This window comes from Clostridioides sp. ES-S-0001-03 (assembly GCF_020676075.1).
In the GTDB taxonomy this organism is placed as follows: Bacteria; Bacillota; Clostridia; order Peptostreptococcales; family Peptostreptococcaceae; genus Clostridioides.
Genome location: NZ_JACVWJ010000001.1, coordinates 634,385 through 692,055 on the forward strand (window position 1 = coordinate 634,385; position 57,671 = coordinate 692,055).

At 29.1% G+C, this 57,671-nt stretch carries 40 protein-coding genes (2 of these 40 running past the window's edge); 36 read left to right on the forward strand and 4 right to left on the reverse strand.

The genetic code is table 11. The annotated features are described in order from the left end of the window. From IC174_RS02730 to IC174_RS02770, 9 genes are all read left to right on the forward strand, one after another. On the forward strand, window positions 1–3,281 hold the 3' portion of the coding sequence (locus tag IC174_RS02730) for a M60 family metallopeptidase (RefSeq protein WP_227482104.1). The gene continues 2,650 nt to the left of window position 1, outside the view; only the last 3,281 of its 5,931 coding nucleotides appear in the window; its start codon lies off the left edge, out of view; the stop codon is at window positions 3,279–3,281. Between the two features lie 213 nt (window positions 3,282–3,494). Then, complete coding sequence (locus IC174_RS02735; protein WP_227482105.1) at window positions 3,495–5,378, forward strand: cell wall-binding repeat-containing protein; 1,884 nt, start codon at window positions 3,495–3,497, stop codon at window positions 5,376–5,378. Window positions 5,379–5,746: 368 nt separating this feature from the next. Beyond that, complete coding sequence (locus IC174_RS02740; protein ID WP_227482106.1) at window positions 5,747–7,348, forward strand: cell wall-binding repeat-containing protein; 1,602 nt, start codon at window positions 5,747–5,749, stop codon at window positions 7,346–7,348. Between the two features lie 217 nt (window positions 7,349–7,565). Beyond that, window positions 7,566–9,164 carry a cell wall-binding repeat-containing protein gene (locus IC174_RS02745; RefSeq protein WP_227482107.1) on the forward strand — a complete coding sequence of 533 codons (1,599 nt, stop codon included), beginning with the start codon at window positions 7,566–7,568 and terminating at the stop codon, window positions 9,162–9,164. A 289-nt stretch (window positions 9,165–9,453) separates the two neighbouring features. Beyond that, window positions 9,454–11,607, forward strand: coding sequence for an S-layer protein SlpA (gene slpA, locus IC174_RS02750; protein WP_227482108.1), 2,154 nt, complete (start codon window positions 9,454–9,456; stop codon window positions 11,605–11,607). A 238-nt stretch (window positions 11,608–11,845) separates the two neighbouring features. Continuing rightward, window positions 11,846–14,188 carry a preprotein translocase subunit SecA gene (secA, locus tag IC174_RS02755; RefSeq protein WP_227482109.1) on the forward strand — a complete coding sequence of 781 codons (2,343 nt, stop codon included), beginning with the start codon at window positions 11,846–11,848 and terminating at the stop codon, window positions 14,186–14,188. Window positions 14,189–14,604: 416 nt separating this feature from the next. Further along, the gene (locus tag IC174_RS02760) at window positions 14,605–16,476 is read left to right on the forward strand and encodes a cell wall-binding repeat-containing protein (protein WP_227482110.1); all 1,872 of its coding nucleotides are present in this window, start codon (window positions 14,605–14,607) and stop codon (window positions 16,474–16,476) included. A gap of 99 nt (window positions 16,477–16,575) precedes the next feature. Then, a complete protein-coding gene (locus IC174_RS02765) occupies window positions 16,576–17,289 on the forward strand; it encodes a PIG-L family deacetylase (protein WP_227482111.1) in 714 nt (237 codons plus the stop codon). 32 nt (window positions 17,290–17,321) lie between these two features. Then, window positions 17,322–19,454: a cell wall-binding repeat-containing protein gene (locus tag IC174_RS02770; protein WP_285894690.1), complete on the forward strand. Its 2,133-nt coding sequence runs from the start codon at window positions 17,322–17,324 to the stop codon at window positions 19,452–19,454. Window positions 19,455–19,509: 55 nt separating this feature from the next. On the opposite strand, the gene IC174_RS02775 is transcribed toward IC174_RS02770, so the two are convergent. Beyond that, a complete protein-coding gene (locus IC174_RS02775; RefSeq protein ID WP_227482112.1) occupies window positions 19,510–19,905 on the reverse strand; it encodes a GtrA family protein in 396 nt (131 codons plus the stop codon). A gap of 231 nt (window positions 19,906–20,136) precedes the next feature. Between IC174_RS02775 and IC174_RS02780 the strand changes: the two genes are divergently transcribed. From IC174_RS02780 to IC174_RS02880, 21 genes are all read left to right on the forward strand, one after another. After that, window positions 20,137–22,548, forward strand: a complete 2,412-nt coding sequence (locus IC174_RS02780; protein ID WP_227482113.1) for a cell wall-binding cysteine protease Cwp84 — start codon at window positions 20,137–20,139, stop codon at window positions 22,546–22,548. Between the two features lie 209 nt (window positions 22,549–22,757). Next, entirely contained in the window at window positions 22,758–24,335 is a 1,578-nt protein-coding gene (locus IC174_RS02785) for a cell wall-binding repeat-containing protein (protein WP_227482114.1), read from the forward strand. Window positions 24,336–24,443: 108 nt separating this feature from the next. Beyond that, window positions 24,444–25,595, forward strand: a complete 1,152-nt coding sequence (locus tag IC174_RS02790) for a DUF5009 domain-containing protein (protein ID WP_227434448.1) — start codon at window positions 24,444–24,446, stop codon at window positions 25,593–25,595. Window positions 25,596–25,854: 259 nt separating this feature from the next. Then, the gene (locus tag IC174_RS02795) at window positions 25,855–27,879 is read left to right on the forward strand and encodes an N-acetylmuramoyl-L-alanine amidase (RefSeq protein WP_227482115.1); all 2,025 of its coding nucleotides are present in this window, start codon (window positions 25,855–25,857) and stop codon (window positions 27,877–27,879) included. 219 nt (window positions 27,880–28,098) lie between these two features. Continuing rightward, window positions 28,099–28,785, forward strand: a complete 687-nt coding sequence (locus IC174_RS02800; RefSeq protein ID WP_227434450.1) for a sugar transferase — start codon at window positions 28,099–28,101, stop codon at window positions 28,783–28,785. A gap of 94 nt (window positions 28,786–28,879) precedes the next feature. Then, a complete protein-coding gene (locus IC174_RS02805; protein WP_227434451.1) occupies window positions 28,880–29,935 on the forward strand; it encodes a cell wall-binding repeat-containing protein in 1,056 nt (351 codons plus the stop codon). Window positions 29,936–30,050: 115 nt separating this feature from the next. Further along, window positions 30,051–31,607: a murein biosynthesis integral membrane protein MurJ gene (gene murJ / locus IC174_RS02810; RefSeq protein ID WP_227482116.1), complete on the forward strand. Its 1,557-nt coding sequence runs from the start codon at window positions 30,051–30,053 to the stop codon at window positions 31,605–31,607. 45 nt (window positions 31,608–31,652) lie between these two features. Next, a complete protein-coding gene (locus IC174_RS02815) occupies window positions 31,653–33,359 on the forward strand; it encodes a phospho-sugar mutase (RefSeq protein ID WP_227482117.1) in 1,707 nt (568 codons plus the stop codon). Window positions 33,360–33,380: 21 nt separating this feature from the next. Beyond that, on the forward strand, window positions 33,381–34,454 hold the full coding sequence (locus IC174_RS02820; RefSeq protein WP_227434454.1) for a mannose-1-phosphate guanylyltransferase: 1,074 nt from the start codon (window positions 33,381–33,383) through the stop codon (window positions 34,452–34,454). Window positions 34,455–34,465: 11 nt separating this feature from the next. After that, window positions 34,466–35,188 (forward strand): glycosyltransferase, encoded by a 723-nt coding sequence (locus IC174_RS02825; RefSeq protein ID WP_227482118.1) that lies wholly within the window; start codon window positions 34,466–34,468, stop codon window positions 35,186–35,188. Between the two features lie 15 nt (window positions 35,189–35,203). Next, a complete protein-coding gene (locus tag IC174_RS02830) occupies window positions 35,204–36,361 on the forward strand; it encodes a polysaccharide polymerase (RefSeq protein WP_227434456.1) in 1,158 nt (385 codons plus the stop codon). A gap of 2 nt (window positions 36,362–36,363) precedes the next feature. Next, window positions 36,364–37,203: a glycosyltransferase family 2 protein gene (locus IC174_RS02835; protein WP_227434457.1), complete on the forward strand. Its 840-nt coding sequence runs from the start codon at window positions 36,364–36,366 to the stop codon at window positions 37,201–37,203. Window positions 37,204–37,217: 14 nt separating this feature from the next. Further along, entirely contained in the window at window positions 37,218–38,393 is a 1,176-nt protein-coding gene (locus tag IC174_RS02840) for a CDP-glycerol glycerophosphotransferase family protein (RefSeq protein WP_227482119.1), read from the forward strand. Window positions 38,394–38,421: 28 nt separating this feature from the next. Beyond that, on the forward strand, window positions 38,422–39,171 hold the full coding sequence (locus IC174_RS02845) for a glycosyltransferase family 2 protein (RefSeq protein ID WP_227434459.1): 750 nt from the start codon (window positions 38,422–38,424) through the stop codon (window positions 39,169–39,171). A 21-nt stretch (window positions 39,172–39,192) separates the two neighbouring features. Beyond that, on the forward strand, window positions 39,193–40,101 hold the full coding sequence (locus IC174_RS02850) for a glycosyltransferase family A protein (RefSeq protein WP_227482120.1): 909 nt from the start codon (window positions 39,193–39,195) through the stop codon (window positions 40,099–40,101). Between the two features lie 47 nt (window positions 40,102–40,148). Continuing rightward, a complete protein-coding gene (locus IC174_RS02855; RefSeq protein WP_227482121.1) occupies window positions 40,149–40,901 on the forward strand; it encodes a glycosyltransferase family 2 protein in 753 nt (250 codons plus the stop codon). After that, a complete protein-coding gene (locus IC174_RS02860) occupies window positions 40,855–42,222 on the forward strand; it encodes a UDP-glucose dehydrogenase family protein (protein WP_413926633.1) in 1,368 nt (455 codons plus the stop codon). The genes IC174_RS02855 and IC174_RS02860 overlap by 47 nt, the downstream gene beginning before the upstream one ends. A 5-nt stretch (window positions 42,223–42,227) precedes the next feature. Further along, a complete protein-coding gene (locus IC174_RS02865; RefSeq protein WP_227434463.1) occupies window positions 42,228–43,319 on the forward strand; it encodes a glycosyltransferase family 4 protein in 1,092 nt (363 codons plus the stop codon). Window positions 43,320–43,403: 84 nt separating this feature from the next. Continuing rightward, window positions 43,404–45,317 carry a nucleoside-diphosphate sugar epimerase/dehydratase gene (locus IC174_RS02870; RefSeq protein ID WP_227482122.1) on the forward strand — a complete coding sequence of 638 codons (1,914 nt, stop codon included), beginning with the start codon at window positions 43,404–43,406 and terminating at the stop codon, window positions 45,315–45,317. Window positions 45,318–45,515: 198 nt separating this feature from the next. Further along, window positions 45,516–46,223, forward strand: coding sequence for an SH3 domain-containing C40 family peptidase (locus tag IC174_RS02875; RefSeq protein ID WP_227482123.1), 708 nt, complete (start codon window positions 45,516–45,518; stop codon window positions 46,221–46,223). Between the two features lie 299 nt (window positions 46,224–46,522). Then, window positions 46,523–48,637, forward strand: a complete 2,115-nt coding sequence (locus IC174_RS02880) for a cell wall-binding glycosyl-hydrolase Cwp19 (protein WP_227482124.1) — start codon at window positions 46,523–46,525, stop codon at window positions 48,635–48,637. Window positions 48,638–48,878: 241 nt separating this feature from the next. On the opposite strand, the gene IC174_RS02885 is transcribed toward IC174_RS02880, so the two are convergent. Together IC174_RS02885 and IC174_RS02890 are read right to left on the reverse strand one after the other, a co-directional pair. Beyond that, a complete protein-coding gene (locus IC174_RS02885) occupies window positions 48,879–49,844 on the reverse strand; it encodes an LCP family protein (protein ID WP_227482125.1) in 966 nt (321 codons plus the stop codon). A 336-nt stretch (window positions 49,845–50,180) separates the two neighbouring features. After that, entirely contained in the window at window positions 50,181–51,137 is a 957-nt protein-coding gene (locus tag IC174_RS02890) for an LCP family protein (RefSeq protein ID WP_227434468.1), read from the reverse strand. 368 nt (window positions 51,138–51,505) lie between these two features. On the opposite strand from IC174_RS02890, the gene IC174_RS02895 reads away from it, so the two are divergent. Next, the gene (locus IC174_RS02895) at window positions 51,506–52,294 is read left to right on the forward strand and encodes an HAD family hydrolase (protein WP_227434469.1); all 789 of its coding nucleotides are present in this window, start codon (window positions 51,506–51,508) and stop codon (window positions 52,292–52,294) included. A 362-nt stretch (window positions 52,295–52,656) separates the two neighbouring features. Here the strand turns inward: IC174_RS02895 and IC174_RS02900 are convergent, their stop codons facing one another. Beyond that, the gene (locus tag IC174_RS02900) at window positions 52,657–53,127 is read right to left on the reverse strand and encodes a DUF4358 domain-containing protein (RefSeq protein ID WP_227482126.1); all 471 of its coding nucleotides are present in this window, start codon (window positions 53,125–53,127) and stop codon (window positions 52,657–52,659) included. Between the two features lie 138 nt (window positions 53,128–53,265). Here IC174_RS02900 and IC174_RS02905 point away from each other — a divergent pair, with 138 nt between their 5' ends. From IC174_RS02905 to IC174_RS02925, 5 genes are all read left to right on the forward strand, one after another. Further along, window positions 53,266–53,910, forward strand: coding sequence for an undecaprenyl diphosphate synthase family protein (locus tag IC174_RS02905; RefSeq protein WP_227482127.1), 645 nt, complete (start codon window positions 53,266–53,268; stop codon window positions 53,908–53,910). A 123-nt stretch (window positions 53,911–54,033) separates the two neighbouring features. Then, window positions 54,034–54,858 carry an N-acetylmuramoyl-L-alanine amidase gene (locus IC174_RS02910; protein WP_227434472.1) on the forward strand — a complete coding sequence of 275 codons (825 nt, stop codon included), beginning with the start codon at window positions 54,034–54,036 and terminating at the stop codon, window positions 54,856–54,858. Window positions 54,859–55,183: 325 nt separating this feature from the next. Then, complete coding sequence (locus IC174_RS02915; RefSeq protein ID WP_227482128.1) at window positions 55,184–56,734, forward strand: GGDEF domain-containing phosphodiesterase; 1,551 nt, start codon at window positions 55,184–55,186, stop codon at window positions 56,732–56,734. Then, complete coding sequence (locus tag IC174_RS02920) at window positions 56,734–57,132, forward strand: RrF2 family transcriptional regulator (protein WP_227434474.1); 399 nt, start codon at window positions 56,734–56,736, stop codon at window positions 57,130–57,132. The genes IC174_RS02915 and IC174_RS02920 overlap by 1 nt, the downstream gene beginning before the upstream one ends. 39 nt (window positions 57,133–57,171) lie before the next feature. Further along, window positions 57,172–57,671 carry the beginning of an Eco57I restriction-modification methylase domain-containing protein gene (locus IC174_RS02925; protein ID WP_227434475.1) on the forward strand. It continues 1,234 nt past the right edge of the window, so 500 of the gene's 1,734 nt are visible here — the first part of the coding sequence; it begins with the start codon at window positions 57,172–57,174; the stop codon falls past the right edge of the window.

Sequence of the window (57,671 nt, forward strand, 5' to 3'; positions counted from 1 at the left end):
ATGACAGTATAGAAAAAGATGTAAGAAATCTATTTGTAGATGACTTACAAGTTGAATTAAAAGAAGATGTAACTCAAGAAAAAATAACAGAATTAAAAGATAGAATTAGTACTCCTGATAAAGTGAGTGGGGAATATCATCCATACAAGACAATTATTGATAGAGAATTAAAATTAGCTCAAGACTTATATAATGATAGAGCTACACTTGCTGATGTAACAACTGTAAATCAAGATATAAATGTTTCAGGAAAGTATAAAGATAAGAGTGGAAACTATACTGTTAAGTCCAATAATTTAGGTATGGGAAATGACTGGCAAGCATTGGGTGTAGCTGCTAGAGCTGGAGATGAAATCACAGTATATGTTGGAAGTAAAAGTGGTAGAACTCCTAAGTTAATATATACACAATACTATGGAGAGTCGGGTGCATATAAGAGTGGAGAAATAAATCTTAACACTGGTAAAAATGTAATTCAGTTAAGTAAGCTTCATAGTCTAGATGTAGAATGTGGAGGAAGCTTGTATATAAGATACCCTTATGATGCTCCAAGTGGTGGAGATATAAAAGTACGTGTAGCAGGAGCTACTAAGATACCACATCTTAACTTAAATGGAATGATAAATGATAAGAGCCCTGAAGGAGTTTCTGCATCTAAGAAAAAGATAAGAGCCTATATAGAAGAATTAGCTAAATATAAGAATGATATAAAGGGAGAGCCATATTATCCAGGAACGAATATTGGCAATTCATATGGATATTCAGAAACAACGGGTGTATTAAACACTACAGATATTGAAAGTGATAAAGTTACGTTAAATGTTCCTGCAACAGCTGTATACCAAGGAATATCAAGTGGAAATTCTGATTTAAATACACAAGTAGATAGATTATACAGTAGTATGCTTGCATGGGAACAAATAATGGACTTAATATACTCAGAAAGAGGAGTATTTAAGACACAAGATTTAGATGGAAATGGAACTGTAGATGATAATGAATTTGACATAACTAAAAATGATATGGCTCCTAAATCTCGTATGAATATAAAATATCAAAGAATGTTTATTGGAGCATTTATGTATGCTTCTGGTTTACATGTAGGAGTAGAATACGGTTCAGTTCCAGGACTTATGAATGGAGTACCTTTCCAGATAGATGCTACTGGAAAAGCTACAGGAGGAAGTTTGTTTGGATGGGGAATAGGTCATGAGATAGGACATGTTACAGACATTGGGAAGATGACATATAGCGAAACTAGTAACAATGTACTTGCTTTACTTGCTCAAACATTTGATGATAAGACACATTCAAGACTTGAAGGTTCAACAATGGACAAGATATATGAACATGTAACTTCAAACAGTGTAGGTATACCAAGTAATGTATTTGAGAGACTTGGAATGTTGTGGCAACTACATTTAGCTTATGATAATGATTTTACTGGTTCAATGCTAAAAAATAACTCAGATGCTGATTTAAGCAATGACACATTCTATGCTAAGATTTCAAGAAAATATAGAGCACTTTCAAGTGATGACCCAATAAATAATTTACCAAAAGACCAAATGTTAGTAGCAATGGCATCAAGTGTTGTTGAAAAAGATTTAAGAGATTACTTTAAAGCATGGGGAGTAGAAATTACACCAGAGTTAAACAGTATAATGGATGGTAAAAAGTACGAAAAAGAGTCTAGAAAGATACAATATATAAATGATGAAGCTAGAAGAAAGATTTTAAATGAAAATATATCTAGTATGGCAGAAGATACTAAAGTAAGTGCTGGTTTTGCTGATGGAGTACAAAGTGGTTCTCTAGTTAAATCTAATAAAATATCTATAGACCTAGATGTTGACAAAGACAAAGACAAGATATTGGGATACGAGATAATAAGAAGTGATGGAAACTACTTAGATGGTGAAAATGGAACTCAAGTAAAATATAGAACAGTAGGGTTTGTAGATGCAAAAGGAAATAGTCAAGCTAAATTTACTGATAATATATCTCCTCTTAATAATAGAGCATTTACATATAAAGTAGTTGCATACGATTATCATCTAAATCCAACAGATGAGTTTGAAATTGGTACTGTAAAATTATCAGATGAAGGAAAAATAAACAAATCAGCATGGTCATTTATAACAAACACTGTTTCTGATGGTGATGTTAGAACTGAAAATGACTCACATGGACCATTACAAAATCCAGAGATTGATAACATCAAGGATAATGATGCAAGTACTACATATAAAGGAAAAAGAATAAGTAAAGCTGAGTGGAACAAAGACCCTCAAAAAGACCCAGATATAAATGTAGAAGAAAATCCATATATAATAGTAGATATGAAGGAAACATTACCTATAGTAGGGCTAAAATATACAAAGCCAAAAACTGAAGCTAGAAAGTTCTCATTAAAAGGATTATTCAACCTTAGAAAGGATACTAGTACAACATACAATCCTTTAACTAATTACAAAATACAAGTAAGTAATGATAAAAAGAATTGGGAAGATGTTAGCCAAGGAACTTTTGAATATGGACAAGACTTAGTTGGTGGAGGAAAAGACCAAGATAATGAAGCTAGAGTTACATTTAATAAAGATGGTAAGCTTTGGACATACCAAGCTAGATATGTAAAACTAATATCAAACAATAAGTCTAATATAGAGGTTGCAGAACTTGATGTAATAGGACCTCCAGGTGACAATATAGAGATTGGAACAGTAAATAGTGTAGACCAAACTCGCACTAATGGAATTGGAAAATTAGCAGAAGACTATGTATATCAAAAGGATGACACTAATACGAGTGAAGATGAAACAGCTAAGATTCCAGCAGGTTCAATAGTAATTACAGGTGAATACAGTGGAAATCCAGCATTTAATTTACCATTACTTATAGATAAAAATAATAAAACTATCTCTGGGGAAGCACTTTTATTTGCAGAGGTACCAGAAAAAGGTGAATTAGGTGAAATAAGCAAAGGTACATGGGTTTACTATCTGCCAAAAGAAAGCTTTGATTCTTTAAGTGATAAAGTTAAGGCAGAATTATATAGATATAATGACCTTCAAGGAGATACTCCAATAGGTCAAAGATTTGTAAGTGATACAATGTATGTACCTGTGGAAGCTAAAACTTATGATGAGTTAAAGACGATAAGTCTTACTGATAGTAATAGTAAAGCGAGAAAAGCTACAAAGAATACTATTGATGTTAGCAATAAGAAGGTTATATCTATAAATAATAAAGTAAAAGGTAATATTGTCAGAGATAAATAAGTAATAGAAATCTAAAAAAAACTAAACATGCTAGTGCCAATAGTGGATATTTAGTAGGATTAGGTACTAGAAAAGTTTTAAAAGAGTAAGATGTTAAAAGTAAAGTATATATAATGTAACTATAAGTTTAGGGTAATTTATAAATTAAATATAAAAGCCAGATAGATAAAGGATTTTATCTATCTGGCTGATGGTAGATAAGGACGGGTGTTAATGAGTAAAGGAAAATCTCTTATAAGAACTATTGCAGTGTCAACTATGGCAGTAGCTGTAACTGGTAGTGCTACATGTGCATATGCTGCTCCAGTGTTACAAGGAACAAAGACATATGAAAAAGTAAATACTATAGATATATCTGTGGATTCAGTAGAAAATATAGTATATTCATTTCAAGCTAGTATAAAAGTACAAGGTGAGGTTGAAGTACTAGATAATGAGCCAGGTCAAAAGATTAAGTGGTCTGATAATATAGAAGCTCAGATAAAAAGTGGAAATGCAAATGCCAATTGTGTTTCAACATATGATAAAGCAAGTAATACAACAACATTAGATATATATGTTACATCAAATGAAGATTTGTTAGATGGAAATACATTAAATCTAGGAAGAATATCAGTAAAAAAATCTGGAAGTAATTCAAGTGCTAAGTATAAAATATTGGGTAATGGGGAAAATTCCAAACCAGCTTTAAAAATTGTAACTTACAACAATAAAACCGTTGATTATGAAAGTATAGATTCTAGTGAAAGTTTAAACTTTACTCTTATCAATGAGAATGAAGTAAAACCAATAGGAGGAACTGGAACTAGTAAAAACGATCCTGAAAAATATAAGGTTGAGAAAAGTGAATCACTTGAATATTTATTAAATAATATTAGAATAAACTATTCTGTTGTTAGTAAAGAAACAGAAGAAAGTGGTTCAAATATAATATTGAAGCTTGGATTATCACAAAAATCAAGTAAAGGAAGAAAAGCTACAATAAGTAAGTATGTTGAAGTTACACTTCCAAAAAGTTTAGAGTATGTAGTTGATAATGAGTTAGCTAAACCAGATGAATTACCACCAGACAATTCTGATGACAATAATAATGGTGGAAACAATAATTCAGGTGGTTCATCTGGAGGTGGTAACTCTGGTGGAGGAAGTTCAAGCGACTCTACATCTAATGTTACAGTAAAAAAATTAAAAGGTGCAGATAGATTTGAAACTGCTGTTAAAATATCTCAAAGTGGATGGACAAAGTCAGATACAGTTGTGATAGTAAATGGAGAAGACAGAAGTATGGTGGATGGGCTTACTGCTACACCACTTGCTAGTGTAAAAAATTCACCAATTCTTTTATCTTCAAATGATAAACTTCCTCAAAAAACTATAGAAGAGCTAAAAAGATTAAATCCATCAAAAGTAATTGTAGTAGGTGGAAATAACTCAATGCCAAATTCAGTTGTTGAAGCTATTAAAGGCATAAATTCAAAGATATCAGTACAAAGAATAGGTGGAGAAACAAGATATCAAACTTCTATTAATATAGCAAAAGAAATTGATAAGACAAATAATGTAAGCAAGTTGTATATAGGAGCAGGAAATGGAGAAGCAGATTCATTATCAATAGCATCATTAGCTGGAAAGGAAAAAACTCCAATAGTACTTACACAAAAGGATGGTGTAGATAATGAAGCAGAACAATTTATTAAATCAAACAAAGTGTCAAATGTATACTTTATTGGTGGAGTAGAAAAAATATCTAACAAGGCTATTGAGCAAGTTGGAAAAATAACGAATAAAGATGTGTCAAAAAATAGAGTTGCAGGTCAAAATAGACAAGAGACAAATGCTAAAGTAATAGATAAATTCTATTCTCATTCCAAATTGGATGGGGTTGTAGTTGCTAATCAAGATAAGCTTATAGATGCTTTGGCAGTTGGTCCATTGGCAGCTAAAAATAATTCGCCAGTTGTACTTGCTACAAATACGTTAGATAAATCACAAGAATCATCATTAAAAAATAAAAATTCATCTAAGTTGTTTGAAGTGGGTGGAGGAATAGCTTCATCTGTAGTAGATAAGATTAAGAGTTTAATTGAATCAAAATAAATATCAAAGTAAATATAAGTAAGTAAGTTTAAAATAAGAATGTATTTAGATATAAATCATATGTCTAAGTGCATTCTTATTTTTATTTATATTATCTTAATAATATTATGCTGGAATATATGTGAAAATTTAAGTAGAATTAAATTTAATTTGTAAAGTGATGTAAATTATTTTTAATAATGAAATATATCTTACAAATATTTAAAATATAACTAGAGATAGTTTTTGAATTTTTAATTAAATAAAATATTAATATATAGACGTAATATATTTATATAAGATATACTTTATAATATACAAAAAATAACAAAATAATAAAAAAAAGTAAAAACCATATAAATATAAAACATAAAAATCATCAGGGGGATATGAAAATGAATAAAAAAATATTATCATTAGGTCTAGCAGTATCATTAATCTTGGTAAACTTCAAAAGTGTAAATGCATCATCAGTAGTAGAAAAAATATATGGCAAAGATAGATATGAAACAGCAGCAAAGATAGCTGACAAACAAACTTATGAAACAGTTATTTTAGTAAATACAGAAAAATCTCTTGCAGATGGATTAAGTGCAAGTGGGTTGTCAGGTGCAACAAAAGCACCAATATTATTTACACAAAAAAATAAGATACCAACAGAGACAAATAAGTGTCTAAAAAATATCAAAAAAGCATACATAATAGGTACAGAAGATACTATAAGTAAATCAGTAGAAAAAGAGCTAGATTCTAAACATATAGAAGTAAAGAGAATTGGTGGAGAAGATAGGCTAAAAACAAGTTATCTAATAGCTAAAGAAATAGCAACTATAAAAAAGGTGGATAAGGTACTATTAACTAATGCCTACAGTGGAGAAGCAGATGCTATGAGTGTATCATCAGTAGCTACTAGAGATGGTGTTCCAATTATACTTACAGATGGAAAGAGTGTGCCTTTTGATGTCAAAAATGTTCAGTCCTATTGTATAGGGTCAGAGGAGATAATGAGCAGTTCTTTAGTAAAGAGCACAAATTCAGTTAGAATAGAAGGAACTGACAGATTTGAAACTAACAAAAAGGTAATAGAGTACTTTTATAAAAATGTAGAAGGATTTTATGTATCAGATGGCTATCAGTTGGTAGACGCTATAGCAGCTGCACCACTTACTAAAGATTCACCAATGGTATTAGTAAATGATGGTAGTGATAAGGTTGTATTAGAAGGAGCTAAATATATAACTTCTATAGGTGAAATGAATGAGAAGGTAATACAACAATGTATAAGTGCTTCAAAATCAAATGGACAACCTCCAATAATTACAGTGGGAAGTACAGAGATATATAAAGGCGAAAAATTTGACACTGGCAAGATGAATATAGTAGCTAAAGACAATACAGGAAATGTATTGCCAATAGAAATTAATGGGTTTATAGATACAAATAGAGTAGGTACATACATATTGACATTAAAAACTACAGATGAATGGGGAAAAAGTACAGAAAAAAGAGTAGAAATAAAAGTGTTAGATGATAAATCTCATGATTATAATAGCCCAGAATTTAAAAAAATGGTTTCTACTGAAATGTATAACTTAATCAATTCATATAGAAAAGAAAAAGGTAAAGAACCTTTGGTAGTGTCTAGTAAGTTAGAGGGGATGGCAAATGCATGGTCTAAGTATATGATGGACAATAAAGTTTTTGCACACTATATAGATGGTAAAAATGCTCCACAAGTATTTTCTGAATTTGGAATGAGAAGTGAGGAAAATATAGCTTATATTTATATAGATTCTAAAAATGTTCAAACGACTCAAGATGCAAAAGATTTGGCAAAGGCTATATTTGAAGTGTGGAAGAAGTCTCCTGAGTATAATGCAAATATGCTTAGTGATGAGTTTTATAGTACTGGGTTCGGACTTTATATATTGTCAGATGGACAAGTACATGCTACTCAAGAATTTCTAAACGGTAATGAAGGTAGCTTGTAAAAAATTCCAAAAATCTTGTCTTTTCATTAATTTACTGATATTATGAAATGAAAATCACATCTAAAGTACTTTTTGTAATCTGTTTTGTTATTGCTTTGTAGATTATGGTATTTTAGGTGTTTTTTATTTTAATAATTTATAAATTTTGAGGGAATCACTACTGAGGATGTAATTTATGATTAGCTGAATTATATAAAAGATTAGTAGGAGGAGTTCGATGAAGGTAGATAAGAGAATATTATCAATAGGATTGGCTGTAACTTTAATAATGGCAGGTAAACCAAATATTAATGCACTTTCAAGTATAGAAAAGATACAAGGTAAAGATAGATATGAAACTTCTGCTTTGATAGCAGATAAACAAAAATATGAAACAGTCATATTAGTAAACACTGATAACTCTATAGTAGATGGGTTAAGTGCAAGTGGATTGTCAGGAGTAACAAATGCTCCTATAATGTTGGTACAAAAAAATAAGATACCAACTGATGTAGAAAAAAGATTAAAAGATGTTAAGAATGCTTATATTATAGGGACAGAGGATACTATAGGTAAATCTGTAGAAAATCAACTTAATAATAAGGGGATTGAAGTCAAAAGAATTGGCGGAGAAGATAGAATAAAGACTAGTTATCTTATAGCAAAAGAAATATCTACTATTAAACCAGTAAATAATGGAGATAAGGTCTTTCTTGTAAATGGATATAGAGGTGAAGCTGATGCAATGAGTGTTTCTTCTGTAGCTGCTAGAGATGGAGTACCAGTGATACTTACGGATGGAAAGAGTATACCATTTAATGTAGATGATGTTCAGTGTTATTCTCTTGGCTCAGAGGAGATAATGAGTAATGAATTTGTTAATAAGACTAACTCTGTTAGAATTGCTGGGAAAGATAGATTTGAGACCAATAAAAAGGTCATACAACGTTTTTATAAAGGAACAAATAAATTTTATATTTCTCAAGGATATAAATTAGTAGATGCTGTAGCAGGTTCTCCATTAGCTAAAAATAGACCTATAGTACTTGTTGATGAGAGAAGTGATAAGAGTATACTTAAAGGATCTAAGGAAGTTACTTCTTTAGGAGGGATGGATAAAAAGGTTATTGAACAATGTATTGATTATGCATCTGATAAGAATACATTGCCTACAATAACTGCTAATAATATTGAAATGTTTGTAGGTGATAGTTTTAATAATAGCATGTTGAATATAGTTGCTACTGATTATCATGGGAATGAATTAATTCCTAATATTCAAGGGAAGGTTGATACAAAGAAAGCAGGTACATATGTTTTAAATATATATGCTATAGATAGTTTAGGTCAGAAGTGTGAAGTTAGTGTAAATGTTAAGGTTATTGTAAATACAAGTACAAAAGACCCTAATAGTTATGAGTTTAAGTCTATGGTGTCTGATGAAATGTATAATTTAGTTAATTTGTATAGAGCAGAAAAAGGCAAAAAGGTTTTAAAAGAATCAAAATCATTGTCTGGAATGGCAAATGCATGGTCTAAGTATATGGATGAGAAGAAAGTATTTGCTCATGAGATTGACGGAAAAAATGCAGCGGAAGTGTTTTTTGGGTTTGGAGCAAGAAGTGGTGAAAATATTGCATATTTACCTATGAATGTTAAGTCTGTTTATACTTCTAAAGATGCAAAAGAAATAGCTAAATCTATTTTTGATTTATGGAAGAAGTCTTCTAAATACAATGAGAATATGTTAAAAGATGAATTTTATAGCTTTGGATTTGGCATGCATGTTTCTAGTCAAGGTGAAGTTAATGCGACGATGGAGTTTTTGAATAGTTAGATTTTATATTAGTATTTATGTTATAAGGTGGATAAAGTTAATTTGAAATTAAAAATAAAATTAATGACAAGGAATGAATTATATAAAATATTTTAAAAAATAAAAAAATGTAAAAAAACAAATTAATTTGTTGGAAAAAACTTCAATTAATTTTGCATAAATTATTGAAATTATATTTTATATAGTCTATCATAAGAGTGTGAGAAGTATTTGGATTATATGAACATGGAAATTTAATGTACATAATTAAAGAGATGTAATTAATATAATGTTGGGAGGAATTTAAGAAATGAATAAGAAAAATTTAGCAATGGCTATGGCAGCTGTTACTGTAGTAGGTTCTGCTGCTCCAGTATTTGCTCAAACAGCTGTAGGAACTAAAGGATATACGGTAGTTCAAGATAAGTATGAAAAACTACTTAAAGATTTAAAAGCAGGTTTAACAAATGGAACAATATTAGAAATAAGTATATATTTTGATGGTGAATATATAACTGATGTAAAATCAAGTGATACTAAGCCTGGAGACAAGTTAGAAACACTTACTAAGAATCAACTTAAAGGTTTAGGTGATGGCAAGAAAGTAGAATTTGCAATTAATTACAATAAAACAGCAGAAGTTCCAGCTGCTAAATTAACAGCAAAAGATTTAGAAAATATAGTTGCTGACTTAGAAGCTAATAAAGAAAAGGAAATAATTAAAGCAGGAAATACTGATGGAACAACTAAAGGAATGGTGTCACTTGATACTGATTCAACTGCAGCTTCTGCTCTTAAATTAAAGGATATTGCAGATTGGGAAATAGTAGGTGATACACTTACAATTAAACCAAAAACTCTTGATACAAAATTAAGATATGGTATAGTTAAAACTGGTGCAACTGATGGTACAGATGTAAAGCAAATTAACTTATTTACACAAGAAACATTCAAAGTAGGAGAAGAAAAAACAGCAAAAAAAGTAGCTGATGGATTTGAATTTACTGAATCTTCAGTAACAGTGGGCGGATTAGGTTCAACTCCTACTAGTACTACTCCAGCTACTAAAGACACTACTACAGTTAGAGTAATAAAAGCTGTAGAAAAAACAATTGATGTTAAATCTAATTCAGCTACAAAAGCAAAAGATTTAGCTAAGCAGTATGTATTTAAAGATGACAGTCAAACTGAAACTGAGAATATAAGTTATATAGCTAAACATGTAAGTGATTATGCTGTTAAAAATTCTGATGGAGATCTTGAATTAATTCTTTATCCAGAAGGTAAGAGATTAAGTACTTTATCTGCATCTTCAACAGAAGGAACATTAGGTGATAATGATGCACCAGCTAAGATAGTATTAAAAGCTTCAAAAGAAAAAGATTTAGTTGATTATTTAGATGATTTAGTAACTTATAATAATAGTTATTCAAATGTACAAGAAGTTGCAGGTAGTGATAGAATAGAGACTGCTATAGAATTAAGTCGTAAGTTCTATAATTCTACTGATTCAAAAGCATTATATGCAAATCCTGTAAATAGTGTTGTATTAGTAGGTTCTCAAGCTATAGTTGATGGTTTAGTAGCTTCTCCTTTAGCAGCAGAAAAAGATGCTCCTTTATTATTAAGTTCTAAGGATAAATTAGATTCATCAGTAAGAGCTGAAATAAAAAGAGTTATGAAATTAGATTCTTCAACTGGAATAAGTAATAAAAAAGAAGTTTTCATAGCAGGTGGAGTAAATTCTATATCTAAAGAAGTTGAAAATGAATTAAAAGATATGGGTCTTAAGGTAACTAGATTATCAGGTGATGATAGATATGAAACTTCATTAGCTATAGCTGATGAAATAGATATAAACGATAAAGCTTATGTAGTAGGAGGAACAGGGTTAGCAGATGCAATGAGTATTGCTCCAGTTGCTTCTCAATTAAAGAATGGTGAAGCTACTCCAATAATCGTTGTGGATGGAAAATCTGACAAATTATCTAAAGCAGCTGAAGATTTCTTAGATGATGCACAAGTAGACATAATTGGTGGAGAAAATAGTGTTTCTGCTAAAATGGAAGATTATATAGATGATGCTACTGGAAAATCTCCAGAGAGAATCAGTGGCGCTGATAGACAAGCAACTAATGCTGAAGTTATAAAAGAATATTTTGATAAAGATTCTGTTAAAAATTATTTCTTAGCAAAAGATGGTTCTACTAAAGAAGATCAATTAGTAGATGCTTTGGCAGCAGCAGCAGTGGCTGGAAACTTTGGTGCTAAATATGATAATGATACTGTAACTGGAACTCCTTCTCCAGCTCCAATCTTATTAGCAACTGATAATTTATCAGCAGATCAACATGTAGCTATAAGTAAAACAGTTGATGGTGATGGCGCTAAAAACTTAGTTCAAGTAGGAAAAGGAATAGCTGATTCAGTTATAAGTAAATTAAAAGATTTATTAGATATGTAATATAAGTTTTATATATTGAAAAAGGTTTCTCTTTTGAGAAACCTTTTTTAAAAAAAGAATATGTACAAATAAAAAAGAGGCTAAATTAGCCTCTTTTTATTATGAGAAATACTTAAAAAATAAGATGTAATTATTTATTAAGTATCATTATTATACTACACCTTAAAATAAATGTCTACTATTCTATTATTTTAATGTATAATAGTAAGTGGAAAATAAATTAGGAGGTAAATTAAATATGTCAGTTTTAGATGTAATACTAGACAAAAAAGATGAATTAGAAATTAAAAAATTAAATAATATAGTAGATAAAATAGACGAATTAGAAAATGAAATACAAGTATTAGATGATGAAGCATTAAAAAATATGACAAATGTATTTAAGGACAGATTAAATAAAGGAGAAACCTTAGATGATATATTGCCAGAAGCTTTTGCTGTTGTAAGAGAGGTATCAAGAAGAATATTAGGCATGCGTCAATATAGAGTTCAATTAATCGGTGGGATTGTATTACATCAAGGAAAAATAGCAGAGATGAGAACTGGAGAAGGAAAAACGCTAGTAGGAGTGGCTCCAGTTTACTTGAATGCATTGACAGGTAAAGGTGTACATGTCATTACAGTTAATGATTACTTGGCTCAACGTGATAAAGAACTTATGCAACCAGTGTATGAATTCTTGGGATTAACAGTAGGAGTAATTATTAATGGACAAGAACCATCAGAACGAAAATTGCAATACCAATGTGACATTACTTATGGTACAAACAATGAGTATGGATTTGATTATCTAAGAGATAATATGGTAACAAGAGAGCTAGATAAAGTTCAAAGAGAACTAAACTTTGCTATAGTTGATGAGGTTGATTCAATACTTATAGATGAAGCGAGGACTCCACTTATAATTGCTGGAGAAGGTGATGAAGGCACTAAATTATATGAACTTGCAAATGCTTTTATAAAAACTATAAAAGATGAAGACTTTGAAATGGATAGAAAAGATAAAACTATAGCCCTTACTGCAAGTGGTCTTAGTAAAGCAGAAAAATTTTTTGGAATAGAAAATATAACTCACATAGATAATATAGAGATATTTCATCATGTAAATCAGTCTTTAAGAGCACATAAATTAATGGATATAGATGTTGAATATGTTGTTAGAGATAATGAAATCTTAATTGTAGACGAATTTACAGGAAGAATAATGGATGGAAGAAGGTTTACAGATGGTCTTCATCAAGCAATTGAAGCTAAAGAAGGTGTAAAAATAAATGATGAATCAAAGACTATGGCGACTGTAACTTTTCAAAATTTCTTTAGGTTATATTCTAAATTATCAGGTATGACAGGTACAGCGAAGACTGAAGAAAGTGAATTTGAAGATACATATAAGATTAATGTTGTTCAAATACCTACTAATAAACCTGTTATAAGAGCTGATTTGCATGATAAAGTGTTTAAAACAGAACGTGCAAAATACAATGCTGTTGTGGAGGAAATAATAAAGATAAATAAAACTAAACAACCAGTGCTTGTAGGAACAGTTTCTATTGAAAAGTCTGAAAAATTATCTACATTGCTTAAAAAGAAAGGTGTAAAACATGAAGTCTTAAATGCTAAACAACATGAGAAGGAGGCTGAAATAATATCTAAAGCTGGTAAATTAGGTTCTGTTACAATTGCTACTAATATGGCAGGTAGAGGAACAGATATATCACTTGGAGCAGGAGATAAAGTAGAAGAAGAAAAGGTGAAAGAATTAGGCGGATTGTATGTTATAGGTACTGAAAGACATGAGACAAGAAGGATAGATAATCAGCTTAGAGGACGTTCAGGGAGACAAGGTGATCCTGGAACTTCTAGATTCTTTGTAAGTTTAGAGGATGAAGTAATAAAATTATATGGTGGAAAAAGTATAGAAAAGATATTAAAAAGAATGAATGCAAATGAAGATGAAGCACTAGAGAGTAAGTCTTTAAATAGAGCTATAGAAAGAGCTCAAAAAGGTATTGAAGGTAAAAACTTTGAACAGAGAAAGAATGTTCTTAAATATGATGATACTATTAATGAACAAAGAAAAGTAATATATAATGAAAGAAACAAGGTATTAAGTGGTTCAGATATTGAAGATGAAATACAAAAAATGGTTATGGATATTATTTCAGATGCAGCTGAAAAATATCTAAAAAAAATTAGAGATTATCATGGATATTTTAAATATCTATATAATACTTTTATGCCAGCAGATACACTATTAATCCCAAATTTAAATGAAAAGAGTGTTGAAGAAATAGTAAGTCAAACTTATCAAATTTCAAAACGTGTTTATGACCTTAAAAAAATGATGGTTGGAATTGAAGAATTAGCACAATTAGAAAAAAGAGTATTACTTCAAGTTGTGGATACTTATTGGGTTGATCACATAGATGCCATGGACCAATTAAGACAGTATATAGGTCTTAAATCCTATGCACAGAAAGATCCTTTTAAAGAATATGCTATAGAAGGTTATGATATGTTTGAAACTTTAAATAAGAATATTAGAGTAACTACAGTGCAATATCTATATAAATTTAACTAAAAAAGTGACCTTTTAGGTCACTTTTCATACATTAATATCATAGTATAATTTATTTTATAATTATAGCACTTGTAAATAAAATTTATATTAATGAAAAAGAGGCTGAACGTCAGCCTCTTTTTCTGTGTGAGAAATACGGAAAAAAGAGATGCTTGAAATTTCTTTCTTCCATTTAATATTATACTATAAAGATAATAAAAAGTCTATGAGTTATATGTATGATAAAAAAAAAAAATTACAATTTTGTTACTTTTTAGTATACAAAAATAAATTCAAATTAATATTTATTAATTGTCTTTAATAAAATATCCAAATATTACAATATCTACAGTTTATTGAAATAATATGTAAATTATATTATAATTGGTAAATAAGGAAAAAATGATGAAAAATTGAATTTTTTAGGGGGAAATACTATGAATAGAAAAAATCTTTCTATAGTTCTGGCAGCTACAATGATAAGTACGTCAGTAGCTCCAGTTTTTGCTGCAGAAACTACACAAGTAAAGAAACAAACAATAACTAAAAAAGAAGCTACAAAGTTAGTTTCAAAAGTTAGAGACCTAATGTCTCAAAAATATACTGGAGGTTCTCAAGTTGGACAACCAATATATGAAATAAAGGTTGGTGAAACTTCATCACAATTAAAAATAATAACTAATATAGATGAGCTAGAAAAATTAGTAAATGCTTTGGGAGAAAATAAAGAACTTCTTGTTACTATAACAGATAAAGGGCATATAACAAATGGTGCAAATGAAGTAATTGCTGAAGCAATTGAAAAATATGAAAATTCAGCAGACCTTTCAGCTGAAGCTAATTCCATAACAGAAAAAGCTAAAACTGAAACTAATGGAATTTATAAAGTTGCAGATGTAAAAGCTTCATATGATAGTGCCAAAGATAAGTTAGTTATAACTTTAAGAGATAAAGCAGAAACAGTAACTTCTAAAACTATAACAGTGGGTGTTGGTGATGAAAAGGTTGATTTAACAGTAAATCCAGTTGATTCAACTGGAACAAACTTAGATCCTTCTACAGAAGGTTTTAAAGTAGAAAAAATCAATAAATTAGGTGTAGCAGGAGCTAAAAATATTGATGATATTCAATTAGCAGAAATAACTATAAAAAATAGTGATTTAAACACAGTTTCACCACAAGATTTATATGATGGATATAGATTAACTGTTCAAGGTAATATGGTAGTAAATGGTACATCAAAATCAGTTAGTGATATTTCAGTAAGAGATTCAGAAACAGGAAAGTATAAATTTACTGTTAAATATACTGATGCATCTGGAAATGCGATAGAACTTACTGTAGAAAGTACTAACGAAAAAGAGTTAAAAGATGCTAAATCAGCATTGGAAGGAAATTCAAAAGTTAAATTAATAGCTGGGGATGATAGATATGCAACAGCAGTAGCTATAGCAAAACAAACAAAATACACTGATAATGTAGTTATAGTTAATTCAAATAAATTAGTCGATGGGTTAGCAGCTACACCACTAGCTCAATCTAAAAAAGCTCCTATATTATTAGCATCTGATAATGAAATACCAAAAGTAACATTAGACTACATAAAAGATATAATTAAGAAAAGCCCATCTGCTAAAATATATATAGTAGGTGGAGAGTCAGCAGTATCAAACACAGCTAAAAAGCAATTAGAATCAATAACTAAGAATGTTGAAAGACTAGCTGGAGATGATAGACATACAACTTCAGTAGCAGTAGCAAAAGCTATGGGTTTTTTTAAAGAAGCTTTTGTAGTAGGTGCAAAAGGAGAAGCTGATGCTATGAGCATAGCTGCTAAAGCTGCTGAACTTAAGGCTCCTATAATAGTAAATGGTTGGAATGATCTCTCAGCAGAATCTATTAAGTTGATGGATGGAAAAGAGATTGGCATAGTTGGCGGTTCTAATAATGTATCTAGTCAAATTGAAAATCAACTTGTTGATATTGATAAAGATAGAAAGGTTCAAAGAGTTGAAGGAGAAACAAGACATGATACCAACGCTAAAGTTATAGAAACATATTATGACAAATTAGATAAACTATATGTAGCAAAAGATGGATATGGAAATAATGGTATGCTAGTAGATGCATTAGCAGCAGGACCTTTAGCAGCTGGGAAAGGTCCAATACTTCTAGCTAAAACTGATATAACAAATTCACAAAAGAGTGCTCTTGATAAAAAAATAAATCTTGGTGCAGAAGTAACTCAAATAGGTAATGGGATTGAATTGACTGTAGTTCAAAAAATAGGCAAAATACTGGGATGGTAATAATCAACAATATAGAAAAGGATTCCTTATTATTTATAGGAATCTTTTTCTATCGACATAATAATTAAAGTATAACTTGCTCTTGACAGATAGGAGGATATGATAGTGATAGAAGCAACCTTGTTTTTTTCCCCACACCAAGATGATGAAACATTAAGTATGGGTAGTGCAATAATTGAACATGTAGAAAAAAGCGATACACATGTTATATTATGTACTGATGGTAGTAAGTCAATAATAAGAAAAGTATTAGATGATGGAGGGTCATGTTCTTATCATATTAAAGATATACATAAATATTCTTTATCAGAAAGTGATTTTTCAAAAAATAGAGATGAGGAATTTAAAGCTAGTTGTAAAGCAATGGGAGTCAAAGAAAATAATATACATATAGAAAATAACAGAGCTCATGATGGAGAATTGAGTAAAGAAAAAGCAAGAGAGATAATACTAAAATATTTAGAAAAATATCCTGATGCTAAAGTGAAGACAGTTACACCATATAAAGCTCTTGGAATACATGAAGATCATAGAGCATTAGGTGAAGCTGCATTAGAATTGTATAAAGAAGGAAAAATAAAAGATTTAAGATTTTATGTAGAACCGTATGATTATAATGATTTCAAAAAAGTTAATCCAAATGTTAGAGTATGGAAGGTTTTGAGTAGTCAAGAAGAGAAATTATTAAATGCTATGGATGCATACAAGAAATGGAACCCCGAAAATGGGAACTACGCAATTGGATATCATTCTGTTAAATCTCACTTTGATGAATTAAAATCCAATAAAATCCAATATGTACATGCTCCATAAACATTAATATAAAAACTAGGAGGATATAGTTAATGAAAATATCAAAGAGAATAATGTCATTGTTGACAGCCACTTTTTTTATCTTTGCATTATCTATCAATATAGCTGATGCTTCATCAAAAGAGAGTCTAGTAGGTTCTGGTAGATGGGAAACTGCAATAAAAATTAGCCAAAATGGATGGAAAGAAGCTACTAATGCTATACTAGTAAATGATAATTCTATAGCTGATGCATTATCTGCAACTCCATTTGCTAAATTAAAAGATGCACCTATTTTATTAACTCAAAGTGATAAATTGGATAGTAGGACTAAAGCAGAATTAAAAAGACTAGGTGTAAAAAACGTGTATTTAATTGGAGGTATGAATACTCTAAGCACTAATATTGAAAAACAATTAAAATCAGAAAATATGACGTTTGAGAGAATTTCAGGTAATAGTAGATATGAAACATCTTTAAAATTAGCTGAAAGATTGGATAAAGAAAAGAGTATTTCTAATATAGTTGTGGTTAATGGAGAAAAAGGATTAGCTGATGCAGTAAGTGTGGGTTCTGCTGCTGCACAAGAAAATATGCCAATTATACTTTCAGATCCTAATAATGGGATAAAAGTTGCAAATAACTTTATTAGCAGTAAAAATATAAAGAAATCTTATATAATTGGTGGTACATATTCTGTATCTAGTTCTATTGAAAAGAGTTTACCTAGTGCAAAAAGATTATCTGGAAATAATAGAAATGAAACTAACGCAAAGGTTGTAGAAGAATTTTATAAAGATACAGATTTAAAAAATGCTTATATAACTAAAGATGGTATGAAAAAACAAAGCGATTTAATAGATTCTCTAGCTGTAGGCGTATTGGCAGCTAAAAATAGCTCTCCAGTTGTATTAGTAGGAAATGCACTTGACTCTAGTCAATATGATGTATTAAATACTAAAAGTTTTGATAATATTGTACAAGTTGGTGGAAATGGAAATGAAGATGCTGTGAAGGATATACTTGACTTACAAGAAGAAACTATATATAGAGTTAAGACAGCAGATGAATTGGCTGTTGCTCTAAGAAAAGCAGATGCTAATGATATTATAACATTTAAACCTGATGATAACAAAAAGATTACTAGTTCATTTAGTATAGAAACAAAAAAATCTATAACTGTAGAACTTGAAGGACTGTATACACAAACAATAACTGTAAATATGCCAAATGGAGAATTAACTAATAAGGGTACATTAGATGGAACTGTAAAAATAATGGATATAAAAAATGGTACATTTATAAATGAAGGTGAGATAAATGATATTGACCTTTATGATTCAAATGGATCTAAAATAGAGAATAAAAGTGGTGGAGATATATGGGTTTTAACTATATCTAGTAGTGCTAAAGATGTAAATATAGAAAATAAAGGTGATATAAGTAAGGTTACAAATAATTCTACTAGTGTTATAATAAAAAATTCAGGAAATATTGATACTTTAGGTGGGGTTAGCACACCATCAATAAGTGGAAATAAACCTAGAGTTGATGATACTGATAAGGATGAAAAAAGAGCAAGTGGAATATATCCTACTTCAGAGCCTTTATCACCTGAAAGATCTGGTTATATAAGTGTAAAAATATTTACTAAACCTGAAGATATAAATTACAAAATTTACTATAGAGTAGTAAGTAGTAGACCATCTGCATTATATATTGGAGATAGAATAAACATAGATAACTGGACTGCTGTACCATCTTCTGTTTTACCATTTACTATCAAAGCAGAAAATGGATATTATATAGAAGCTGTTGAAATAAATTCTGATACTAAGAAAGTATCTAGATGGGGAAAATCTGACTATATAGATGATGGATTTTATTTAAAATCAGAAACTGCAAAAGGATTAAGTGCAGATATAGATTTTGATGGAGACTATGTTAAACTAACAGCAACAGGTGCTGATTCTGGATGTACAGTTTATTATAGAATAGTATCAAAGAAGCCAATATCAATGAATGTTGGAGATAAAGTAACTATATCTGATTGGGATAAAATTACTACTAATAGGGTAAGGATAGAAGCAAATGATGTAAAAGAGAAATATATCGAATTAGTTGAATTAGATGATTCTACTAATAAAGTTACTAGATGGGGAGTAAGTGATAAGGTAGTAGAATAAGATATTTAACATAAAAAATAAAAACAGACTGTATCTTAATTGATTAGTCTGTTTTTTATTTCCTAAAAATTATCATTTTACTAAATAAATAATTTAAAACTATAACAACTATATTAGTAAAAATCTTCACTATAAGGTCATTTACAAAAAGTAAATCAACCATTAGATACATAATAACCATTTCTATAATACCAGAAATCAACCTAAAACTAACAAAAGACAAAAACTCCTTAAATAAAAACATTAACTCAACTCTTCTGCTTTCAAACACAAAAAACTTATTAGTAACATAAGCAAATAAAACAGCAAGAATCCATGCCAAAGCATTTGCAATCATAAAATTAAATGAAATAACTCTAGTAAAAAATAAATAAGAAACGATATTTACAAGGGTAGTAAATGCTCCAAAAAATAAATATAATATTGTCTCTTTATGTTTTTTTAAAATCAAATATAACCCTCCTAAACTAATTAAATATAAGCATTCTTGAAGATTCTAACATATTTTAGTATAACATATCCATTAATTAATAAATCAATACATTATAAAATATCATAAAAAATAAAATTATAGCACTATACAATTAATATACACTTATAATCCATATTTTATAAAAATAAAATATGACCTAGATTTAGAAATCTGATATAATAAAAATTAAATACATACAAGGGGGTAAATATGAGAAAGTACAAATTAAAAAAATTGTCAAAGCTACTGGCATTGTTGACAGTTTGCTTTTTAATAGTGTCAACAATACATGTCTCAGCAGAAAACAATAAAACTTTAGATGGAGTAGAAACTGCAGAGTATTCTGAAAGCTATCTTCAATACTTAGAAGATGTTAAAAATGGAGACACAGCAAAATATAATGGAGTAATACCAGTTCCATATGAAATGGAAGGGACAATACTTCAAAATAAGGGAAGAAGTACTCTTCCATCATCATACAAAGCAAGTGTAGCATACAATCCAATGAACTTAGGCTTAACTACACCAGCGAAAAATCAAGGAGAGCTTAATACCTGTTGGGCATTTTCTAGTATGTCAACTTTAGAATCATATTTAAAGTTAAAAGGTTATGGAACTTATGACCTCTCAGAAGAACACTTTAGATGGTGGTCAACTGGTGGAACACATGGATGGGACTTAGATGATATGTCAGGTAGTTCAAATGTAACAGCTATAGGATATCTTACAGCATGGGCAGGTCCTAAATTAGAAAAGGACATACCATATAATCTTAAATCTGAAGAACAAGGTGCAACGAGACCTTCAAATATGGATACTGCACCTACACAGTTTAATGTGACAGATGTTGTACGTCTTAATAAAGATAAAAATACCGTAAAAAATGCAATAATGCAATATGGTGCAGTAACATCAGGCTATGCTCACTATAAAAGCTATTTTAATAGCAATGAAACAGCATATAACTGCACAAATAGAAGTGCACCTTTAAATCACTCTGTATCAATAGTGGGATGGGATGATAATTATTCAAAAGATAACTTTGCATCTGATGTTAAACCAGAATCAAATGGAGCATGGTTAGTAAAAAGTAGTTGGGGAGAATTCAACTCTATGAAAGGATTCTTCTGGATTTCTTATGAAGATAAAACTCTTTTAACAGATACAGATAACTATTCAATGAAATCAGTATCAAAACCAGATAGTGATAAAAAAATGTACCAACTTGAATATGCTGGTCTTAGCAAGATAATGTCAAATAAGATAACAGCAGCAAATGTATTTGATTTTAGTAGAGACTCTGAAAAACTTGACTCAGTTATGTTTGAAACAGACTCTGTAGGAGCAAAATATGAAGTATATTATGCACCAGTAGTAAATGGAGTTCCTCAAAATAACTCAATGACAAAACTTGCAAATGGAACAGTATCATACTCTGGATACATAAATGTGTCTACTAACTCTTATAACCTTCCAAAAGGTAAAGGTGCAATAGTAGTAGTTATAGACAACACAGCAAATCCTAATAGAGAAAAATCAACTTTAGCATATGAAACTAACATAGATGGATACTATCTATACGAAGCTAAAGCAAACTTAGGTGAAAGTTACATACTTCAAAACAATAAATTTGAAGATATAAATACATATAGTGAATTTTCTCCTTGTAACTTTGTTATAAAAGCTATAACAAAAACATCTTCTGGACAAGCTACTTCAGGAGAATCTTTAACTGGAGCAGATAGATATGAAACAGCAGTTAAAGTTAGTCAGAAAGGATGGACTTCTTCACAAAATGCAGTATTAGTAAATGGAAATGCAATAGTGGATGCTTTAACAGCTACACCATTTACAGCAGCAATTGATTCTCCAATCCTTTTAACAGGAAAAGATAATTTAGACTCAAAAACTAAATCAGAATTACAAAGATTAGGAACTAAAAAGGTTTATCTAATAGGTGGAGAAAATTCTCTAAGTAAGAATATACAAACTCAACTTAGCAATATGGGTATATCAATAGAGAGAATTAGTGGTAGTGATAGATACAAGACTAGTATATCTCTAGCTCAAAAACTAAATAGTATAAAATCTGTTTCACAAGTTGCAGTGGCAAATGGTGTCAATGGACTTGCAGATGCAATTAGTGTTGGCGCAGCAGCTGCTGACAACAATATGCCAATAATACTTACTAATGAAAAGAGTGAGTTACAAGGTGCTGATGAGTTTTTAAATTCATCAAAAATAACTAAGTCTTATATAATTGGTGGTACAGCTACTTTATCATCAAACTTAGAAAGTAAGCTTTCAAATCCAACAAGACTTGCAGGAAGCAATAGAAATGAAACTAATGCTAAGATAATAGATAAGTTCTATACTAATTCAGATTTAAAATATGCTTTTGTTGTTAAAGATGGTTCAAAAAGTCAAGGTGACTTAATAGATGGACTAGCAGTAGGAGCTTTAGGTGCTAAAACTGATTCACCAGTAGTTCTAGTTGGAAATAAATTAGATGAAAGTCAAAAAACTGTACTTAAATCTAAGAAAATAGAAACTCCAATTAGAGTTGGTGGAAATGGAAATGAAAGTGCTTTTAATGAATTAAATAATCTTTTAGGAAAATAATAATGTTAAATGTTTTATAGTTTAAAAAATATTTAATATTGCTTTAAAAATATATAAAGGAAATAAGCCCTAACCGTTAATATGGTTGGGGCTTATTTCTTGAGAAATTTTTATAGATAAAAATGTAATAATTTTAAACTGTAAAATAGTGTAAAGATATTCTATAATATAATATAGTAAGATTTTAAACGAAATAAGGGGGTAATAAAATGAAAGCACCAAAAACTATTTTAACAATATTGACAATAGCGCTTACTTTAAGTGGGATTTCTATAACTTCATCATATGCACTTACAGAGGAAAAATTAATAGGTGAAGGGAGATATGAAACTGCTGTAAAGATAAGCCAAAAATCATATAGTTCTAGTAATAATGCTGTATTAGTCAATGATAGCTCTTTGGCTGATGCTCTTTCAGCTACACCATTTGCAAAAGTTAAGGGAGCTCCAATACTTTTAACAGAAAGTAATAAACTGGATGATAGAACCAAAACAGAGTTAAAGCGTTTGGGAGCTAAGGATATTTATTTAATTGGTGGGACTGCCGTGTTAAACAAGGATATAGAGAATCAATTAAAAAGTGATGGATTAAATGTAGAAAGAATTAGTGGTAATGATAGATATGAAACTTCATTACTTTTAGCAAATAAACTAAAAGATATTAAAGATGTTAAGGAGATAGCTGTTGTAAATGGTGAAAAAGGGCTAAGTGATGCTGTAAGTGTTGGGGCACCTTCTGCTCAAAATAATATGCCTGTAGTATTATCTAGTCCAAAGAATGGAGTAGAAGCATTTGAGAAATTTATAAAAGAGGAGAAAGTTATAAAGGCATATGTAATAGGAGGTACAAATTCTGTTTCAAGAGCAGTAGAAAAGAGTCTTCCTAATGCAGAAAGATTGAGTGGAAAGGATAGAAATGAAACTAATGCCAAGGTTATAGAAAAATTTTATTCTGATGTAGATTTAAACAATCTATATGTAACTAAAGATGGAAGTAAAAATGAAAATCAACTTATTGATTCATTGGCAGTTGGAGTATTGGCAGCAAAGAATGAATCACCTGTTGTTTTGGTCGGTGATAAACTAAATACAAAGCAAAGGGATATACTTAGTACTAAAAAATTAAGTACTATAACACAAGTTGGTGGAAATGGAAATGAAGAAGCTTTTAATGAAATTAAGACTTTACAAGATAAAACTATCTTTGAAGCTAAAACCGTTGAGGAATTAACTAATATGATAAATATTGCAAGTCCTAATGACATTATTAACTTTAATCCAAAAGAGGATACTGTAAATGAAGCTTTTAGAATGGTAACAAATAAGCCAATAACTGTGAATATAAAAGGTGATTGTTCAAAGACTATCACTATTGATATGCCTAATGGTGAGGTAAATAACTATGCTACTTTAGTAAATGTTATAGTGAGAAATATTGGAGAAGGTGGATTTAACAATCATGATACAATAACTATATTGTCAGTTCGTGACAAAAATGGTAGAGTTATAGAAAATACTAGAAATTCAGATATAGAAACAATGATGATATTGGCATCTGCTAATGATACAAAATTGATTAATGATGGTTATATAGGAAAGCTTATAGATAACTCATCTAATAGTGACATCACTAATCATGGTACTATAGACAAAAAAGTAAATCAGGTTGAAGATTTAGAAGCTAAGGTTGATTCAATTGAAAAAGCTATAGATTCTATAAGCCAGAAAATTAATAAGATACAAGATATATTAGATAAACTTGGATTTCTAAAGAAATTTCTTAACTAAAAAGATGTATATTTAAGAAAGCTATATTTTATACTTATATTTGAAAATATATAGTTAGATTGATTCATAGCTAAAGATAAATATACAATTAAATCTTGGGGAGGTAATATGGAGAGTGGATTTGAAAGTAAATTAGATACAAAAATTATGAAAAATAGAGTTAAATCAATTGATATAATAAGAGGGCTATCAATAGCCCTCATGATAGTTTGCAATAATCCTGGGACTTGGATGAGAATGTATCCACAACTTAGACATGCTATATGGCATGGTGTAACACTTGCAGATTTTGCATTTCCTTTCTTTGTTATATCCTTAGGTGTTACAATTCCAATATCAATAAACAGTAAACTAAAGAATAATAAATCTACAATACGAATAATACTAAGTATATTTAAGAGAAGTATTTTACTAATGTTGTTTGGATTTTTCTTAAATTACCTAGGAAATCATGACTTAAGTACTGTAAGAATACTTGGGGTGCTTCAACGTATGGGATTAGTATACCTTGTAACTAGTCTAGTGTATTTACTACTAAAAAAACTGAATGTAGGAAGCACTGCAACTATAATTACTTTCTTATGTATATCTGCATTTATCATAGTGGGATATTATATAGTGGCAAAACCATATGGATTTGAGCTAGAAGGTTCTCTTGCACAATTAGTGGATTTCCATTTTTTCAAAGGACATTTGTACAAGCCAGAGTTTGAACCAGATGGATTTTTAACAAGTATAGTAGCAATTTCTTCAGGTATGTTAGGCTGTACTATGGGGTGTGTACTTCTAAAAGAAAATATAGGACAGTATAAAAAATTCTTTAAAATATTAATTATGAGTATCATTTTACTTATATGTGCTTTTGCTTTTAATCAATATTTTCCATTTAATAAGAGATTATGGTCAAGTTCATTCGTACTTTTAATGGCTGGAAGTTATGGTATTTTATTGGCAATATTTTACTTTATATGTGACATCAAAAATAAAAGCAAAATATTTACTCCAATAATAGCACTTGGAAGTAGCCCTATTTTTACATATATGTGTCTTGAAATATTGAGCCATGTGTTTTGGAATTTACCAAAACTTACTGATAAAGTAGATTATCCTACTACTTTGGTGGAATGGACTACATATGAATTTATAACACCTTGGGCAGGTACAACATGGGATTCTCTTGTATTTTCTCTCTTGTATGTATTGTTTTGGGTTATAATAATGTCGTTTATGTATAAAAAGAAAATATTTATTAAAATTTAATGTAGTGTTTTGTTTAAAAAAATATTTATTCAATTTGTTTAAATATGCAGAAATTCTCAGTAATAATCCAGTTTTTCCCTAGCGAAAATTAAAAAAACATGCCATAAAAGATTACAAAAAGATTACAATTTGTAATCTTTTGTGCTATAATGAAAAAAGATTTACATAATATTGAATTTATGTAATATAAAACAAGTTCAAGAAGAATTAAATAAGAATTAAATAAGATTTAAAGATCTAAAAATCTAGGGGGGATACGATGAGAAAGAGAACAAAATTATTAGCAACAGGAATGTTGTCTATAGCAATGGTGGCACCAAACGTGGCTTTAGCAGCGGAAAATACTACTGCAAATACAGAATCTAATTCAGATATTAATATAAATTTACAAAGAAAAAGTGTTGTGTTAGGAAGTAAATCGAATGCAAGTGTAAAGTTTAAAGAAAAATTAAATGCTGATTCAATAACATTAAACTTTATGTGTTATGATATGCCACTTGAAGCTACTTTAAATTACAATGAAAAAACAGATACATATGAAGGTGTAATAAACTATAACAAAGACCCAGAATACTTAAATGTATGGGAACTTCAAAGCATAAAAGTAAATGGTAAAGATGAACAGAAGGTTTTAAATAAAGAAGATTTAGAATCTATGGGATTAAATCTTAAAGATTATGATGTTACACAAGAGTTTATAATAAGTGATGCTAACTCAACAAAAGCAGTGAATGAATATATGAGAAAAACTTCTGCACCAGTAAAAAAACTTGCAGGAGCTACTAGATTTGAGACAGCAGTTGAGATAAGTAAACAAGGATGGAAAGATGGAGCTAGTAAGGTTGTAATAGTTAATGGAGAACTAGCAGCAGATGGAATCACAGCTACTCCACTTGCTTCTACATATGATGCACCAATATTACTTGCAAATAAAGATGATATACCAGAAAGTACAAAGGCTGAATTAAAACGTCTAAACCCAAGTGATGTAATAATCATAGGTGATGATGGTTCAGTTTCACAAAAGGCAGTATCTCAAATAAAATCTGCTGTAGATGTAAATGTAACTCGTATTGGTGGAGTTGATAGACATGAAACATCTTTACTTATAGCAAAAGAAATTGATAAGTATCATGATGTTAATAAGATATATATAGCAAATGGATATGCTGGTGAGTATGATGCTCTTAATATTTCATCAAAAGCAGGTGAAGACCAACAACCTATAATATTAGCTAATAAAGATTCTGTACCAGAAAGTACATATAATTGGCTATCTTCACAAGGTTTAGAAGAAGCTTATTACATAGGTGGAGACCAAAGTCTATCATCAAAACTTATAGATAAAATATCTAAGATAGCAAAAAATGGGACTTCAAAAAACAGAGTATCTGGAGCTGATAGACATGAAACTAATGCGAAGGTAATTAAGACTTTCTATCCAGATAAAGAATTGAGCGCAATGTTAGTTGCAAAATCTGACATAATAGTTGACTCAATAACAGCAGGACCTTTAGCAGCTAAGTTGAAATCTCCAATACTTATAACTCCAAAAACTTACGTTTCTGCATACCATAGTACAAACTTATCAGAAAAAACAGCAGGAACAGTATATCAAATTGGTGATGGAATGAAGGATAGTGTTATAAGTTCTATAGCATCTAGTTTATCAAAACACAATGCACCAACAGAACCAGAAAATCCAGGTTCAGCAGCAGGAAAAACTGTAGTGATAGACCCAGGTCATGGGGGTTCTGACTCAGGAGCAACAAGTGGATTAAATGGTGGAGCTCAAGAAAAGAAATATACTCTTAATACAGCACTAGCAACTACTGAATATTTACGTTCAAAAGGTATAAATGTTGTTATGACTAGAGATACAGATAAAACAATGGCTTTAGGAGAAAGAACGACATTATCAAACACTATAAAGCCAGATTTATTTACAAGTATACATTACAATGCATCTAACGGAGCTGGCAATGGTGTGGAAATTTTTTACAAAGTAAAAGATAAAAATGGTGGAACAACTAAGACTGCGGCATCAAATATATTAAAAAGAATATTAGAGAAATTTAATATGCAAAATAGAGGAATCAAGACAAGAACACTTGCTAATGGAAATGATTACCTATATGTATTAAGAAACAATAAATATCCTGCAATACTTGTAGAATGCGCATTTATAGACAATAAGAGCGACATGGATAAGTTAAATACAGCAGAAAAAGTAAAGACAATGGGAACTCAAATTGGAATAGGAATAGAAGATACAGTAAAATAAAATAAAAAATATTAAAGCAAAATATATCATCTCCTGTTATAATGTAAAATATAGCAAGAGATGATATATTTTTGCAAAGAATCAAATTGTTTACAATGACGTTTATTGTATTGATAAACTTCTCATTATTGAGTATAATATAGAAATAAGTCAAAAATAAGATAGAAATACGTTGAAATTAAGAATTTAAAAATTTTTTATTCCAATATGGAGGTAACTATGTCTGGATATACTAATGATGAATGTGAAATACCTAAAGTTACAAGCTATCCAGGGGCAGATAAAGAAATTGCAAGTGAGATTGACTATAGCATAGTAAAAGGCACAGTGTTGTTTGACTTGTACCAAAGAGTTGTGGATTTAGTTTTATCTATATTAGGACTTGTAGTAGGTTTACCTTTAATAGCAATATTTGGAATTCTTATTAAAATAGAGGACAAAGGACCAATAACTTATAAGCAAGAAAGACTAGGAAAATGCGGGAGAAGATTCTATATATATAAATTGAGATCTATGAGAACAGACGCAGAAAAATTTGGCGCACAATGGGCTGAAAAAGATGATCCTAGAATAACTAAGGTTGGAAAGTTTATTAGGAAAACTAGAATTGATGAGATTCCACAGCTGTTTAATATATTAAAGGGGGACATGGGCTTAATAGGTCCTAGACCAGAGAGACCAAACTTTACTGTTCAATTTAATGAGGAAATACCTGGATTTATCAACAGGCTTGCTATAAAACCTGGACTTACAGGTTGGGCACAAGTAAATGGTGGATACGAAATCACTCCTGAAGAAAAACTTAAAGAAGATATTTACTATATAAAAAATAGGAGTATATTACTTGACTTTAAGATACTCTTTAAAACTGTTAAAGTAGTATTGACAGGAGACGGAGCTAGATAATTTTAAAATATTAGATTATTAATCAATGAAAAAGCTCTTTAAAAAAGAGCTTTTTTATTGTCAAAAAATACAAAAAGAAAAGGAATGAGAACTTATGATTAAAAAAATTTCTACTATATTATCGTTAGTTTTGCTAATCTCTATTTCTAGTACAGTGGGGGTATTTGCAGATGTAAGTCCTAAAAAAGAGTTGATAGAAGGTAGTATACCAGAGATTTCAACAGAATTAAATAAAAGAGTATTCAAGAATTCTAAAGAAGTAATTCTTGTAAATGAAGAGTCAATTGTAGATAGTATAAGTGCAACACCTTTGGCATATGTAAAAAATGCTCCGATAGTTGTAACTAAGAGTAAAAATGTTGGTAGAGTAACAAGAAATTATCTAAAAGAGCTAGGTCCAGAGAAGGTTACGATAATAGGTGGTTTAAAGGCAGTATCTAAAGATGCTGAACGTAATATAGAGAAAATGGGAATTAAAGTAGAAAGAATAAGAGGAAAAGACAGATATGATACATCTTTAAAGATAGCTAGAGAAATGTACAGAACAGTAGGATTCGATAAGGCATTTTTACTTAGCTCAACTACAGGATTAGAGAATGCCATATCTGTATATTCTTATGCAGCTAAAAATGGAATGCCAATAATATGGGCTCAAGATGAAGGTTTTGAAGAACAAATTGACTTCTTAAAAAGTAAAAACCTTGAAAAAATATATGCATTAGGTGATTCAAAAGAGTTTATTGCAGACATTGATTCTAGCTTAAAGAATATAGAAGGTATAAAGCAAATAAATAAGTCAAGCACAAATGTCGATTTAATAAAGAAGTTTTATGATGAAAAAGATATAAAGAAAATCTATACTGCTAAATTAGATTTTGGAAGTAGATCTGATGTAAACGAATATATTTCTTTGGGAGTAGTATCGGCCAAAGAAAATATGCCAATACTGATTTGTAGTGATAATTTAAGTCATGCACAAGATAAATTCTTGAAAGATAACAACATAAGTGATGTAATTGAAGTTGGATATACAGTAGGTAATTATAGTCTGTTAAAGAGTATACTTAATTTAACATCCTTATCTTGTATAATATTAATACTATTATTACTATTGATTGTATTTAGAGCGCTTAGATATGAGTCAAGATAGTCTTTAATTTATTAAGGAAGCTTTTCATAGGTTAAATTTACTTAATCAGAATAATGTTTATAAGCAGTTTTAAAAGTTCTACTTTTAGAGTTTAAATTAGAGAAGGAGAAAGAAAATGTCAAAAACAGCTAAAGCAGCATTGTGGATTATGGCGGCCACTATGTTTTCAAAAGTATTAGGTTTCCTTAGAGAACTTGTACTTGCAAATTTCTATGGAACAGGTATGTATGCAGATGTATTTGTATTAACATTAAATATACCTGGTTTAATCATAGCAGTCATAGGTTCTGCAATTGCTACAACTTATATACCTATGTACTTTGAGACAAAGAAAAGACTCGGAGATGAAGGTGCCTTAAAATTTACTAACAATGTTTTAAATATATGCTATATAATGGCTATAATAATAGCTATTTTTGGGCTTTTATTTACAGAGCAATTTGTTACAGTATTTGCAGCAGGATTTAGAAGTGACCCTGCTAAGTTTCAAGCAGCAATACTATTTACTAAAATAATGATTTCAGGAGTTTTGTTCTTGAGTGGAAGTAAAATATTTAGCTCATTTTTACAGGTGAATGACAGTTTTGTAATTCCAGGTCTTATAGGAATTCCATATAATATCATAATAATAGCAGCAATAGCACTAAGTGCAGGTAAAAATGTATGGATACTACCAGCAGGAGCATTGATTGCCATGGCAAGTCAGTTATTGTTTCAACTCCCATTTGCATTTAAGAAGTCCTACAAGTATAAACCATATATAAATTTAAAGGATGAGTCCATAAAAGAATTAGTGAATCTAGTCTTGCCTATGTTAATAGGTGTAGCTGTTGGACAGTTAAATATATTTGTTGACAGGTTATTGGCAACTACTTTGGGGGATGGAAAGTTGTCTGCCCTTAACTATGCAAATAGACTAAATGAGTTTGTTATGGCATTATTTGTTACATCTATAATAACAGTTATATATCCTAAGTTAGCAAAAATGTCGGGTAAAGATAATAAAGAAGGCTTTATAAGTACTATTGTAAAGTCATCAAATTGTATTATATTGGTAGTGCTTCCAATATCCATAGGAGCTATTATACTAGCAGAACCTCTAGTTAGAATACTATTCCAAAGGGGTAAGTTTGATGCATTATCAACAGACCTTACATCTATAGCTCTTAGATTATATTCGTTAGGTTTATTGGCTTGTGGGGTAAGAGATGTTTTATATAGAGCATTCTATTCTCTTTCAGATACAAAGACACCAATGATAAATGGAAGTATAGCCTTAATAATAAATATAGTTCTTAATTTAATATTGATAAGACCACTTGGTCATGCAGGTATTGCTATATCAACTAGTACGTCTAATATAATTACAGTTATATTATTGTTTATATCTCTTAAAAAGAAAACTGGATATTTTGGAGGAGATAAAATCATAAAGACTGGTCTTAAAAGTTTGGTAGCATCAGGTGTGATGGCAGTAGTCACTTTATTGATATATAACAATCTATATGCATTTATAGGTGCAGGAACAATTAAAGAAATTATAGCAGTTGGAACTGGAGTATTAGGTGGGGCTTCTGTATATACGATATTGATAGTTTTATTTAAGGTAGAAGAGATGGACTTAGCTTTTGAATTTTTAAAAAAAGGAAAGCAAAAACTACTTAAAAGATAGACATTTACCTTAAAAAATTAAAATAGAGTCAGAAAGGATGAAAATATGGATTATAAAAATAATTATGAGATGTGGTTAAATTCTCCTTATTTTGATGAACAAACCAAAGAAGAGCTATTAAGTATAAAGGATGATGACAAAGAAATGCAAGATAGATTCTATAAAAATTTAGAATTTGGGACAGGTGGTCTAAGGGGTATAATAGGAGCGGGAACTAATAGAATCAATATTTATACTGTTAGACGTGCAACACTTGGAATTTCAAATTATATTATGAAGATGCAAGGTGAAGAAGGAAAGCAAAAAGGAATTGTTATAGCACATGATAGTAGATACATGTCAAGAGAGTTTTGTATAGAAGTAGCTAAAACTTTAAGTGCATATGGTGTAAAGGCTTATATTTTTGAAGAGTTAAAGCCTACACCAGAACTTTCTTTTGCTGTTAGACATTTAAAGTGTGCTATGGGAATAGTAATAACAGCAAGTCATAATCCTAAAGAGTACAATGGATATAAGGTATATGACTCAGATGGAGGTCAAATCTGTATAGATATGGCCAATGATATAATTGCAGAAGTTAATAAGATTGATGATTACAGTATTATTAAAAGTGTAGATTTTGAAGAAGCTTTATCTAAAAATTTAATAACTATATTAGATAATGAAATAGATGATGAGTTTATAAAGGCTGTTAAGAAGCAAGTTTTAAGACAAAGCACGATAGATGAATATGGAAAAAAATTAAAAATAATATATACACCTATTCATGGAACCGGAAATAAACCAGTAAGAAGAGTCTTAAATGAATGTGGCTTTGAAAATGTAATGGTGGTTAAGGAGCAAGAATTGCCAGATTCTAATTTTTCAACAGTTAAGTATCCTAATCCTGAAGAAAAGTCAGTATTTAATATAGCTATTGAAATGGCAAAGAGTAATGGTACTGATTTGATAATAGGGACAGACCCTGATTGTGACAGAGTAGGTGTTGTTGTAAAAGATTCTAGTGGTGAGTATGTAGTCTTAAATGGAAACCAAGTTGGCTCACTTTTAGTTAGATATATAGTAGAGAGTTTAGTTGAAGAAAATAAACTTCCTAAAAACAATCCTACAATAATAAAAACTATAGTTACATCAGAACTAGGTGCAAAAATAGCAAAGGCTTATAATGTAGATTGTTTGAATACTTTAACAGGGTTCAAATTTATAGGAGAAAAAATAAAAGCGTTTGAAGAAAGTAATGATAGAAGCTTTATAATGGGATATGAGGAAAGCTATGGTTACTTAATTGGAACTCATGCTAGAGATAAAGATGGTGTTGTATCTTCGCTTATGATATGTGAAATGGCAGCATACTATTTTTCAAAAGGTATGAACTTGTATGAAGCCTTGATAGATACATATAATAAATTTGGGTACTACAAAGAGGAATTAAAGTCAGTGACTTTAAAAGGCATAGAAGGAATAAAAAAAATAAAAGAGATGATGCTTTACTTTAGAAGTGTTAAAATAGATAATGTGGCTGATGTAAAAGTAGATAAGATTTTAGATTATAAAGATGGAGTAGATGATTTACCTAAATCAGATGTACTTAAATTTTTACTTAAAGATGGTTCTTGGATAGCTATAAGACCTTCAGGTACAGAACCTAAAATTAAATTTTACTTTGGAGCAAATTCAGGTAACCAAGAAGATGTAGAATCTAAGTTGAATAATTTAATATCTTATATATTAAATGTGGTGGATTCTATATAAAGAGCTAAGGGGAGATAAACGATGAAAGTATATAATGTCATAATGGCTGGAGGAGGCGGAACTCGTTTCTGGCCACTTAGTAGACAAGAAGTACCTAAGCAGCTTATAAATTTAAGTGGAGAAGATGCTTTAATAAATGAAACTATAAACAGAATAGATTCTCTAGCAAACAAAGAGGATTTATTTATAGTAACTAATGAGAAGCAAATGGACGCTTTAAAAGATACAGTGAAAGATAAATGTTTATACAGCAATATCTTACCAGAACCATGTGCCAGAAATACGGCAGCAGCTATAGGTTTTGCAGCCTTTAACATAATGAAAAAATATGGTGATGGTGTTATGTGTGTATATCCAGCTGACCATTATATAAAAGATGAAAAAGAATTTAAAGCTATTTTAGAAAAAGCTATTTATATAGCAGAAAATAATGATAAACTAGTAACTATTGGGATAAATCCTACATTCCCATCAACAGGATATGGATACATAAACTTTAGTAGAGAAAATACAATAGAAAATGTTGCATATGAAGTAGTGGAGTTTGTAGAAAAGCCAAACTATGAAATTGCTAAAGAGTATGTAAATTCTAAGAAATATGTGTGGAATAGTGGGATGTTTGTATGGAAGGTATCCAAGATATTGGAAGATTTTAAGAGATACTTACCAAAAGTATATGAAAAATTAGAGGAAATCAGTAATTACTTAGGAACAGAAGAAGAAATAGAAAAAATAAAAGAAATCTATCCAACAATACAATCAATCTCTATAGATTATGGTATTATGGAAAGAAGTAATGATGTTATAGTAGTTCCTGGTGATTTTGGTTGGAATGACGTTGGTTCTTGGGACTCCCTAGGTGCGATATATCCAACTGATGATGAAGGTAACATCAAAAGAGGTGAAAATATTACTATAGATACTAAAAACTCAATTATATATTCAGATGACAAATTAATATCGACAATAGGTATTAGTGATTTGATAGTAGTATCTACGAATGATGCAGTTATGGTTTGTAGAAAAGATAAAGCTCAAGATGTCAAAAAGATAGTAGAGCAATTAAAAGAAGAAGATAGACAAGAATATATGTAGGAGGTGTTCATTTGATTCCTAAAAAAATACATTATGTATGGTTTGGTGGTCCAAAAGGAAATATAGAAAATATATGTATAAATTCCTGGAAAGAAAAACTTCCAGAATATGAGATAGTAGAGTGGAATGAAAAAAACTTTGATATAGAGAAAGAAATAAAAGGAAATAAGTTTTTGGAAGAATGTTATAAAAGAAAGCTTTGGGCATTCATATCAGATTATACAAGAGTAAGGGTACTCTATGAACAAGGTGGAGTTTATATGGATACAGATATGCAGATATTAAAGGATATAACTCCTCTTTTAGAAAATAATAGGCTTATATGTGGATATGAAGATGATGGAGAATACATGAATGCAGCCATAGTAGGTGTAGAAAAAGGACATCCTTTCTTTAAAGATTTATTAGAGTACTACGAAAAAGAGGTGCTTACTTCTTCATTGTTTACAATACCAAAGGTTATGACTTATCTTATGGAAAAAAATTATAAAAAGATTGACCAAAATAACTATGAAGAAGGCATTCGTGTCTACGATAAAGAATATTTTTATCCTTTTGGATTTAAAGAAGACTTTACACCAGAATGTATTACAGAAAATACTTATGGAATACATTGGTGGGGAAAAAGTTGGGCTAAGAAAAGAAATTATTTCTTAGAAAGCAAGCACTTAACAGGTGTAAATAAGATATGGAAGTGTTGTAAAATATTTGCAAGTAATACTTTAAGAAGCTAAAAGGGAGAAAGTGAAATGAAGACTTTAAACGATGATAGAAATATTATGATTAAAAAATATCTTTATATATTTGTTTTGTTTATCATAGTACTTAGAAAGTATATGATATCATTTATTGACCCAGATATGAGTATAGGGATAATTAAATCAGCGTTATTTTATTCTTCAATAGGAATACTAATGCTACTTTTCTTATTTGATAAGAGAAAAAGTATAACAGAAATGGTGCTAGTTGGAGCTTGTGTATTACTTTATATATTAAATAGAGAAGGAGCTATATTATTAATTGTTTTGTTAGCTGTATCAGCTAAACAAATAGATGATAAATGTATAGTTAAAAGTTATTTAATAATATCTGTATGTTTTTTAATAGGAGCTATATTATTATTTAATTTATTTCCTTCATTAGTATTTAATCAGGAAGTCCACTATAGATATATAGGAAAATTAGATACGCTTGTTACAAGAATGGATTTTGGACTTGGTAATCCAAATGGAGTATTTTATTATATGGTTACTATATATGCAGCATATATATTCTTAAGATATAAAAACTATAATAAATGGGATAGAATAATTTTATTTGGATCTGCATTCTTTGTTTATCAAACTACATATAGTAGAACTGGCTTTTTTACTATATTAGCAGGATTAATATTTGTAGAGATAATAAGAGTGATAGACCTAAAAAAAATAAAAGTACTACCAATGCTTATAAAGACATCACCGATAATACTTACTTTATTTAGTGTAATTATTGGTATGATGTTTTCTAAAAGTAGTGTACTAAATAGATTATTAGCAAGTAGACCTAAGTTCTGGAATGTATACTTAGCTCAAGAGGGAAATTTTATGAAACCTTTTGGAAATTCATATAGTGCTGCTATAAAAGCAACTAATCCATTAGACAGTTCTTATATATATATAATTAGTGTACTAGGAGTAATTGCTTGCATCTTATTTATGTTTTTGATGTATAAAGGTATACAAAGCTTTATAGAAAAAGATAAAAAAGAGTATTTAGTAGCTTTGTTCATATTTTTACTATATTCTTTTGCAGAAAATTTATTATTAGAAGCTTCATTTAGTTTCACAATAGTATTACTAATAAAAGAAGTAATATTAAACGATAAAAGAGAGGTAGATTTGTGGAAAATGAAAAGTAGGAGGTAGTAATGTTAATATCATTAATAATGCCAACATTAAATAGATATGATGATATATACTTACTTATGGATAGCTTAGAAAATCAAACTTACAAGAACTTTGAACTTATAGTAATAGATCAAAATGATAATAACAAAGTTAAGGAGATAGTTGATAAATACGTTGATAAGTTAGATATAAAGTATATAAAAAGCGATAAGCTAGGATTAAGTTATAACAGAAATGTAGGCATAGATAATGCTAAAGGGCAAATTATAGGTTTTCCTGATGATGACTGTGTCTACGAAAATGATACATTAGAAAAAGTTACAAACTTCTTTAATAAAAATAAAGATTATAAAATATACAGTTGTAAAACTATGGATGCAAATAAAATTGATGCATTTAAGAAAATGTATGATGGAACTTGTGATATCACAAGTTCCAACGTTTTAAATACTATAACATCCATAACTTTTTTTGTTGATTTTGGAGAAAAAGAATATACACGATTTGACGAAAAATTAGGTGTTGGTGGAGATTTTGGTGCTGGTGAAGAGATAGATTATGTTTTAAACCTGTTGAGTTTAGGATTTAAAGGAAAATACTTTGGGAATGATATAATTTACCATCCTGCAAAAAAACATTCTAAATCTAAAGAAAAGTATCAAAAAGATTATAACTATGGAAGAGGTTTTGGAGCCATTTGCAAAAAAGAAATAGTCTATAGAAAGAATTATAAGTTTGTAAAGGTTATGGCATCAAAGCTTGTAAGAAATATAGGCGGTCTTATATTGAGTTCCAACAAAGATTATCATAGTGCCACTATAAAAGGAAGAATTAATGGATTTAGACAGTATAAGTTATAATGAGGATGGTGTTTATGGACAAGGTTAAATTTTTAATAAATATGCTTTTGGCTTTTTTTATGTATCCATTTAATAAGCATAAGTTTAATGGTAGAAATATTTGGCTTATAGGTGGACATTCAGGAGATATATACAATGATAATGCCAAGTTCTTTTATGAGTATATGTTGAAAGAACATAATGATGTAGAAACTTATTGGGTAGTAAATAAAGACAGTAAAGTATTCAATAAAATTCCAGGCAAGAAATTAATAAGAGGAAGTGTAGAAAACTATCTATATTATTACAATTCAAAAGCTATAGTATTTTCACATGCGCCATCAGCAGATATAGCACCTTATAACTTTGCTGTACCTGTTCTTAATTATTTCCATAAAAAGACGATAAAAGTATTCTTAAATCATGGAACGATAAGTTTTAAAAAGAGAAAGCCAATGAATAAAAAGTTTAAAAATATTATAGATAACCTATATAAAAGTTATAATATAGTTACAGCAAGTTCTGAGTTTGAAAGAGATGTTATGGTAAATGATTGGGGAATGTTAGATGACTCAGTTTATATAATTGGAAATGCAAGATATGACAATTTACCAACAAATGAAGTTGCACAAACACGAGATATATTATATACTCCTACATGGAGAGACTGGATAAAATTTAGTTCAGGAAAATTTACAGATACAGATTATTTTAAAAATATAATGAATTTCTTGAATGATGATAAATTAAATAAAATATTAGATGAGAAAGATATAAATGTAAAAATTTATATGCATCATCTTATGCATGAGTTTATAGATGACATAAAAGAAAACATAACTGGTAAACGAATTGTATTTTTAGATAAAGGGGTAACTCTAGCAAATGAAATAAGAAAATCAGCTGCAAACATAACTGATTATTCAAGTGTTGCCATAGATTTTCTATATATGAACAGACCTATTTTATTTTATCAATTTGATTTAGATGAATATATGGAAAAAGTTGACTCGTATATAGATTTAAAAAGCGAAATGTTTGGGTCTTTGGCTTATAATAATGATGAAGCTGTGAATAAACTTATTGATATTATTGAAAATAATTTTGAGGTTATGGGTAACCAAAAAAATGAAAGAAATAAGTTTTTCAGATATAATGACAATAAGAACTGCAAGAGGATATATGATTGTGTATTAAGTAAAATTAAATAAATATTTTATAAATGATGAGGAAGGTAATATGAAGAAGAATTTAGTATCTATAATTACTCCCATGTATAATTCTGAAAAATTTATTGAAGCAACCATAAAATCAGTATTAAACCAAACTTATCAAGAATGGGAAATGTTAATTATTGATGATTGCTCAACAGATAATAGTCCTAGTATAGTCAAATCTTATATGCAACAAGATAGTAGAATAAAATGCATAAAGACTGAGACTAATAAGGGTGTCTCTAATGCTAGAAATCTAGCATTAAGTAATGCGACAGGACAATTTATAGCTTTTTTAGATAGTGATGACCAGTGGAATAGTAGTAAGTTAGAAAAACAAGTAAACTTTATGTTAGAAAATGACTATGTAATCTCATTTACTTCATATGAACTGATGGACGAAAATGATAAAAAGTTAAATAAAGTAATAAAAGTGCCACCTAATGTAGATTATAGAAGGTTATTAAAGGGAAATATTTTGGGATGTCTTACTGTTGTAATTGATAAGTCTAAATTGGATTTTGAAATTAAAATGAGTGGTGTAAGACATGAAGATTATGTCTTGTGGTTATCTATATTGAAAAGAGGACATATCGCTCATGGAATAAATGAAGTTTTAGCATTATATAGAAAATCTAGTAACTCCCTTAGTGGTAATAAGATAAAGGCTGCTATGTGGACTTGGAATATATATAGAAATATAGAAAAAATACCTCTATACAAAGCTATATACTACTTTATTAATTATGGAATAAATGGAATTAAAAAAAGTTAGATAGAGAGGAAGATTTAATTAATGTATAAATATAAATTTACTGTATTTACTCCAACATATAATAGAGCACATTTACTTGAAAATTTGTATAATGATTTAAAAGCTCAAACATATGATTTCAACGACTTTGAATGGTTGATTGTTGATGATGGAAGTAGTGACGGTACTAAAGAATTAGTTGAAAAATTTATATCAGAAGATAAATTAAATATAAGATATATATACAAAGAAAATGGAGGAAAGCATACTGCAATAAATCTAGGTGTAAAAAATGCAGATGGAGAACTATTTTTCATTGTAGATAGTGATGATGGTTTAATTAAAGATTCTCTTGAAATTGCTAATGATGAATGGAATTCTGTAGAAAATAAAGAAGGATTTAGTGGGGTTGTTGGACTTTGTGTATACCCAAGTGGAGATTTAATAGGCACAGAAATGCCTGAGGATAAAAAAATATGTCACTTTGCAGACCTATATTTTAAATATGGTGTTAAGGGAGATAAAAGCATAGTATTTGTAACTGATGAGCTTATAAAATTTCCTTTTCCAGAAAGAAAAGAAGTGAGATTTTTACCAGAAAGTGTAGTATGGAATGAAATGTCTAAATACTATAATGTTAAATGTGTAAACAAACCTATGATAATAAGAGATTATTTGGATGATGGTTTGACTAAGAATATATTAAATAAAAATGCATTAAAAGGTAGAGCATTAGAGTTTTTATATTTAATAAATCAAAATACATATCCTTTAGGTAGATATCCATATATGTGGATAAAGAATTACATAAATTTAGCTAGATACTCATTGTTATCTGACAGTCATTATTTTGGCGAAATCAAAAAAATATCTGATAAATTATTGTATTTAGTGTTATTCCCATTAGGATATTACAAATATATTGGACAAAAAAAGTTAGTATCTAAGTAAACTTGTTGGTATAGTACTGCTAGTTGCTATATAAGGAGAGTAAAAATATGAATGAGCCTTTAGTATCGATAATTACTCCTGTATATAATTCAGAAGAGTTTTTATCAGAGACAATAAAGTCAATCCAAAATCAAACTTATAAAAATTGGCAGCTTTTATTAGTGGATGATTGTTCTAAGGACAATTCAAGTGAAATTATAAAAAGTTTTCAAAAAGAAGATGCTAGAATAAAATATATAAAGCTTGAAAAAAATTCTGGAGCTGCAGTATCTAGGAATGTTGGTATTGAAAATGCGGAAGGTAGATTTATTGCATTTGTAGATAGTGATGATTTATGGGAGAGTAAAAAGTTAGAAATTCAGATAGGATATATGTTAAAAGAAAATATCGGGTTTTCTTTTACATCTTATAGATATATGAGACAAGATGGAACAAAAACGAGTAAAGTTGCAAGAGCACCTAAAAAGATTGACTATGAAGGATTACTTAGAAATACTATAATAGGGTGTTCTACTGTAGTCATCGATAAGGATGTCATAGGTGAATTTAGTATGCCTTTAGTAAGAAGAGGACAAGATACTGCAACTTGGTTACAATTACTTAAAAAGGAAAAATATGCATATGGAATTCAAGAAGATTTAGTGAATTATAGGCTAGTTGGGAATTCTATATCAAGCAATAAGATAAAAGCATTAAAACGAACTTGGAATACTTATAGAAATGTTGAAAATTTAAGTTTACCAAAAAGTCTATATGTATTTTGTTTCTATGTTTTTAATGCCATTAAAAAAAGAGTATAAGTTTTATATACTTGGAGGTAAAAAAATGAAAATAGCTATAGCTGGGACTGGATATGTAGGGCTAGTAACAGGTGTTTGTCTAGCAGAGGTAGGCAATGAAAATGTAATTTGTGTTGATATAGATGAACACAAAGTTAAATCGATGCAACTTGGGATAGCACCTATATATGAAGAAGGCCTAGAAGAACTTATGGTTAGAAATTATAAAAAAGGAAGAATAAATTATACTACAGATTATAAAAAAGCTTATGAAGATGTAGATATAATACTAATAGCTGTGGGAACTCCTGAAAGAAGTGATGGTTCAGCTAATTTAGACTATATAAAGGCAGTTGCAAAGCAAATAGCTGAAACTGTAACAAAAGATACTTTAGTAGTAATAAAATCTACAGTACCAATTGGAACAAATGAAGAAATAGAAGATTATATAAATAGAAACTTAAAAAATGATGTGAAAGTTGAACTTGCATCTAATCCAGAGTTTTTATCACAAGGTAGCGCAGTAAGAGATACTTTACATGCTTCAAGAATCGTTATAGGAGTGGAAAGTGAGTGGGCAAGAGAAATACTGGAAGAAATCTATAAACCTTTTAATCAACCTATAATAGTAACTAATAGAAATAGTGCTGAAATGATAAAATATGCATCAAATAATTTTTTAGCACTTAAGATATCTTTTATGAATGATATTGCAAATCTTTGTGAGATAGCAGGAGCTAATGTGGAAGATGTTGCCTTAGGAATGAGTTATGATGATAGAATAGGAAGTAAATTCTTAAAAGCAGGTATAGGTTATGGAGGTTCTTGTTTCCCTAAAGATACAAAAGCTCTTCACTGGTTGTCTGAACATAATGGATATGAGTTAAAAACAGTAAAAGCTGCTATAGAAGTGAATGAAAGCCAAAAACTTAAATTAGTTAGAAAGGCATCTAAACTAGTAGAGAGTTTTCAAGATATGAAAGTTGCTGTTTTAGGACTAACATTTAAGCCAGATACTGATGATATAAGAGAAGCTCCATCTATCCCAAATATAAAATATTTGCTTGAAAGAGGAGCAAAAGTTACTGCATTTGACCCAATAGGAGTTGAAAATACTAAGAAAATATTTGGAGATTCTATACTTTATGCTAAATCTATAGATGATACAATAGAAGATGCAGAGATATGTTTTATAATGACAGAGTGGAAAGATGTCTTAAATTATGATATACATAAGTATAAGGAAAAGATGAAAAATCCTTTAGTTCTAGATGGAAGAAATTGCTACAAGCTTGAAGATATGAAAGAACTAGGTATTGAGTATTATTCGATAGGAAGGTAAATATTATGAAGACTGTTTGTTATTTGGCTGATGGGTCAAATCCTCATACTTTGAAATGGTGTAGTTTTTTTAAAAATAAAGGATATGACATTCATGTAATCTCTTTAAATGGAGGTCACATGGAAGGAATTAAAATATATGATTTTGGTTCTAACGTAGAAGAACTGAAAAATGAAAATATTTCTAAAAAAACAGGATACTTAGGTTCAATAAAACAAATAAAGAAACTAGTAAATGAAATAAAGCCAGATATACTTCATGCACAATATGCAAGTAGCTATGGATTTATAGGGAGTTTACTTGGGTATCATCCATATATTATTTCTGTTTGGGGTACTGATATTTACGATTTCCCAAACAATGGTTTTATACAAAAACAAATTATAAAACATAACTTTAGAAAAGCAGATTATATATTTTCAAATAGTAGAGACATGGCTAAAGAAGCTAATAAATATACAACTAAGCATGTAGATGTAACCTTTTTCGGAGTAGATATGGATAGATTTAAACCTATGGAAGTAGAAAAAGAAGATGCTTTTGTAATAGGAATTATAAAGAGTTTGGAAAAAAAATATGGAATTGAATATTTAGTACAAGCATTTAAGATGTTGAAAGATGAATATAAAGAAAAGAAAATAATTTTAAAAATAGGTGGTTCTGGAAGTCAAATGGATAACTTAGTGAATTTGACTAAGGAATTAGGACTAGAAGAAGATGTTCAATTTTTAGGTAGAATATCTCCAGAGGATGTAAGTAAGACTTTTAATTCTTTTGATGTAACTGTATTTCCTTCTTTGAGAGAGGGTTTTGGTGTAGCTGCAATAGAATCAGAGTCTTGTGAAGTTCCTGTCATTGTTACAAATGTAGGTGGACATCCAGAATCTGTATTGAAAAATGAAACTGGGCTAATTGTAGAGCCAAAGCAACCAGAAGAAATAAAAAATGCTATAATAAAGCTAATGGAAAATGATGAACTTAGACTTAATATGGGTAAAAAAGGGCGTCAGTTTGTTAGAGAAAATTATGAAGTTAATTTAAACTTTAATGATATAGCAAAAATATACGACTCTATATTAGATAAATATAAAAAATAAGAATTGAAAAATACAGCAAAAGATAGATGTTGTTGGCTATGCTTAGGTGCGTAGCTTTTGCTGTTTAATGGAGGGCTTCTAGTTATGCGAGAAAGTATAGATTTAGAGAAAGAAAGCTTTTTTAATAAGCTTTTTAAAAAATATAAATTTAGACAACTAACATTATTAATTCTAGATATTTGTAGCGTGCTAGTAGCATTTCGAATGTCTTTGAGTTTGACAGGAAATTTAGATGTATTCAATGTTAATAATGTAATAATTTCAGTTTGTATATATATTGTACTCCATATAGTATCATTTAGATTGTTTAAGTGTTACAACACATTGTGGAGATATGCAGGAGAAGAAGAAATTATTTCGATTTTTATTGCAACTTTAGCTTATCTAATTCCAGCTTATGTGATAAATAGAATATTGGGACTCGATTATCCTATAATGCTTTATGTATTAAATACGATATTCATTATAATGTTTACAAGTGGAGTGAGAATAGGGTACAGAGCTATAAGAATAGTCATGAATAAAACCTATTCTAGAGGGAAGGTTTCTAACATTCTTATAATTGGAGCAGGAGATGCTGGAGAGATGGTTATACAAGAATTAAATCGAAATCCAGAACTTAAAAAAGTCGCAGTAGCTATAATCGATGATGATAAAAATAAAATCGGAAGAATAATTCATAATGTAAAGATTGTAGGAACAACTTCAAAGATAAATGATATAGTTGAAGAATATAAAGTAGATGAAATAATTTTTTCTATTGCCAACATAGAAAAACGCAGAAAAAAAGAAATTATTGATATGTGTAAAAATACTAATTGTAAAATAAAGACAATACCAGGGATTTATGAAATTATAGATGGAAAAGTTGACATAAAACAGATTAGAGAGGTAGAAATAGAAGACTTATTGGGTAGAGAGCCTATAAGAACAAATTTAAAAGAGATAAGTAACTACATTGAAGGAAAAGTAATCCTTGTAACTGGAGGAGGAGGCTCAATTGGTTCAGAGCTTTGCAGACAGATTGCAGGATTTAATCCTAAAGAACTTATTATAGTTGATAATTATGAGAATAATGCTTATGCAATACAACAAGAATTGCTTAGAAAATATAAAAACAAGCTGGATTTAAAAGCAATAATAGCTTCAATAAGAGAAGAAAAAAGAATGGATGAAATATTTAATAAATATAAGCCAGAAGTAGTGTTCCATGCAGCAGCTCATAAACATGTTCCTCTTATGGAGTCAAGCCCTGGTGAAGCTATAAAGAATAATATATTTGGAACTTTAAATATAGCAGGTTTATCTTCAAAATATAAAGCTAAGAAGTTTGTCCTTATATCTACAGATAAAGCTGTAAATCCTACAAATATAATGGGAGCTACTAAAAGAGCTGCTGAGATGATTATACAGACAATGAATGATGAAAGTCAGACTGAGTTTGTTGCAGTTAGATTTGGAAATGTACTTGGAAGTAATGGAAGTGTAATTCCCCTTTTTAAGAAGCAAATTGAAGATGGAGGACCAGTAACTGTTACACATCCAGATATCATTAGATATTTTATGACGATACCAGAGGCTGTAGGACTTGTTATACAGGCTGGAGCTATGGCTAAAGGTGGAGAAGTATTTGTGCTTGATATGGGAGAGCCTGTAAAAATATTGGATTTAGCAAAAAATTTAATAAAATTTAGTGGGTTTGAACCAGATGTTGATATAAAAATTGAATTTTCTGGTCTTAGACCAGGAGAAAAATTGTATGAAGAACTTCTTATGTCAGAAGAAGGTCTGTTAGATACAGAGCATAAAAAGATTTTTATTGGTAGGCCAATAGATGTTGATAGAGAAGAAATAACAAAATACTTAAAACTTTTAAAAGAAATTACAAACAATGAAGAAACTGAAAAAATAGATAGTGTAATGAGAAAATTAGTACCAACTTACATTAAACCAGAAGATGCTAATATCAAGGAAATTGCAATAACTCGAGATAAGTAGAATATATTTCTAATTTGTAACCAGGGGGAGCAAAAAGAAACAAATAGAGACTAAAAAGAAACAAAAGATTACAAAAAGATTACAAAAAGATTACAAAAAAGGTTGCAATTTATTTTGATGTAAGTTAGAATGTTAATTAGGAATTGGAAACGAAGGAACAAAATGTTAAATTTTCGAAAGGATTAGGTATTTGAGATTATGATGAATATTAAAAATAAAAAACATATATTGAAAAAATTTATAGCGATGGTGTTAATAGCAGGAGTTGTTACAGTGGAGGCGGGAGCAATAACAGCTAGTGCAGCAGAGTTATCTAATTCACCTATGACTGCGACAGTAGATCAATGTGACTTCTTAAACATGAGAAGTGGAGCTAGTGCAAATGATGCAATAGTAGGAAAGATAAACACAGGTGACAAAGTTGAAGTTTTAGAATTACATTCAAATGGATGGATAAAAATAAAAACAGTTGACAATGTTACAGGATGGGTAAATGGAGATTATTTAACTATTGAAGGTGGAAATGTAGACGCAAAGGTACAAAATGTTTTAAACTTAGCATTTAAGCAACAAGGTAAACCATATAGATGGGGAGCAACTGGACCAAACTCTTTTGATTGTTCTGGGTTCACTTCTTATGTTTACAAAAATGGAGCAGGAGTTAATTTGCCAAGAGTATCAAGATCACAAGCAACAGTAGGAAAGAAAGTATCTAGAGCAGAATTAAAAGCAGGAGATTTAGTTTTCTTTGGTTCAGGTGGTTCAATAAATCATGTTGGGTTGTATATAGGAGATTCTAAATTTATACATTCACCACAAACAGGAGATGTAGTAAAAGTTACTAGTATGGCTCCAGGAACTAATTATGCTAGAAGACTTATAACTGCTACACGTGTTTTACAATAATAATAGATTTAATTTACATAGGATTGAATATTAACATTAAATACAGTTATGTTTAATGTTTTACATAGAGAGTGAAGTATTAATTAATATTAAAATAGTGATGAACGTTATAAAAACAGCAAAGAAGATAAATTTCTTTGCTGTTTTTTTTATAATAAATTATTTCATATTATAATCAAATATTAAATATAAATATTAACTATATTATTCAATATTTGACAGATAATATGAATTTTAGATATACTTAGTAAGGAGTATATTGTAGAAAAAAATAAATTTAAGAAATTAAGGGGGATGAAATGAAAAAGATAAGTATATTATTATTATCGTTGGTAATGACACTTACAATGTGTAGTGTAAGTTCATTTGCTGATTCGTCAAATGATAAGGAAATGAGAGCAGCTTGGATATCTACAGTTTATAACTTAGATTGGCCTAAGACTAAAAATAATGAAGCCAAGCAAAAAAAGGAATACACAGACCTATTAGACAAATTAAAAAGTTCAGGGATAAACACAGCAGTGGTTCAAGTAAGACCAAAATCAGATGCTTTATATAAATCAAATATAAATCCATGGTCTGAATATCTTACAGGTACTCAAGGTAAAGACCCTGGATATGACCCATTACCATTTTTAATAGAAGAAGCACACAAAAGAGGAATGGAATTTCACGCATGGTTTAATCCATACAGAATAACTATGGCAGATGAGAGCATAGATAAGTTGCCAGCAAACCATCCAGCAAAGAAAAACCCAAGCTGGGTAGTTAAACATGGAAATAAGTATTACTATGACCCAGGTCTACCAGAAGTTAGAAAGTACATAGTTGATAGTATAGCAGAGGTAGTTCAAAATTATGATATAGATGGTGTTCATTTCGATGATTATTTCTATCCAGGAGTAAGCTTCAATGATACTGCTACATATCAAAAATATGGACAAGGACAAAACAAAGACAATTGGAGAAGAGAAAATGTAAATACTCTACTTAGAGATGTAAAGGCATCTATAAAGAGTATAAAGCCTGAAGTTGTGTTTGGTGTGAGTCCAGCTGGAATATGGAGAAATAAGAGTAGTGACCCAACAGGTTCAGATACATCAGGTAATGAAAGTTATGTAGGTACATATGCAGATACAAGAGCATGGATAAAACAAGGATTAGTTGATTACGTAGTTCCACAACTTTACTGGCCAATTGGTCTTAAAGCTGCAGATTACTCTAAATTAGTAGCATGGTGGGCAAATGAAGTAAAAGGAACAAATGTAGATTTATACATAGGACAAGGTATATATAAGCAAGGGCAATCAAGTTATAATGGGCAAAACATAGCAAAAGAAATAGTTAAGCAAGTAACATTAAATAGAAAATATAGTGAAATAAAGGGTAGTATGTATTTTTCAGCTAAAGATATAGCAAATAGTACATCTATACAAAATGATTTAAAGAGCTTGTACTCTGACAGCAATGAACAGCCAGTGACTCCACCATCTAATGTCAAGGTGGAAAAATTAAGAGGTGCTGAAAGATATGATACAGCAGTTGCAATAAGTAAAAAAGGATGGGCTACAAATTCAGATACAGTAGTATTAGTAAATGGATATTCTATAGTAGATGGTATAACATCAACTCCACTTGCTACTGCAAATGATGCACCTATATTATTAGTAAATAAGGGTGACATACCAACATCTACCAAAAATGAAATAAAAAGACTTAATCCAAGTAAAGTTATCTTAATAGGAGGAAATAATTCTATTGGAGATAAAGTTGAAAGTGAGATAAAAGATACATTATCAAATGTATCAATAAACAGAGTGGGTGGCTCAGATAGATATAGCACATCTCTTTTAATAGCAAAAGAATTAGCTAAGACTAATCCAGTAGACAAACTATATATAACAAGTGGTACAGGTGAAGCAGATTCTCTTTCTATAGCTTCAAAAGCAGGAGAAGAAAAACAGCCAATCGTATTAGTATCAAAAGATAATGTAAGTGATGAAATCTATAACTGGGTATCAGACTTAAATGTAAAAGATGCATACTTTATAGGTGGTAATTTAAGTATATCTGATTCAGTAATAAGTAAATTAGATAAAGTTATTACTAATGATGTATCTAAAAATAGAATAGCTGGAGAAAATAGAGAAGAAACAAATGGAAAAGTAATACAGAAATTCTATCCAAATGTTGAATATTCATCAATATTTGTAAGTAAGAGTAATCAGTTAGTAGATGCATTAACATCAGGACCTTTAGCAGCAAAATTAAAATCACCAGTAGTTATGCTTGGAAATAGTGTAACATCTGCTCAGAAAACTGCTCTAGAGCCTAAAAAGACAAGTCTAGTATATGAAGCTGGAGATGGCATAAATCAAACTGCATTAAACAGTTTATTAAACTTAGTTCAGTAGTAAGAATTTAATAAAGATGCTATATTATAAATTCTATAAAGTCAAATTAAAATAAAAGTATCAAATTGGAAAATGTTAAATTAAAAAGTATTAAATAAAAGTAGAAATTAAAAAAAGAACTATATACATTTTATAATCAAGCATGGATAACAACTTGAAAATAATTATGTAATATAGTTCTTTTTCTATATTTAATCTTATATTTTATAATAATATTTGTATTAAATGTTTTTTAGTGTTATTATTGTTTAAATTCTATATCATTAAATATAAAATCATGTAATATATCTAAAGTATCTGGGTCAAATCTAAGAACCCAACCAGCCTTTCCATATATACCACCTGTACTATGAATTTCATCATCAATAGGGAATTCAAATTGTTTAACATTTAAGTCGCCCATTTTTAAAACTTGAGCTCCTAGAGAAAGTATTGCATTAGGCTTCATATTAGTTTTAACATATGGAAGAACAGCATCTAATAAACCTGGATATTTAGTAACAGGTAAGGTTTCTGTTTTCTTGATTATAGCTTGTATAATCTCTCTTTGTCTTCCATCTCTTGCAAAAGCTGTATCATTATGTCTGATACGTGCAAAAGATAATGCTTGATATCCATTTAAAGTTTGTACTCCAGATTTTCTAATATATTGTATGCTACCTTTATCATCACTTTTATTCCAACCATAAGTTTCAGGAATAAATTTATTTAATTCACTTATTTCTCCTTTTTCAATTGTAACTTCAACGCCACCAATAGCATCAATTATATACATAAATGATTCGAAATTAACACAAGCATAATTTTGAATATCAACATTAAAGTTCTCTTCAATTGTTTGTATTAATAAATCAGCTTGTCCATAAGCATAGGCATGAGTAAGTTTTTGTTTACCATGACCAGGGATGTCTACATAGCTATCACGAGCTAATGATGTAAGTTTGATATCATTATGTTTGTTATCAATAGTTAATATCATCATAGCATCTGACCTTGAAGAATCTTCATTTGGTCTAGCATCTGTTCCCATAAGTAGTATGTTAGTTATCCCATTTTCATTTTTATGGTCATTATTATTTAATAAATCACTATTTATGCTTGAGTCATGAATAGTAGATAATTTATAATAAAAATATCCATAGACGCTTATAGGGAATATTACTACCAAGAAAGCCAGTAGTATAACAAATTTCTTTAATTTTGACAAAAGTACCCCTTCTTTCTTCTTTTTCCTGTATATTTTTTAATAGCATACACTTAATTATATTAAAGTATTGAGATATATTCAATACTTGTTTCAGTTACAAAAAAAAGACAATGGCATAATTTATAAGAAAATTTGTCAATTTATATATAATTAAAAGTATGTGTAGTATACTCTTTAAAAAATTAATTAAATTTTTAAAGAAAAATAAGATTTATATGTTTTTTTACAATAAAAATAAGTACACACCTATCCAATTACAAAATAATTTGCTTCTTGAAAGGAATGCACTTACTGTCAAATTCTGTATATGACTTTTTATTAATATAAATAAATATTTTACTCTTCAACCATAATATCTTCAAATATGAAATCGTGCATTGCATCTAATTCATATTCTTCAAAAGGAATTACATAGCCTGCACTACCAATTTTTCTACCATTTTCAGTAGAAAGAGGGAATTCCATTGATTTTAAGTCTAAGTTTCCAATACTTAAAAGTTTTGTTCCTAGAGAAATTATTTCATTAGGACTCATATTAGTTTTAACATATGGAAGTATAGTATTAACTAGATTAGGATATTTGGTAACTGGTAAATCCTTAACACCATTTATTAAACTTTGTATAACACTTCTTTGTCTTCTATCTCTCTCATCTGTACTATCATTTTTTCTTATACGAGAAAATGCAAGTGTTTGATATCCATTTAGTTTTTGCTCACCTGAACTTCTTATATACTCAAGAGAGCCTTTGTCAGAATTTTTATGCCATTTATAAGTTTCAGGTATAAATTTGTTTAATTCTCTTATTTCACTCTTATCAACTGTAACAGTAACCCCTCCTAGAGCATCAACTATATCCATAAAAGAGAAAAAGTCAACTACAGCATAATTCTGTATATCGAGTTGGAAATTTTCTTCTATAGTTTCTATTAATAAATTAGCTTGACCATATACATAAGCATGTGTTAATTTTTGCTCTCCATGTCCTGGTATATTAACGTACGTATCTCTATTTAATGATGTTAATTTAAGACTTTTATTTTTATTATCAATAGTTAATATCATCATGGCATCAGAACGAGAAACTTCTTCTCCTGGTCTTGCATCTGTACCTAATAATAATATATTTGTAATATCTTCTTCATTTTTATAGTCATTACTGCTAAGAGCCTCTGTATTTATACTATCATCTTGGATAGTTTTTAATTTAGTAAAAACATATCCGTATACACTGACAGGAAATGCTATGACTAAAAGGGCTAGAAATATAACAAATTTTTTGAGTCCTGACAATAATATCCCCTACTTTCTAAATTTTTTAATTACACATAGTTAATTATATTAAAAAATTGTTACATAAGCAATAAAAAACACAATAAATTAGCATAAGTTTGTCATAATATAATTATTTTTATAATATTTTATAGAAGGAAGTGTGTAGTTATTATTAATTTTCTTGGAATATAATTATATGAAGATTTAAATTTTTATAAATTACTGTATATATTGGAAAAAATATTTTCCTGATTGTAGTTATATCATCTTACAAAAGGTGTAAATTGTAATTTAGAATTTTTGGTGTATAATAGGAATTGAAAATTTAAACTGATAAAAATTAATAAAAAATAATCATAAATTATATAATTTGGGGGAGGAAATGTATGATAAAATTAATAGCAACAGACTTAGATGGAACTTTGTTAGATGAAAAGAGCGAAATAAATCCAGAATTTTATAAAGTATTTAAAAAATTAAGAGAGAGGGGAATAATGTTTTCTGCTGCAAGTGGCAGGCAGTATCAAAATCTTATAAAAAAATTTGAAGATATAAAAGATGATATGATGTTTATCTCAGAGAATGGAACATTAGTAGTATATAAAGGAGAAGAAATATTATCAAATCCTTTGGATAAAGAGTTAGTAAATGAAATCATAGAGACAACAAGAAGTATAAAAGGGAAAAAAATTGTAATGAGTGGTAAAAAATACGCCTATATAGAGAGCAAAGATGAAGCTTTTATAGAAGAAGTTAATACTTACTATGCAAAGTTTAAAATTGTAGATGACTTGACTGAAGTAGAAGGTGATATATTAAAGATAGCTATACATGATTTCAAAGGTGCAGAACATAACAATAGTATCTACTTTGATAAGTTTTCTGATAGAGCTCAAGTATGTATTTCTGGGGTAGAGTGGCTTGACTTAACTGCAAAAGGTGCGAATAAAGGAAGTGCCATAAAAAAAGTACAAAGAATGTTAGATATAAAATATGAAGAAACTATGGTATTTGGTGACCAATTGAATGATGTGGAAATGATGAAGAGTGCTTATCATAGCTATGCCATGGAGAATGCAAATGAGTATTTGAAAGAAATTGCTAGATTTAGAGCAAAAAGAAATACTGAAAATGGTGTTGTAGATAAGATAAAAGAAGTCATAAAAATTGGATAGCCATCTATGATGGGGTTCTAAATGAAAAAGATTATTTTGGCTGGTATAAATGATAAATTAAAGGAAGCATATAAATTACAGCTTGAAGAAGTATTGGGAGAAATTGCAGAAATAGAAACTAACTAACTATATGATATGTCTGGTGGATATACATTAGCATGGATGACATACTTAGTATTGACTGTAATTATGGTCGATTTGATATTAATAAGTTTAGTTTTAGGAAAAAAGAAAAATATAAATATCAAAGAGAGTTAAATGATACTAATTGAATAAATAAAAAATATCAATGTAATTTTTGATAAAATAAATTTATTTATATAAAAATTACATTGATATTTAATAAACATCAATAAAGATATTTATTTTTTTATGATACTCAGTATTTTGTCCTCTATTTGAGATGCATTTTCTGCGGAAATCAAATAAACATATTTACCTGCTTTTTCAACAATAGTACTGTTTGCTATTTCAGAATTGTTTTTTTCTCCATGTCCTTCTCCAAAAGGTGCTTGAATCATGTCTCTTTTATAATTTTCTAGAGTTTTATAGATTTTATTTACATCGTCAGTTTTTATGACAATGATATCTTCTAGATATAATTTTTCAGAAGAATTGATTACAAAACCTTGTGTAATGTCTTCTTCTACATCGTTAAAATAATTAAATTCTTTTGCATCAAAAAATTTTGATTCTTTTATAAGCAAATCAGAAGACTTTAATGCTTTTTCAATTTTTGATGTAGAAACGTTTTTATAATCGCTACTTGAAGAACAACTAACCATTCCAAAGGATAAGATTATTGAAAAAAACAACATTAAAATTTTTTTCATGAGAAACCTCCAAGTTTTTTTAACTCTATCTTAATTTAGTTTACTACATAATTATATAAAAATAAATGTATTTAATGTTACAGTTTTGATTAATAATGTAAGAATTTGATAATAATACCTATTAAGAGGTGATTAAAAATGAGAGTACCAAAACATGTAGGAATTATCCCAGATGGAAACAGAAGATGGGCAAGTCAAAATGGAATGACAAAGGATAGAGGATATGAAAGTGGAATAAATCCTGGACTAGAATCTTATAGATTATGTAGAGATTTAGGTTGTGAAGAAGTAACTTTTTATGGATTTACAACTGATAATACAAGACGTCCATCAGTCCAGACAAAAGCGTTTACAAAAGCATGTATTGATGCAGCAAATATATTGATAGAAGAAGGTGCAGCTTTACTAGTTGTTGGAAACACAAAATCTCCAATGTTCCCAGAAGAATTATTACCATATACAAATCGAATTCAAGCTAAAGATGGACAGATAAGAGCAAATTTACTGGTAAATTATGGATGGTATTGGGATTTAAATAATATATCAGGAGTAGAAAATGTAAATAAGAATAACATACAGGATTACATACAGTCATTTGATGTGTCAAGACTGGATTTGATAATTAGATGGGGAGGAAGACGCAGATTAAGCGGTTTCTTGCCTGTGCAATCAATTTATGCAGACTTTTATGTTATAGATAATTATTGGCCAGATTTCAAAGGTGATGATATAAAAGATGCCTTTAGTTGGTATGATACACAAGATGTCACTTTAGGCGGATAATTAAGAAATTTCAGTTTTTAGATTGTAGAGTATTTTAAATTATTGAAAAAAAAACTTCTTGGTGGTAAAATAACACTAATAATATGAAAAAATGTAAAAATCTATACCAAGAAGGGTGAAGAAATGTCGAAAAGCAATAATAACAATAATTCAAGAAACAAATCTAAAAATACCAGCTATCTAAATAGAAAAAAAAGAAAAATAAATAAAAAAAAGTTAGTAGTACTGATTTGCTTTACAGCGTTATTTTTATTTATTGCATTTAAGGCTACTCAAGGTGTAGTAGCTTTGGTCAAAGGGATGGATAAAAATAATAAAGCAAATCAACAACAAAAAGTTGACTCAGAACAATTTGACCTTGGTGATGAAAACGAAAATAAAAACAAAAAATATACTGTATTTATAGACCCAGGTCATGGAGGAAATGATAAAGGAACTCAAAGTAAAACTAGTAACAGATATGAAAAAGACCTCACTTTACAAATTTCAAAGAAATTAGCAAATAAATTAGCTAAGCAAAAGGACATTCAAGTAGTTGTATCTAGAACTGATGATACATATGTATCATTAATGGATAGAGTAAACTTAGCAAAAAATAGCTCTGCTGATGTACTTGTTTCTATACACTTAAATGCAGAAAAAAATGGAAATACAGCAACGGGTATAGAAACATGGTATAGAAATAAAGCTACAGATGGCTCAAAAGAATTTGCACAAACAGTTCAAAGTACAATAGCATCTTATGTTAAAGTAAGGGATAGGGGAATAATTGAAAATAATTTTGAAGTACTTAGAGAATCAAATATGCCAGCTATATTAATAGAGTGTGGTTTTTTAACAACGCCTTCAGAAGAGCAAAAAATAATAAACGCGAAATATCAAGAGCAACTTACAGAGGGAATTGTTCAAGGTATACTTTCATATTTGGATTCTAAGGGAAACAAATAATTTAATTATTATCTAAATGTAAAAGTTAAATTAAAAATGCAAAGGTGTGAATTATATTAAAAGTATGATTTCATACTGAAAAGATTATTTAGATTCAAGAACTATGAAACTACAGACTGTTTTATGTATGTCTGTCTTCATAGTTTTTTTTGTCAAAATTAGTTGGTATTTGAAAAAAATAGAGAAATAAAATCGTAGAAATGGAGTTATTTATATGTGATTTTAAGTTAGATTGATTTACTAGCAATTGTGCCTTATAATTAATATATAATATAAAAAAAGTTTGATTGTAAAATAATTTAAAAAATAATATAGGGGAATTTATATGAATAAAAAAAGTATAATGAAAATTTGTTGGTTAAATAAAATAGTTTTTATTATAATTGGTGTTTTGGGAATAGTTTTACTTACGAAGCATATTGGAATAGACATTAAGAGTCAAATTTTGCTTTTATTAATCTTATTTAGCATAAGTATGTTTATTTCATACCTTAAGGTTAAGGCATATGAAGACGAAATTAATTTAGATATTAAAAGTAATTTGGATAAACTTATAAACATCACTAAGGATGATGACTTTTTACAACATATTCAAAGTTATATATTTGCTAATAAGAGAGAAAATTGTGTGTTAGCATGCTTTGATTTATGCAGACTTAAACTTATAAATGAGATATATGGTTATAAGCTAGGGGATGAAGCATTAGACAATATCTCAAACAACTTAAAAAATTATTTTGGAAATGAAGCTATTTATGGAAAGTTAAAAAGCGATGTCTTTTTATTAATAATAAAACTTGAAGATAGAGATGAAAAGATTCCTAATTTGGCAAACCTTATTAAAAATAAAATTGTGACCTTGAGTCAGATAGATAGTTTTAAAATGAATATAAACATTGAAGCTTCTATTGGTATTTATAAATTTAATAATGATGAAATTGATATAAAAAAAGCCATAGATAATGCTGATATGGCAAGAATTAAATCAAAAGGATTAAAGCATATAGAATATGTTGAATTTGATGATGCTATGGAAAAAGAAATAAAATCACTTATGAAAATAGAACAAGATTTATTTTTAGCTATTAAAAACAAAGAGTTCATAATTCACTACCAACCTAAATTTGATTCAAGTACAAATAAAATTATAGGTTCAGAAGCATTAATAAGATGGATTCATCCAACCTTAGGTATGGTTGCTCCAAATAATTTTATACCTATAGCTGAGAAAAGTGGTTTGATAAATAATATTGGTAGATGGGTGATTGAAGAAGTTTTTATTACTATTGATAAATGGATTTCAGAAGGGATAAATGTTTTACCAGTTTCAATAAATTTATCTAGAGTAGAACTTTATAAGAATGATTTAGTAGATTTTTTTAAGTCGATGTTTGATACATATAATGTTCCTAGAAAACTTGTAGAAATAGAAATAACAGAAACAACAGCTTTAAATGATGTAAAATTTATTAGTGAGAGACTTTATGAAATTAAATCTTTAGGTATGAATATATCATTGGATGACTTTGGCATAGGGAACTCAAATTTTATCAATCTTAAGGGGATACCAGTAGATGTTATAAAAATTGATAGGTCACTTATATTAGATATAGTAACCAACTCAAAAACAAAGGTTATGATAAAAGCCATTGTTAATCTTTCGCACGATTTAAATCTAGCTGTTATATGTGAAGGTGTAGAGGATATGGAACAAGTTAAAGTTTTAAATAATATGGGATGTAATTTTATACAAGGTTATGTATTTTCTAAGCCAATAGATGAATGTAGTTACAAGGAACTTCTTACTGGAAGAAGTAATATAAGTTTAGAAGAGAGTCTTTTGAAAGAATATATGGCAGTTGAGGAGGTGGAATAATGATTTCAGAAGACGTAGATTATGCAATAAGAATTGTAAGAGCTATATTTAATAATGGAGAAAATAATCCAATAGATGTCAAAACAATATTAAAGAATGAAGATATACCAATATTAACACTATATAAACTACTTAGAAAACTTTGTGCAAATAATTTACTTACTTTTAATAAAGAAGATGGAAAGAAATACATGTTAAATGTATCATTGGATACAATAAGTTTGAGAACAATTGTAGAAATAATTGATGGGAAAATATATATAAATAAATGTACTAGATATGTATCTAATTGTAGTAATTGTTTAAAAGGTTGCAAGGTAAATCAGGAATTACTAGAGATAGAAAAAGAAATCTATAAACTTTTATCAAGAAAATCTATAAGACAGATATTAGAATAATAAATTTTTAGCTTAGCTAATAGTTGGAGGTTTTCAGTTATGGATGATATATCTCAAGATAATTTTCTATTATCTAAAGAGTATGAGAATAGTTTAGATGTAGATACTAAAAAAGCAGGTGGAATATACTATACACCTAAAATCATTGTCGATTATATTGTTAAAAAAACCTTGAGAAATCACGATATAATTAAAAATCCATATCCGAGAATTCTTGACATATCTTGTGGATGTGGGAACTTTCTTTTAGAAGTATATGATATTTTATATGACTTATTTGAAAAAAATATTTATGAATTAAAAAATAAATATGATGAAAATTATTGGCAGATTGATAATATACACAATCATATATTGAACTATTGTATATATGGTGCTGATATCGATGAAAATGCTATAAATATACTAAAGGATAGCTTAAAAAACAAAAAGACAACGAATGATTTAGAAGATGAAGGTATTAAAATCAACCTATTTTGTTGTGATAGTCTAAAGAAAAACTGGCGATATAAGTTTGATTACATAGTTGGTAATCCTCC

Bases quoted from the DNA above. Each gene is read 5' to 3' on its own strand.
- IC174_RS02735 (WP_227482105.1), top strand. From the start codon at position 3,495: ATGAGTAAAGGAAAATCTCTTATAAGAACTATTGCAGTGTCAACTATG.
- IC174_RS02740 (WP_227482106.1), top strand. From the start codon at position 5,747: ATGAAAATGAATAAAAAAATATTATCATTAGGTCTAGCAGTATCATTA.
- IC174_RS02745 (WP_227482107.1), top strand. From the start codon at position 7,566: ATGAAGGTAGATAAGAGAATATTATCAATAGGATTGGCTGTAACTTTA.
- slpA (WP_227482108.1), top strand. From the start codon at position 9,454: ATGAATAAGAAAAATTTAGCAATGGCTATGGCAGCTGTTACTGTAGTA.
- secA (WP_227482109.1), top strand. From the start codon at position 11,846: ATGTCAGTTTTAGATGTAATACTAGACAAAAAAGATGAATTAGAAATT.
- IC174_RS02760 (WP_227482110.1), top strand. From the start codon at position 14,605: ATGAATAGAAAAAATCTTTCTATAGTTCTGGCAGCTACAATGATAAGT.
- IC174_RS02765 (WP_227482111.1), top strand. From the start codon at position 16,576: ATGATAGTGATAGAAGCAACCTTGTTTTTTTCCCCACACCAAGATGAT.
- IC174_RS02770 (WP_285894690.1), top strand. From the start codon at position 17,322: ATGAAAATATCAAAGAGAATAATGTCATTGTTGACAGCCACTTTTTTT.
- IC174_RS02780 (WP_227482113.1), top strand. From the start codon at position 20,137: ATGAGAAAGTACAAATTAAAAAAATTGTCAAAGCTACTGGCATTGTTG.
- IC174_RS02785 (WP_227482114.1), top strand. From the start codon at position 22,758: ATGAAAGCACCAAAAACTATTTTAACAATATTGACAATAGCGCTTACT.
- IC174_RS02790 (WP_227434448.1), top strand. From the start codon at position 24,444: ATGGAGAGTGGATTTGAAAGTAAATTAGATACAAAAATTATGAAAAAT.
- IC174_RS02795 (WP_227482115.1), top strand. From the start codon at position 25,855: ATGAGAAAGAGAACAAAATTATTAGCAACAGGAATGTTGTCTATAGCA.
- IC174_RS02800 (WP_227434450.1), top strand. From the start codon at position 28,099: ATGTCTGGATATACTAATGATGAATGTGAAATACCTAAAGTTACAAGC.
- IC174_RS02805 (WP_227434451.1), top strand. From the start codon at position 28,880: ATGATTAAAAAAATTTCTACTATATTATCGTTAGTTTTGCTAATCTCT.
- murJ (WP_227482116.1), top strand. From the start codon at position 30,051: ATGTCAAAAACAGCTAAAGCAGCATTGTGGATTATGGCGGCCACTATG.
- IC174_RS02815 (WP_227482117.1), top strand. From the start codon at position 31,653: ATGGATTATAAAAATAATTATGAGATGTGGTTAAATTCTCCTTATTTT.
- IC174_RS02820 (WP_227434454.1), top strand. From the start codon at position 33,381: ATGAAAGTATATAATGTCATAATGGCTGGAGGAGGCGGAACTCGTTTC.
- IC174_RS02830 (WP_227434456.1), top strand. From the start codon at position 35,204: ATGAAGACTTTAAACGATGATAGAAATATTATGATTAAAAAATATCTT.
- IC174_RS02835 (WP_227434457.1), top strand. From the start codon at position 36,364: ATGTTAATATCATTAATAATGCCAACATTAAATAGATATGATGATATA.
- IC174_RS02840 (WP_227482119.1), top strand. From the start codon at position 37,218: ATGGACAAGGTTAAATTTTTAATAAATATGCTTTTGGCTTTTTTTATG.
- IC174_RS02845 (WP_227434459.1), top strand. From the start codon at position 38,422: ATGAAGAAGAATTTAGTATCTATAATTACTCCCATGTATAATTCTGAA.
- IC174_RS02850 (WP_227482120.1), top strand. From the start codon at position 39,193: ATGTATAAATATAAATTTACTGTATTTACTCCAACATATAATAGAGCA.
- IC174_RS02855 (WP_227482121.1), top strand. From the start codon at position 40,149: ATGAATGAGCCTTTAGTATCGATAATTACTCCTGTATATAATTCAGAA.
- IC174_RS02860 (WP_413926633.1), top strand. From the start codon at position 40,855: ATGTATTTTGTTTCTATGTTTTTAATGCCATTAAAAAAAGAGTATAAG.
- IC174_RS02865 (WP_227434463.1), top strand. From the start codon at position 42,228: ATGAAGACTGTTTGTTATTTGGCTGATGGGTCAAATCCTCATACTTTG.
- IC174_RS02870 (WP_227482122.1), top strand. From the start codon at position 43,404: ATGCGAGAAAGTATAGATTTAGAGAAAGAAAGCTTTTTTAATAAGCTT.
- IC174_RS02875 (WP_227482123.1), top strand. From the start codon at position 45,516: ATGATGAATATTAAAAATAAAAAACATATATTGAAAAAATTTATAGCG.
- IC174_RS02880 (WP_227482124.1), top strand. From the start codon at position 46,523: ATGAAAAAGATAAGTATATTATTATTATCGTTGGTAATGACACTTACA.
- IC174_RS02895 (WP_227434469.1), top strand. From the start codon at position 51,506: ATGATAAAATTAATAGCAACAGACTTAGATGGAACTTTGTTAGATGAA.
- IC174_RS02900 (WP_227482126.1), bottom strand. From the start codon at position 53,127: ATGAAAAAAATTTTAATGTTGTTTTTTTCAATAATCTTATCCTTTGGA.
- IC174_RS02905 (WP_227482127.1), top strand. From the start codon at position 53,266: ATGAGAGTACCAAAACATGTAGGAATTATCCCAGATGGAAACAGAAGA.
- IC174_RS02910 (WP_227434472.1), top strand. From the start codon at position 54,034: ATGTCGAAAAGCAATAATAACAATAATTCAAGAAACAAATCTAAAAAT.
- IC174_RS02915 (WP_227482128.1), top strand. From the start codon at position 55,184: ATGAATAAAAAAAGTATAATGAAAATTTGTTGGTTAAATAAAATAGTT.
- IC174_RS02920 (WP_227434474.1), top strand. From the start codon at position 56,734: ATGATTTCAGAAGACGTAGATTATGCAATAAGAATTGTAAGAGCTATA.